Below are 57,671 nucleotides of genomic sequence, written 5' to 3' on the forward strand. Positions count from 1 at the left end.
CGCTGCGCGATCTTCGACCCTTGACCCACACCACCGCGACCAGGGAAGGATCGCAGCTGTCCCGGAGCCGCTGACCCGAGTGGTCGCACATCGGATGTGATCACGGAGTGGACTGTGGTGAGGCTGACGCTCGGGGTCCGTGCGGGGTGTGATCACCGGGAGTGGACCGTGGTGAGGGCTGGGCTGGGTCTTTCCGGAGATAAATCTGCGGATAGCGACCAGGAAGTTCCGGAAAGACGGCGGCGGCCGTGGTCGGGCGTATCGAGTCGTGGCGAGTGGTTCGGGCCGGGTTTCGAGTCGTGGATATCGGCGAAATTCGCCGCCGATTCCTGACCCGGATCCACGACTCGATACCCGGGCGGGCACCGGCCAACACACTCCCGCAGCGGAAACCGCCACAACCAACCTCTCCCGGGCACCCGGCTATCACCGCCCCCCCGCGTGCACCCGGCTATCACCACACTCCGCCGCGCGCACCACCTGAGCGCACAACAGCCATCCCCCGAGGCGGCAAACGGACCAGCTGCCGCGAAGCGGTGTCCGCATCAACCCACGCACCCGACACACGAGCCGGGATATCCACGGCTGTTGTGGGTTCTCTGCTGGTACGAGCGGGGCGAACCCACAACGCCGCCGGATATCCCGGCTCGTGCAGGTGGGCGGGTGTTGTCGTGATGCTGGCTGTGGAGCCTGTCAGGGTTCGAGGAGTTGGTAGTCGGTGTGGATCCGGCCGGCGGGGGTCAGGAGCAGCAGATCGATGCCGATGGCAACGGTGTCACCACCGCCGACCGGAACCATGGCCCACCGGAGCTTGACCAGGTCGCGGAGCGCGGCGACCTCGCCGTGCCGGCGGAACTCGTACTGTCCGGTGCCGACGAATTCGTCGTACGCGCGGGTCACGCGGGCGACGAGTGCTTCGTGGCCGCGGGATTCCAGGGTCGCGGTGACGCCGATCTGCGCGGCCCGCTTGGCGATCTCCTCGGGTGGTTCGACGAGGTGCACGGCGTCGCCGGTCCACAGTTGCTCGATCGACTCACGGCGTACGTCCGGGTTCGGCTCGTTCCACAGGGCTATGTAGCGGTCTGCGAGTTGTTCTGCTGAGTTGTTCACATCTCGAGGCTGCCGGTGGCGTCGGTGGGCAACAATTCCCTGCCGGGTATCGCCTGATCGGTTGTGGACTGTCGGTATGGACTGTCGGTGGCGTGCGATAGACAGCAGACATGGCATCTGACTTGGCGGCCGGACTTCGGACGTGGCGCGCCCGGCGGCGGGTGAGCCAGCTGGAGCTCGCCGTGCGCGCGGGGACGACGCAGCGGCATGTGAGCTTCATCGAGAGCGGACGGTCCGTGCCCGGGCGGGACATGATCATCCGGCTCGCGGAGTCGTTACAGGTGCCACTGCGCGAGCGGAACGAGTTGCTCCTCGCCGGCGGATATGCGCCCGCGTACGGCGAGACGCCGTACGACGGATCTGGGCTGGCGGCGATCCGATCCGCGCTCACCAGCGTGCTCGACGGGCATCGACCGTACCCGGCGATCGTGGTGGATCGGCGGGGTGAGCTGGTGCTCGCGAACCGCTCGTTCGAAGCGTTGGTGGCGGGGGTTGCGCCGTACCTGCTGGAGACGCCGGTGTCGGTCCCGCGGCTGCTGCTGCACCCTGACGGGCTGGCGGCGCGGATCGTGAACCTGCCGGAGTGGTCCTGGCACGTGATCGACGCGATCGGACGCGAGGCCGCGCTCACCCCGTGGGCCGGGGCGGACGTGCTGCTCGAGGAGCTGATCGCGATGGTGCCGGCCCGGCCGACGACCGGGCCGGATCATCTCGGGTTCGCCGTACCGCTGGTGCTGCGGTCGGAGTACGGCGAGCTGCGGCTGGTGACCACGCTGAGCAGATTCGGTACGGCGACCGATGTGACCGTGTCGGAGCTGCGGATGGAGGCATTCCTGCCCGTGGACGAAGCGACGGCGGCGGGGCTGCGCGCGCTCGATCCCACTATGCTTCAGCGGGTTGGAGTGTGAGTTCCGAGGAGAGGACGGCATGGTCACCGCGATCGTGTTCATCAAGGCCGACGTCGCACGCATCCCCGAGGTTGCCGAGCAGGTGGCGGCGATCGAGGGCGTCAGCGAGGTGTACTCCGTCACCGGCGGGCTCGACCTGATCGCGATGATCCGGGTCGCGCGCCACGACGACCTGGCCACCGTCATCCCGGACCACGTGAACCGGGTGCCCGGGGTGCTGAGCACCGAGACGCACATCGCGTTCCGCGCGTACTCGACCCACGACCTGGAAGCCGCCTTCAGCCTGGGCCAGGAGGACGGTGTCTGAGCCGCGGGATCTGACACGAGCTGAAGTTACGGTTGGCGCATGAGTAACCCTCCCGAGGGCTGGTATCCGGACCCCACCGGACAGCCGAACACCATCCGCTGGTGGAACGGGAAGCAGTGGACCAACCGCACCGAGCACGAAGAGCCCACCCCCGAGAACCCCACCACCCCTCAAACCGAGAACCCTCAGGCTGCCGAAGTTGGCCCAGCTCAAGCTGGCGAAGCCCAGAGCGGCGGGACCCAGGGCCCTGCGACGCAGAGCGGCGGGACGGAGCGTGCTGCGACCCAGGGTGCTCAGACGCAAGGTGCTGCGACCCAGGGTGCTGCGACGCAGCGTGCTGCGACGCAAGGTGCTGGGCGGCAGTCTGGTGGGCTGCAGTCGGTTGGGTCTTGGTCGGACGGACCTCAGCAGGGCGAGGCTCAGGGCGGTGGAGCTCAGGGCGGTGGAGCTGGGGGCGGTTGGTCTCAGCCTGCCGCATCGAGTGCGGCAGGGCATGCGGGCCAAGAGGCGGGTTGGTGGAGTACGCCGGCGACCCCGCAGCAGTCTGCCCCGGCGAACCTCGCTGAACGGCCGTTGTCCGCGGTGCGACCGTCCAACCCGCCTAACACCGACGATCTGGCTGACACGGACGATCTGGCCGGCACGGACGATCTGACTGACACGGGCGATCTGGCCGGCACGGGCGATTTGGCCGGCACTGGCAACACAACCGGCTTGGGTGACGGTGCCGCGGGGTTGAGTGCGTTTGAGCGGGCTCGGGCTACCTGGGATGCGCCGGTGATCGCACCAGCACCACCGCAGCACTGGTCGCGACGCGAGCCGACCGAGCTCCTCGACGACACGGACGACGACGTCGAGACCCCAGCGACCGGATGGACGCTGACGCTCGCGCCTGACCTGCCGGCAGACGCTCCAACCGCAGGGTCCGACACCACCAATGAATCCCCCGCGTTGGCGGCGCCGCCAAGCGGTACGACGGAAGCCAGCAGCGGACCGGTGGTAGCGCAGGAGGAGCCGGCGCAGAGCTGGTCGGACGTGAGCTGGACCGAGGCCCCGACGGTAGCCCCGAAGCCGCGGGAGGACGTCGTACCGGCTGCTGAGGTGCCGGCTGCTGAGGTCCCGGCCGGTGAGGTATCGGCTGCTGAGGTATCGGCTGCTGAAGCGCCGACTGCTGACGTACCAACTGGTGAAGTGCTGGCCGGTGAGGTGCCGGCGGTTGCTCAGACCGGCTGGGATGGGCCCTCGGATGACGACGAACCTACTCAGGTCCAGGCGGCTTGGAGCCTGCAGCCCGAGGACGAGGACGATCCGCAGACCACGCCGGCGCCGTCGTGGGGATCCGAGCAGGACGACGACCTCACCGAAGAGCAGCCAGGCTGGGGTACGCAGGCCGCTGAAGAAGAAGCACAACAATCCTGGGGCGCTCCGGCCGCAGAAGCGCCTACTCAACAGGCCGCGGCACCTGAGCTGGACAACGGCTGGACCACACCACCTCCCGGGCCTGGCGGACCGACGCCGGCCTGGGAATCGCAGCAGTCCGCCACACCTAACCAGAACACCAACTGGGCGCCCACACCCGAACAGACCCCGGGCTGGGGAACTCCTGCCCCCACACAGCAGACCGAGCAGACTCCAGCGAACGAGCAGGACAACGGGTGGGGTGCACCGGCCGCCGGACCGCAACAGCCTGCCGCGGCCTGGGGCGAGCAGCAGGCCGGTGTCGGCGAGGTGGACAACGGGTGGGGTACGCCAACTGCTGGACAGCAAGAGGCTGCTGCGGGTTGGAACGAGCAGCAGGCCGGTGCCGCCGAGGTGGACAACGGGTGGGGCACGCCTCCTCCGGGGCCGGGCGGGCCGACGCCTGCCTGGGAAACCCAGCAGGGCGGCGGTGCAGGTTGGGGTCAGCCTGGTCAGCAGGCGCCGGGCGACGGGCAGCAAGCCGCCGGTGGCGGACAGCAGGCGGTTGGTGGTGGACAGCAGCCGGTTGGTGGTGGACAGCAGCCGGGTGATGGTTGGGGTGGGCAACAGGACGGCTGGGGTACGGATCAGCAGGCTGGTGCGGTGGGTGGGCCGTGGGCGGCTGCGCAGGCAACCGCCGACGTCGGGCCGTGGGCCGGCGCACAACAGGCCGGAGACGGGCAACAGGCTTGGGGCAACGGCCAGCAGACCGCGTGGGGTGAGCAGGGTGCAGCGCAGCCAGCAGGTTGGGGTGGGCAGGGTGGGGGGCAGCAGACTGGTTGGGGTGGGGGGCAGCAGGAGGTTCGGGTTGGTGGGGGGAAGCGGGAGAAGTCGGGGGGTAAACCGAAGCGTGAGAAGCCGGCCAAGGCGGCTGGGGGCGGTGGTGGGCCTGCTGGGGTGAAGCTGCCGTTGATTCTTGGTGGCTCGGTTGCGCTGGTGATATTGATCGTGGCGGTGATCGTCTTGGTTGTGAAGCCGGGCGACGACAAGAAAGCCGACCCGCAGAACTCCGGTACGCCGACAGTCCAGCCGACCGGCAGTCAGCCGACGAGCGGCCCGACCGGGGCGAGCACCACCAAGCCTGGCCAGTCGAAGAACCCGAAGCTGCACGAGGGCGACGCCCGAATCTCGTCCGATGCGATCTCGTTCCCACGCCGCAACCCGCCGTGGTCGGACCGGAAGCGCCTGGCACCTGAGCTCCTGAACTCCAGCGGCCAGTACGTGACCCTGCAGGAGAAGGTCAACGGCGTCGACAACTGGCAGGCCGACATCTGGGTCGGCGGGCTCGGCACCGCGTCCGGTTTCAACGACGACCCGAAGGCGACCGCGGCACAACTGCTGGTCGACATCCGGCCCTACCTGTACGGCGACATCCCGGTCACGTTCAAGGGGGTCAGTAGCGGCGCCGTGAAGCGGTCGGACAAGTCGGGCTGGTTCTTCCAGCAGACCGTGACCGCGAAGTCGGCCGCGGTGACCGCTCGAGTGCTTACCCTGACGGTGGCCGTTTTCGACCTCGGTGACGGCACCGCAGTCGCGTACGTCAGCGACATCCCACCCTCGCGTCCGGATCTGAAGGCGGCCGAAATTCAGGCCTACAAGGGAATCAACGTTGGCTGAGAACGAAGACCAGACCCCGCGCCCGCCGGCGAGGCACAGCGCGCCCCCGCGCAACACGCCCCCGGGCGGCCCCGGTGACGGCTCGCAGCCTGGCGAACACCCCCAGTACGGCGAGCGCCCGCAGCCACCCGCCGACGACTCGTGGTTCACCTCCGCGCCGCCTGCCGCGGCCGACCGACGTCCCACGGCAGGCGACGCACTGGGTGGTGCTCCTGGTTCGGCCGACGCTCTGTTCGGGCAGTCCCCTGCACCGGCACCGCCGCCTCCCCCGCCGACGCGCCCACAACACTCAGCACCACCACCTCAGCAGCCGGGCCTTCAACAGCCAGGCACTCAACAGCCAGGCCCTCAACAGCAGTGGCAGCAGTCGGTCCCTCCCCCACAGCGCCCCCAGCAACAGCAGCGTCCGCAGCCACAACAACCTGGCCAGCCGATGTGGGGCACCCAGCAGCCAGGCCCAGGACAACCACGGCCCCAGCAGGTTGGGCCTCACCAGAACCAACCACAGCACCCGGGCCAGCAGCCGTACGGACAGCCGCAGCGGCCGGCCCAGCACCAAGGCCCCGGACCGCAGCAGCCGTCTGCCCAGCAGCCCTATCGCCAGCCAGAGCAGCCGGCCTACCAGCACCCGAATCCGCCGCGTGGGCAGCACTCGGCGCCCGGGACGCAGAGCCCGCCGTACGGACAGCAGTACCCCGGGCAACCGCCGTACGGACAGCCGGCTCGGCCAGCGCAGCACGGCGGACCAGGACACCCGCAGCCGGGTGGGCCGGCCGGGGATCCGCCGTACGGGATTGTGGGACGAGCGAGCGCTGACACCGGGACGAAACCACGGATGATCGGCGCGCTGGTCCTGGTGCTCGCCGCCCTCGCCACCACCGGACTGAGCGTCGGCTGGATCTGGTCGAAGGCCGACGCCGTCACCCCGGTCGCGCTCCCGTCCGGCAACCCGGCGCCGATCACCACGATCAGCCCGTCGTTCACGCCGTCCCCGACGCCGACCCCGAAGGGCCGCGTGGTCGGGACCAATATCCTTGCCGCGAACAACGACACGATGCCGCTCATGAGCCCGGCCTGGGCCAACTACGACGAGTACACCGGCCTGTCGGGCGGCGCCGCCACCTGGTTCGTCGTACACGACAAGTACGACGGCAAGAGCGCGGTGTGGGGCAACTACGTCGCGTTCGGGCAACTGGCTCCGGACATCAAGTACACCAACACGCCAGCCGGTCTGCGGACGGCGGCGGGTCAGGCCGGGTCACGCGCGATCGTCGGCCTGTACAACAAGGATGCGCAGCTGCTGCCCGGCACAACCCACAAGGTGATCAGCGTCAACGGCCATCCCGGCCACGAGGTCGTCGCGAAGGTCAAGGTCAGCGTGCCGAAGCTGAAGGAGACCTTCTCCACCGTGATGATCGCGGTCATCGACCGCGGCGACGGTACCGCCGACGTCGCGATCGCCGACATCGCCGGATCCACGCCGGCCTGGCAGCAGATCTGGCGGAACAAGGTCGCTCAGATCAAGATCAACCCGTAACCGCAGCAGGGGCCGGCAGCAACAAATCCGCCGGCCCCGGCAGCGAAATCAGCTCCGCACCTCGGCACACGCCCGGATCCACCGATCCAGCGTCTCCTTCGCAGCCCCCGAGTCGATCGCCTCAGCGGCGCGGTCCATGCCACGACGGATCCGGCTGGTGATGTCGCCCGGCACCGGCTCATACGCGGCGAGGGCGGCCCCGGCATTCAGCAGTACGACGTCCCGCACAGCCCCCGGCTCACCGTCGACCAGCGCCCGCACGACCTTCGCGTTGTACGACGCATCCGCGCCCTTCAACGCTTCCGCCGTCACCGGCTCGATCCCCAACTCCCGCGGATCCACCGTGAACGGACCCTCGACCGTCCCGCCACCGACGACCCACACCTGTGACGTCGTCCGCGTGGTCAGCTCGTCAAGCCCGTCGTCCCCGTGGAACACGAGCGCGTCGATCCCGCGCCGCGCCAACACACCTGCCACCAACCCGGCGACACGCGCGTCCGCCACCCCGACCGCCTGCGCGGACGGATCTCCTGGGTTCGCCAACGGCCCCAGCAGGTTGAACGACGTCGGCACCCCGAGCTCGCGTCGCGGTACGGCGGCATTGCGCAGCGCAGGGTGGAAAGCAGACGCGAAGCAGAACGTGATGCCGGCTCGCTCCGCCACCTCCTCGACCTGCCGCGCGGTGAGGTCGAGCGGAATCCCCAACTCCTCCAGTACGTCGGCAGCACCACACGCCGACGAGGCCGCCCGGTTCCCGTGCTTGACCACCTTCGCGCCCGCACCGGCCGCGACGATCGCCGACATCGTGCTGATGTTCACGGTGTGGGCTTGGTCACCGCCGGTACCGACCACATCCAGCGTCCGGCCGGGAACGGTGACGCGCGTGGCGAAGTCCCGCATGGTCGCGACGAGACCCTCGACCTCGGTCACCGTCTCGCCCTTGGACCGCAACGCGATCACGAACCCGGCGAGCTGCGCCGGCGACGCCGCGCCGGAGAGGATCTCCTCCATCGCCCACGCGGTCGCGGAGGCATCGAGGTCCTCCCGCCGCATCAACGGGCCGAGCACGTGCGGCCAGGTGTAGGCGGTCATCGACTGACCGCGCGTCAGGCGGTGGTGGCGGGCAGCTTCGCCAGCCGCTGCCGGAGCAGGTCCGAGGTGACCTCGGCCAGCCGGACCGGGTCGAGCGGGTGCGAGACCGCGCCCTCGGCCCGTGACCAGGTCGCGAGCCAGGCGTCCTGCGGGCGACCGGTCAGCACCAGGATCGGCGGGCACTGAAAGATCTCGTCCTTCAGCTGCCGGGCGATCCCGAGGCCACCGGCCGGCACCGCTTCGCCGTCCAGGATGGCCAGGTCGATCCCGCCCTTGTCCATCGCCTTGATCACGGCCGGCTCGGTCGCGCACTCGAGGTACTCGAGCTCGGGCAGATCGGCGGACGGCCGCTTACCCAGGGCCAGCCGGACCGACTCCCGCGTCGTACGGTCGTCGCTGTAGACCAGGACCTTCAGCGGACCCTCTGCACTCATCGACCCATCCCAAGTTGTGAACCGGTAGTGAACCTTGCATCGAACACGGGGAATGCTACCGGGGCGCCTGCTCGGCCCGGCGAGCCTGTTCCTCCAACCGGTCCAGCCGGCGGTCCTCCCGGCGCGCCTCCCGCTGCGATTCCTTCACCCACTGGACGAAGAGTACGGCGAAGAAGACCACGCCGATGAGGTCACCCGAGCCCCAGAGCAGACCGCCCGCGATGTACTGGTCCCGCAGTGGTGACGGTGGCCAGGACCGGCCGAAGCTGGTGTACCAGTCCTCGGCGATCAGCTTGTTCGCGGACATGATCGTGATGCCGAGGAAGGCGTGGAACGGCAGCGTGAGGAAGGTCAGCATCAACCGGAACGGATAGATCACCCGCCCGGGCACCGGGTCCAGGCCCAGCAACGGCCAGAAGAACAGTGATCCGACCACGATGAAGTGCAGATGCAACAGGTCGTGCAACACGGTCGAGTGCAGGGTGGCGTCGTACCAGCCACTGAAGTAGAGCGCCCACGGGCTCAGGACGAACAGCGTGAACCCGATCAGCGGGAAGCACAGCACCTTGGCGACGCGCGAATGCAATACGGAGAGCAACCACTTCCGCGGACGCTGTGGGAGGGTCCGCAACGCCAGCGACACCGGGGCGCCGAGCGCCATCATCAACGGCGTCAGCATCGACAAGATCATGTGCTGAGCCATGTGCACGCTGATCAGCACCGTGTCGTAGGTGCCGAGCGCCGACTGGGTCGCGACGAGAGCACTCCCCAGACCGAGTCCGACGAAGGCGAACGTGCGGCCCCGGGACCACTTGTCACCGCGCTTGTGCAGGCGATGGACGCCGTACAGATAGAGCCCGGCCAGCACGGCGATCACACCGAGTAACACCGGCTCGAAGGTCCAGGCCGTGAGCAACCGAAGCGGCGTGAACGGCTCGATCTGGTCGCCCGGCGTGGCGTGGAGGGGAAGCACGATTACACAGTAGAAACCATTAGTTGACGACATGCATGGGGGTGGTCGTGGCAGTTGATGCGGGGACCGACATAATGACGGCGTGGCCACTGCAACCGCGCTCCCAGCGTCTCGTGAACACGGACACCACGACCGTCCCAGCATGGTCAGTGTCGGCACGATCGTCTGGCTCTCGAGCGAACTGATGTTCTTCGCCGCGCTCTTCGCGGCGTACTTCACGATCCGGTCCGTGACGACCGCTTCCGCTGCCGCTGGGACCCAGACGCTGTGGGACTTCTCCACCGGGCACCTGAACGTGCCGTTCGCCTCGGTGAACACGTTCATCCTGGTCGCGTCGTCGTTCACCTGCCAGGCGGGTGTGTTCGCCGCCGAGCACGGCAAGGTGGGCCGGACCGGCGCGCTGCTGAACCCGCGCTCCTGGGGTATGCGTGAGTGGTTCGTCCTCACCTACCTGATGGGCTCGGTCTTCGTGGCCGGCCAGGTCACCGAGTACGCCACCCTGGTCCACGAGGGCATCACGATCTCGTCCTCGCCGTACGGGTCGGTCTTCTACCTGACCACCGGGTTCCACGGTCTGCACGTGACCGGCGGTCTCATCGCTTTCGTGTTCGTCCTGGCCAGGACGTTCATGGCTCGTAAGTTCACCCACGAACAGGCCGTTTCGGCGATCGTCGTGTCCTACTACTGGCACTTCGTCGATGTGGTCTGGATCGCCCTGTTCGCGACCATCTACCTGCTCAAATGAGTGAGAAGAGATCTTCCTTGTCACCGGCGCGCTTTCTCTCCGCACGTCGACGGCACCGGTCAGCCGGCCTCGTCGTGCTTCTGTTCGGCCTCCTGGCAGTGGGATCGGCGTACGCCGCCTTCGCCCCTGACAACGCGGTCGCGGACAACTCGGCCCAGTCACAGCAGATCGAGGAGGGCAAGAAGCTCTTCGCGGTCGGCTGCTCCAGCTGCCACGGCCTGAACGCCGAGGGCGGCACGAACGGCGGGGGCAAGTTCACCGCGCCGTCGCTGATCGGTGTCGGCGCGGCCGCGGTCGACTTCCAGGTCGGCACCGGCCGGATGCCCGCCCAGCAGCCGGGCGCGCAGATCCCGCGCAAGCCACCGGTCTACACGCAGGAGGAGATCGAGGCGCTCGCGGCGTACATCGCCTCCCTCGCGCCCGGCCCGGCGGTCCCGGCCTCGGAGTCGTACGACGTCAGCAAGGCCACCGACGAGCAGGTCACCCGCGGCGGCGAGCTGTTCCGGACCAACTGCACGGCCTGCCACAACTTCGCCGGTCGCGGTGGCGCACTGCCGAACGGCAAGTACGCGCCGTCGCTGATGGGTGTCAGCGAGAAGCACATCTACGAAGCGATGCTGACCGGCCCGCAGCAGATGCCGGTCTTCTCCGACCAGGTGATGCTGCCGCAGGACAAGGCCGACATCATCGCCTACCTGAAGACGCTGGAGACCCAGAAGGACCCGGGCGGCTTCGGTCTCGGCCGGCTCGGCCCGGTCTCTGAAGGCCTGTGGGGCTGGCTGGTCGGTATCGGCCTGCTCGTCTGTGTCGCGGTGTGGATCGGCGCCAAGGGCGTCAAGGCCAAGGGGGCGAAGGCCGAATGAGCAACGACAACCTTCCGGTGAAGGCCGGGGACGACCACGGTCACGACGTCGTCGTGGCCGAGCCGATCCCGGACCCGGGCATCGAGCCGCACGAGTACCGCATCACCGACATCGACGCCAAGGCCGCCGACCGGGTCGAGCGCCAGGTGTCGACGATGTTCACCCTGGCCGGCCTGCTGGCGCTGGGCTCCTGTGTGGCGTACTTCGCCATCCCGCGGGACGCCGAGATCCAGTTCGGCCCGCTGTCCGGCAACGCGAACAACATGACGCTGGGCCTGTGCCTCGGGCTCGCGCTGTTCCTGATCGGCGCCGGCGCGATCCAGTGGGCCAAGAAGCTGATGGTCGACGAGGAGATCGCCGAGGACCGCCACGACGCACACTCCTCGCCCGAGCAGATCGCCGACATCACCGAGGCGTTCAAGCAGGGCACCGCGGAGTCCGGGTTCACCCGGCGCAAGCTGATCCGCCGCTCGCTGCTGGCGAGCATGGGTCTGCTCGGCCTGCCGGCCATCGTGTTCCTGCGCGACCTCGGTCCGCTGCCCGGCCGCAGCCTCTACAACACCATCTGGGCCAAGGGCATCCGGGTCGTCAGCGACGTCACCGACCGCCCGATCAAGCCGGCCGACCTGGTGGTCGGCCAGCTGGTCAACGCGATCCCGGCCAACCTCCCGCCGCTGCAGGAGCAGAGCGCCGTCGAGTACCAGAACGCCCGTGCCAAGGCCGCGGTGATCGTGGTCCGGATCCGGCCCGCGGAGATCCGCACCAAGCCGGGCCGGGAGAACTGGGGTGTCGACGGCATCCTGTGCTACTCCAAGATCTGCACCCACGTGGGTTGCCCGATCTCGCTGTACGAGCAGACCACGCACCACGTGCTCTGCCCGTGTCACCAGTCGACGTTCGACCTGTCCGACAGCGCCAAGGTCGTTTTCGGGCCTGCCGCTCGCCCGCTGCCTCAGCTACCGTTGGCAGTGGACAGCGAGGGCTACCTGGTGGCACAGAACGGCTTCGACGAGCCGGTTGGCCCGAGCTTCTGGGAACGAGGGTGACTGCAGTGTCCGAGACAAAAGAGTTCCCCCCACCGGTCAAGTGGGTCGACGACCGACTCGGCATCGGCAAGATCGGCCGGAAGAACCTGCGCAAGGTCTTCCCGGACCACTGGTCGTTCATGCTCGGCGAGATCGCGCTGTACAGCTTCATCATCCTGATCCTCACCGGCATCTTCCTGACGCTGTGGTTCAAGCCGTCGATGGGCGAGGTCGAGTACCAGGGCTCGTACAGCCTGCTCAAGGGCCTGCACATGTCGGAGGCCTACGCCTCCACGCTGGACATCTCGTTCGACGTCCGTGGCGGTCTGCTGATGCGGCAGATCCACCACTGGGCCGCCGTACTGTTCATCGCCGCGATGATGGTCCACCTGCTCCGCATCTTCTTCACCGGCGCGTTCCGCAAGCCGCGTGAGCTGAACTGGGTGATCGGCTTCGGGATGCTGTTCCTCGGCATCATCGAGGGCTTCATCGGGTACGGCCTCCCCGACGACCTGCTGTCCGGTACGGGTCTGCGGATCACCCAGGGCATGATCCAGGCGTCACCGATCATCGGTACCTACCTGAGCTTCTTCATCTTCGGCGGCGAGTTCCCCGGCGACGAGTTCGTCTCCCGGTTCTTCACCGTGCACGTGCTGCTGATCCCGGGGTTGATCCTGGCGCTGGTCACGGTCCACCTCTTCCTGGTCGTGTACCACAAGCACACCCAGTACGCCGGTCCCGGCCGGACCGAGAAGAACGTGGTCGGCTACCCGCTGATGCCGGTGTACATGGCCAAGGCCGGCGGCTTCTTCTTCGTCGTCTTCGGCATCACCGCGCTGATGGGTGCGCTGATGCAGATCAACCCGGTCTGGCTGTACGGGCCTTACAACCCGTCAGAAGTCACGGCGGGTTCCCAGCCCGACTGGTACATGGGCTGGCTGGAAGGCTCGGTCCGAATAATGCCGGGCTTCGAGTCGCACTTCTGGGGCGTCACTCTCAGCTGGAACCTGCTCATACCTGCGCTACTCGTGCCTCCACTCTTCGTCACGCTGGTCGCGGCGTATCCGTTCATCGAGGGCTGGATCACCGGAGACAAGCGGGAGCACCACCTCCTGGACCGGCCGCGCAACATGCCGACCCGGACCGGTATCGGTGCCGCGTTCATCACCTTCTACGGCCTGCTGTGGATCGGTGGCGGTAACGACCTGGTGGCGACCCACTTCAACCTCTCGCTGAACCACGTGACCTGGTTCCTCCGGTTCGCGGTGTTCCTCGGTCCGGTGCTGGCGTTCTGGGTGACTCGACGGATCGCGATCTCGCTGCAGCGTTCCGACAACGAGCGGCTCCTGCACGGGCTCGAGTCCGGTGTGATCGTCCGCTCCCCCGATGGCGCGTACAGCGAGAAGCACACGCCGGTCTCGACGTGCGAGGCCTATGCGCTCACCGCGCACGACCGGACCGTGCCGCTCGACATCGGTCCGGAGACCGACGACAACGGCGTCCGCGCCCCACGCCGGGCCCTCAACAAGCTCCGCGCCCGGCTGTCGCGCTTCTACTTCGCCGACGCGGTCCAGAAGCCGACGGCCGAGGAGCTCGAGACCGGCCACGAGCACGCTCACGACGCGGACGAGATCCACGACCTGAGCGAGACCGAGACCTACCGAGAGGTCACGCGCGACCGTTCGTAGTACTCCGCACCACCCGAAAGGCCCCGGCACTTGCCGGGGCCTTTCGCTTTATCCCAGTGCTGTTGAGACGGCGGCCAGGTAGGCCTTCACGACGGTCTGGTCGTGTGGGTCCAGTGCTTCGGTGGTGGTGATCAGGCGGTCGAGTAGTGGGCCGAAGAACTGCCAGCCGAGGGCGACTGCGGAGTCGGAGACCTGAAGGCGAGCACTCCGACCGTCTGAGCGGCTTCTGAGCCGTTCAACGTGCCCGGCACCCTCCAGCCGGTGAATGACCGCTGTCGTCGCCTGAGAGGTCATACCGAGCTGCTCAGCCAGCCACCCCGGCGTCGCCTCCATCCCGGCCCGCTCAGCATCGAGCAAACGGACAAGCGCCCGTACGTCGGTCCCGTGCAGACCCGTCGTCCGCGCGAACTCCCCTACCGCCAACTCGAGCCGCAGCGCGACCTCCCGCAGCCGATGCACCAACTCCAACGCCGCCGCCCGCTCGGGGTCCGCCGGCACCACTCCTTCTCGCATACCCCTCAAGTTACCTCACTCAGTGAGCTATTCTCGCGTCATGACCTTCCACGACGCGTACGACGTTCTCCTCGGCCGCTGGGGAGTCCCGATAGAGCAGCTCGACGTCAGCGGCACCCACGTCATCGCCTGCGGCCCCACCTCCGCCCCTCCGGTCGTCCTCCTGGCCGGCCATGGCGCAACCTCAGCCGTCTGGTTCGCCGTAGCGCCCCAACTGGCGCAACACCACCGCGTCTACGCCCCGGACCTCCCCGGCGCCCCGGGCCGCAGCACCGCCAACCCACCCCGCACCATCGAGGACCTGGTCAGCTGGCTAGCCGCCGTACTCCAAGAGCTCCACGCAGAAGACCCACTCCTGGTAGGCCATTCCTACGGCGCCTGGACAGCCCTCACCTACGCCCTCCACCACCCCGTCCCGAAGCTGGCCCTCATAGACCCCACAGACTGCTTCACCGGCATCAAACCCACCTACCTGGCCCGAGCCCTCCCCATGCTCCTCAAACCCACCGAGTCCCGCTACAAGTCCTTCATCCACTGGGAAACCCAGGGCGTACCGGTTGATCCCGACTGGGTGAACTTGGCCGCCCTAGGCACGCTCGAGCCCAGCACCCGACCAGTCCGGCCCCGCAGACCATCGACGGCCTCAGGCACCCCAGATCTGCTGGTGGTCGTGGCAGATCGCTCCAAGGCGCACGATCCGGATCGCGTAGCCGAAAAGGCGAAAGCCGCGGGGGCGAGTGTGGTGCGGATGGCTACTGCCACCCACCACTCGCTCCCCGCGGCTCACGGTGCCGAGCTCGGCGAGATCCTGCTCAAATGGTCAGCTCAGGGCTGAGCCGGCCTTGTAGGCGGACCACTTGGTGTTCCAGTCGGTCCAGCCGTTGCCTGGTTCCATGTGGCGGGTGGTGCCGGTGACGATGACGGGGTCGCCGCGGAGGGTTTGGTTGTAGTACCACTGGGCATTCGCGAGGCTCATGCCGACGCAGCCATGGCTGACGTTGGCGCTGCCTTGGCTGCCGCCCGACCAGGGGGCGCCGTGGACGAACTCGCCTGAGCTCGTCACCCGCTGGGCCCACTTCACGTCGGGAATGTTGTAGTAGTTCGGGTCGCCGGGCTTGAGGCCGATCGTGGCCGCGTCCATCCGCTTGACGGGGAACTTCTCCATGATCACCTTCACCCCGCTGCGGGTGGTGAAGCCGTCCTTGCCGGCGGTGATCGGGATGGTCCGGGCCAGCTTGCCGCTGATCGTGACGGTCATCGAGTGCTTCTTGACGTTGATGTTGGCGATGACCGACTTGCCGATGCTGAACTGGATCTTGCGGCTGGCCGTGCCCCAGGTGTTGTTCCCGGCGTTCACGCCCTGGGTGGCGATGTCGACGGTGACCTTGGTGCCGGCCGGCCAGTAGTTCATCGGCCGGTAGTTGACCTGCTTGCTGTTCACCCAGTGCCAGCTGCCCGTGACCGGGACCGACGTGGTCACCTTGAGCTGCTTCTCGACCGCCGCGCGGTCCTTGACCGGGTTGTTCCAGAAGATCTGGATCGGCAGCGCCACACCGACGGTCTCACCGTTCAGCGGGACCACCGAGGCCTTCAGCGTCTTGGTCGCCTTCAGCGTCTTGAACGTCGAGCTGATCGGCACGGTCGCACCATCGGTGCCCTCGGCCGAACCGCTCACCGTGTACGTCGCGCCCGGCTTGAGCAGCGCCGCGGACGTCCACTGCGTCTTGTCCGCGTTGAAGGTGCCTTCGACCTTGTCGCCGTCGTCGTCCTTGAGCGTGACCGTGGTCAGCTTGCCGGCCGTCGAAGTGACGGTCACCGGCTTGTCCGGCTGGACCGACGCCGCGCCCTTGGCGGGCACGATCGCGATCGCCGCTGAGGCCGGGTCCTGCGACGGCGTCGTCGAGGCACCCGGGGTCGTCGAAGCGCCCGGTGTCTCGTTGCTCTGCGTCGTCGACGCGCCCGGCGTCGACGGGTTGTTGCCGGCTGCCTTCGTGTCGCTGCACGCCGTGCCGGCCAGCAGGACCATGCAGACGCCAACCACGGCAAGGCCGTGCTTCCTCACCGAACTGCTCACCATTCCCCAGTTCTCCCCTGTTTCGTCAAACCGCCGTCAGGGTATCTCGTCGTACCGACAGACCTACGCAACGCACCGCCACCGGAGTGGTACGGACCACAACTGCCCACCACCGGTGACACCTCTACAGACGCACGAAAACGCCGCCCGGTTCGTTCCGGACGGCGCCTCGTACGACGCTCAGCTAGTGAGCGTGATCACCTCGGTAGTACTCGAAGATGAATCCGCTCAGCGTGACGATGCCGATCGCGCAGCCGGCGATGAACAGCCACCAGCCGAAGACGATGCCGAGCACGGCAACCGCCAGGGTCAGCGCGGTCCACAGCGGCCACCACGAGTACGGCGGGAAGAAGCCGAGCTCACCGGCGCCCTCCGCGATCTCGGCTTCCTTGCGATCCTCCGGCCGCGGATCCATCCGGCGGGCGGTGACACTCAGGTAGAACGCCACCAGCAACGACAGGAAGAACGTCATGACCAGAGCCGTCGTGCCGGTCGGGTCGTTCGACATCAGCCAGTAGATCGGCGCCACGACCAGCACGAACACGCTCAGGATCCCGAAGACCCAGGCCTCGACCTTCACGCCTTGTCCTTCCCCTCAGCGTCGATATCCGACTGGTCCGCGATGACCTGCTCCAGGTGCTCTACCCGGCCCTGGTCCTCGCCGGCGTCCAGCAGATTGTCCTTACCCGCGTTGTTGGCCGGGTACTCGGCCAGGGCGAGGTCGGGGTGGTGCAGGTCGAACGCCGGGCTCTCGGACCGGATCCGCGGCAGCCTCTCGAAGTTGTGCCGCGGCGGAGGCGAGCTCGTCGCCCACTCCAGCGACCGTCCCCAGCCCCACGGGTCGTCGACGCCGACCTTCGGCGACTTACGCGACTTGTAGACGTTGTAGAAGAACGGCAGCATCGACATCCCCAGGATGAACGCACCGACGCTGGACACCTCGTTCAGCGTGGTGAAGCCTTCGTTGGGGCCGTAGTCGGCGTACCGGCGTGGCATGCCTTCGACGCCGAGCCAGTGCTGCACGAGGAACGTCGTGTGGAAGCCGATGAACAGCAACCAGAAGTGCAGCTTGCCCAACCTCTCGTCGAGCATCCGCCCGGTGAACTTGGGCCACCAGAAGTAGAACCCGGCGAACATCGCGAACACGACGGTTCCGAAGACGACGTAGTGGAAGTGCGCGACCACGAAGTACGAGTCGGACAGCTGGTAGTCCAGCGCCGGCGACGCGAGGATGATGCCGGTCAGACCACCGAAGAGGAAGGTGGTCAGGAAGCCGATCGCCCAGAGCATGGGCGTGTCGAACGAGACCGACCCGCCCCAGATCGTGCCGATCCAGTTGAAGAACTTCACCCCGGTCGGCACCGCGATCAGGAACGTCATGAACGAGAAGAACGGCAGATTGACCGCGCCGGTCACGAACATGTGGTGGGCCCACACCGCCACCGACAGGACCGCGATACCCAGCGTCGCGGAGACCAGGCCGATGTAGCCGAAGACCGGCTTGCGGCTGAACACCGGCAGGACCTCGGTGATGATGCCGAAGAACGGCAACGCGATGATGTAGACCTCGGGATGGCCGAAGAACCAGAACAGGTGTTGCCAGAGCAATGGACCGCCGTTCCCGGCGTCGAAGACGTGAGCCCCCAAGGCTCGATCCGCCTCCAGCATCAGCAGCGCGCCGGCCAGGATCGGGAAGGCGATCAGGACGAGGATCGACGTCACCAGGATGTTCCAGGTGAAGATCGGCATCCGGAACATCGTCATCCCGGGTGCGCGCATCGTGATGATCGTGGTGACGAAGTTGACCGCACCGAGGATCGTGCCCAGACCGGCCATGTACAGACCCATGATCCACAGGTCACCGCCGACACCCGGCGACCGGACCGCGTTCGACAGCGGCGCGTAGGCGAACCAGCCGAAGTCGGCCGCGCCGCCCGGGGTGAAGAAGCCGCTGATCGTGATCAGGCCGCCGAACAGGAACAGCCAGTAGCTGAACATGTTCAGCCGCGGGAACGCCACATCCGGCGCACCGATCTGGATCGGCATGATCTCGTTGGCGAAGCCGACGAACAGTGGCGTCGCGAACAGCAGCAGCATGATCGTGCCGTGCATGGTGAAGAGCTGGTTGTAGACCTCTTCGTTCACGATCTGCAGGCCCGGCTTGGCCAGCTCCGCGCGGATGACGAGCGCCATCACGCCGGCGATCAGGAAGAACGCGAACGACGTGATCAGGTACATGTGCCCGATCAGCTTGTGGTCGGTGGTGGTGAGCCACTTGACCGCGATCTGGCCCTTGCTGCGCCGCCGCGGTATCGCGGTGGTGGCCCCGATAGCGCCGGTGCGCTCGGCGAAGTCGGTCACTTCTCGCCCTCCTGCTCCCCGTGACCAGGAATCGTGGTCGCGTCCTGGCCACCGGTGGCGGCGCCGGTCTGGCCCTTGGCGGCCAGGTCGCGCAGATGCGCGTCGTACTCGTCACGGCTGACAACCTTGACGGTGAAGATCATCCGGCTGTGGTAGAGCCCGCAGAGCTCGGCACACTTGCCGGCGAAGGTCCCGGTCTTGGTCGGGGTCAGCTCGAACCGGTTGGTCCGGCCCGGGATGACGTCGAGCTTGAAGTAGAACGACGGCACCCAGAAGGAGTGGATGACGTCCGGCGAGGTCAGGTCGAAGTGGACCGACTCGTTCACCGGCAGCCAGAGCTCGGCGGGCTGGGACAGCGTGCCGGTCTCCCAGACACCCTGCTGCCCGTCGACGGTGTCCTTGTAGTTGAAGGTCCACTGCCACTGCTGGCCCACCACGTTCACGGTGTGCTGCGGGCTGTCCGACATCGCGGTGATCTTGTCGCCGTGCTCGACGGTGTAGAAGAACAGCACACCGATGATCGCGAACGGCGCCAGCGTGTAGAGCACCTCGAGCGGCAGGTTGTACCGCACCTGCCGGGGTGCGTCGTCGTTGCGCTTGCGGTACCGCACGGCGACGTACAGGATCAGGGCCCAGACCATCACACCGACGATCAGCGCGGCGATCCAGGCGCCGATCCAGAGGCTTCGGACGGCCTCGGTCCGGTCCGACGCGCCCTCGGGCAGCCCGAGTCGCTTCCACTGCTCAGTGGTTTCCGACGAACAACTCGTCAGCAGCAGGGTGCCCAGCACCGTTGCAGTACCGACCAGCAGGCGTCGCTTCGCCGGACGTGTGGCACGGGCAGAATCTGCCGCGCGCTCCTCCACTCCGGGCGTGCCGTTCGAACCCACGGGGCGCCTTTCCCTTCCCAAGTGAGACTGACGACCAAACACTACTGGACACCTGTCCCGCTCTCGCGCATAGGTAGGGCTTAGCGTTTCCGGTGTGAACGAGCGTGCCTATCTGGATGCCGCGTCTGCCGAGGCTCTCCATCCGGCAGCGCGGGAAATGTTGCTGCAGGCAGTCGATTCCGGGTGGGCCGATCCGGTTCGGCTGCACCACGAGGGACGGACCGCGCGGCTCCTGCTCGACAATGCCCGGGCAGTACTGGCCGACGCGATCGGAGTGCGACCGGACGAGCTGTATCTGACGACGTCCGGTACGGCGGCCATCCGCACCGGACTCACCGCGATCGGGGCCGCCCGCAACCGTATTGGGACCACCGTTGTCCACAGCGCGGTGGAGCATTCCGCCGTACTCCACACCGCGGAAGCCAACGGCTCAGAGGTCGGTGTCGACATGCTGGGTCGGGTTGACCTGGATGCGTTCACAGATGCGGTACGGCGGCCTGGTGTGGCCGTGGCCGCGTTGCAGTCCGCTAATCACGAGGTCGGTACGCGTCAGCCGATCGCAGCGGCCGCTGAAGCGTGTGGCGACGTACCCCTGTTTGTTGACGCGTCCGCGTCGGTCGGGCACGACGCCGTACCGGCTGGCTGGTCGGCGTTGGCGGCCAGCGCGCACAAGTGGGGCGGACCGGCCGGTGTGGGCCTGCTGGCGATTCGGAAGGGCACACGGTTCATCCCGGCCTGGCCGATGGATGAGCGGGAGGACGGCCTCTCCCCCGGCTTCCCGGATATCCCGAACGCACTGGCTGCCGCGGCTGCTCTCCAGGCCCGCCTGGCCGAGGCCGAGTCGCTGAACAAGCAGCACAGGGCCTGGATCGACGAGGTGCGACGACGTGTGGCCGCGGACATCACCGATGTCGAGGTCGTGGGTGATCCGGACGACCGCCTGCCGCACGTGCTCACGTTCTCCTGCCTGTACGTCGACGGCGAGGCCATCGTCACCGCCCTGGACGCAGAAGGCTTCGCGGTGTCGAGTGGATCTGCCTGTACTTCGAGCACCCTGCGACCGTCCCATGTACTCGCGGCGATGGGCGTGCTCACCCATGGCAACGTCCGCATCTCGCTGGCGCGGACCACGACGTACGCCGAGATCGACCGCTTCTGCACTGTGTTGCCCGGGATCGTCCAGCGGATCCGTGCGGAGGTGGGGATGTGAACGTCGACCTGGACTGTCGCGGCCTGCTCTGCCCACTCCCCGTGATCAAGCTGGCCAAAACACTACCGACCGTTGCCATCGGCGACACCGTCACCGTGCTGGCCGACGATCCGGCCGCAGCCACCGACATCCCCGCCTGGTGCCGCATGCGCTCCCAAGAGCTGGTGTCGGCAGCCGAAAACCAGTACGTGATCCGACGGATCAGCTGAAACACTCCGGCCCATGACCGACTTCGCCCACAAGCCGACGCTGACCGGCGACCTCGTGATCCTGCGGCCGGTGGACGAGGGCGACTACGACGCGCTCGCCCGGGCGATGGACGATCCGGAGGTCACGCGGCTGACCGGAAGCCACGGCGAGATCGGCGAGGAGCAGGCGCGACAGTGGATGCGCACTCGCAAGGACCAGACTGACCGCCTCGACCTGGTGATCGTCGACCAGGCGTCCGGCGAGGTCGTCGGGGAGGCTGTGCTCAACGACTGGGACTCCGACAACCGGTCCTGCAACTTCCGCATTCTGATCGGACCGGCCGGCCAGGGCCGTGGCCTCGGTACCGAGGCCACTCGGCTGATCGTCGGCTACGGCCTCGAGGAGGTCGGACTGCACCGGATCAGTCTCGGGGTGTACGCGTTCAACCCGCGGGCGCAGCGCGCGTACGAGAAGGCAGGCTTCGTGGTGGAGGGCCGGCTGCGGGACGCCCTGCTGTGGGACGGCGAGTGGGTCGACGAGATCGTCATGTCTGTGCTGGCGACCGACTGGCTACAGTCCAAGGCGTGATCGACGCCGAGCGAATCGCCGTACTGACCGGAGCCGGTATCTCTACCGCGTCCGGTATCCCCGACTTCCGCGGCCCGCAGGGTGTGTGGACCAAGAACCCGTCTGCGGCCGCGCTGTTCGACATCGACGAGTACGTCGCGAGTCGGGCGGTCCGTGTGGAGGCCTGGAAGCACCGCTTAGCCACACCGGCCTGGACCGCCGAGCCGAACGCCGGCCACCTCGCCCTGGTCGAGCTGGAACGCCAGGGCCGGTTGACCGGCTTGATCACCCAGAACGTCGACGGCCTGCACCAAAAGGCCGGATCGTCACCGGAGCTCGTCCATGAACTCCACGGGACGATCTGGTACGTCGACTGCCTCACCTGCGCCCGTCAGATCCCCATGGCCGACGTCCTCCCCCGACTCGAGTCAGGCGAAGAGGACCCCAGTTGCGAGGTCTGTGGCGGCATCCTGAAGTCCGCGACGGTCTCGTTCGGCCAGTCCCTGGACACCGCCGTCCTCGAGCGCGCCGCAGCCGCAACTGAGTCCGCCGACGTATTCGTCGCCATCGGCACCTCCCTCCAGGTCTACCCCGCCGCGGGCTTCTGCGACCTGGCCCTGACCGCCGGCAAACCCCTGATCATCCTCAACGCCCAAGAAACCCCCTACGACGCCGAAGCCACCACAGTCATCCACACCCCCATCGAAACCACCCTCCCCACCCTCTTCACCTGACCTTCGCAGCCGCCGACGGATCCGCAACGAGGTGTCCGACAGATCCGCAACAGGGAGCCCGACAAATCCGCCTGGCCGACCGCCTCGGCGATCGGTTCCACTTCGGCGTGGTGCTTCATACGGCACCGGAGGCGACCAGGTTCGGCGCAAATCTCGCCGCACTTCCGGTCTCCGTGCTCTGGGAGACAGTGACCTGACCGCGACCTCCGAGGCCTTCCCACGATCGCAGCTGCGGGCTAGCGTCCCCGGCAGGTTCTGGGTGGGAGGGGTGCTTCATGAGCAGGTTCGGGCGATGGCCGGCCGGCGTGACCGCGTTGGCGCTGGCAGTGCTGGGATTGGGTACGGCGACGTCCGCTCCGGCGCACGTGGTGGCCGAGCGGGTGGTCAGGCTGGCGGGGTCGCTGCAGAGTGAGCTCGGGTGTCCCGGTGACTGGGACCCTGCGTGTGATGCGACCAGTCTGGGTGCGGGAGCGCCGTACGCGAGGGTCTTCGACGTACCGGCCGGCTCGTACGAGTACAAGGTCACCGTCAACGGGGGCTGGGACGAGAACTACGGCGCCGGCGGGGTGCTGAACGGCCCGAACATCCCACTGCGAATCGAGGGGCCGGCCAAGCTCGCGTTCAGCTACGACGACACCAGCCATGTCGTCTCGGTGAAGCCGGTGGAGCTGGCCGGGCCGACCGTCACTCCGGCCGACAAGACGCTGTCGTCGCCGAGTCTGCGCAAGGACCTCACCAAGGAACGGTTCTACTTCCTGATGGCCGACCGCTTCGCCAACGGCAACAAGGCGAACGACGCCGGCGGTCTGACCGGTGACCGGCTGCAGACCGGTCTGGACCCGACCGACAAGGGCTTCTACCACGGTGGCGACCTGGCCGGGGTGATGCAGAAGCTCGACTACATCAAGTCGCTCGGTACGACGTCCATCTGGCTGACACCGTCGTTCAAGAACCGGCCGGTGCAGGGCTCGGGCGCCGACGTGAGCGCCGGGTACCACGGCTACTGGATCACCGACTTCACCCAGATCGATCCGCATCTCGGTACCAACGCGGACATGCAGCAGCTGATCAAGCTGGCGCATGCGAAGGGGATGAAGGTCTTCTTCGACATCATCACCAACCACACCGCGGACGTGATCGACTACAAGTCCGGGCAGTACGGCTACATCCCCAAGTCGACAAGTCCTTATAAAGATGCCAACGGCAACGTTTTTGACGACAAGGCGTTCGCCGGCGGGGACACCTTCCCGCCGCTGGACAAGAACGTGAGCTTCCCCAACATCCCCACCTTCCGCACCCCGGCCGATGAGACAGTGAAGGTGCCGGCCTGGCTGAACGACCCGACGCTGTACCACAACCGCGGTGACTCGACCTTCGCCGGTGAGTCCGCCGAGTACGGCGACTTCGTCGGGCTGGACGACCTGTTCACCGAGCAGCCGAAGGTCCGCGACGGGATGATCGACGTCTACAAGACGTGGGCCGAGTTCGGGATCGACGGGTTCCGGATCGACACGGTCAAGCACGTGAACATCGAGTTCTGGCAGAAGTTCTCGCCGCAGATCCTGGCCGCGGCCAAGAGCGCCGGGTCGAAGAACTTCTTCATGTTCGGCGAGGTCTTCGACGCGAACCCGACGTTCATGTCGACGTACACGACCAAGGGCGCACTCCAGGCCACCCTCGACTTCGGCTTCCAGCAGAACGCGGTCGCCTACGCCAAGGGTGATTCGAGTACCAAACTGCAGGACCTGTACGCGAACGACGACTATTACACCGACGGTGACTCGAACGCGTACCAACTGCCCACGTTCCTCGGCAACCACGACATGGGCCGGGTCGGCACGTTCCTCAAGCAGGATGGCGCGAACGGCGCCGAACTCCTCGCCCGGGACAAGCTCGCGCACTCGCTGATGTTCCTGACCCGGGGTCAGCCGGTCATCTACTACGGCGACGAGCAGGGTTTCACCGGGCCGGGCGGTGACAAGGACGCGCGACAGGACATGTTCGCGACCAAGACGGCCGACTACGCCGACGACGAGGTGGTCGACGGCTCCGGTACGACGACCATCGGCAGCAAGGACCGGTACGACGTCAACGCGCCGATGTACCAGCACATCGCCGCGCTGGAGAAGCTTCGCGCCAAGTATCCGGCGCTGTCCGACGGCCGGCAGGTGCACCGCTACGCGTCGAACACCAATGGTCTCTACGCCTTCAGCCGGCTCGGTAACGACAACGTCGAGTACCTCGTGGTCTCGAACAACTCGACCACGGCGGCGTCGGCGACAGTGCCGACGTACGGGCCGAACACCTGGCTCAAGCCGGTCTATGGCGGCTCCAAGGCGGTCAAGACCGACCGCGAGGGCAGAGTGGTCATCAGCCAGGCACCGCTGTCCGTGACCGTCTACCAGGCGCAGAGCCGGGTCCCGTCCCCAGCCAAGGCGCCTGCGGTCTACATGAGCTCGCCTGAGCTCGGCGCGACCGTTGGCGGGCGTGCGGAGATCGCGGCAGCGGTTCCGGCGAACACTCCGGTGACCGTGACCTTCGGCTACCGCCCAGTGGGTACGACGGCGTGGCAGCGGCTCGGCTCCGACGACAACGCGCCGTACCGGGTCTTCCAGGACGTTTCCGGGCTCCCCAAGGGCACACTGCTCGAGTACCGCGCGGTGCTGCGTGATGTGGCCGGCCACTACTCGGTCTCCAGCTCGTACGGCGTTGTCGGCGACGCACCGGCTCCGGGTGGTGGCGGTGGGGGCACGGGTGCGGTCGTACAGCCTGCCAACGTGAGCGTGCCAGGTGATCACAACACTGAGATGGGTTGTGCCGCGGACTGGTCGCCCGACTGCGCGCAGGCGCAGCTGACGCTCGACCCGAAGGACAAGGTCTGGAAGGGCACCTACAACATCCCGGCAGGTGAGCACGCGTACAAGGCGGCGATCAACAAGACCTGGGACGAGAACTACGGTGCCGGCGGCATCCTGAACGGCGGCAACATCTCGTACACGGCACCTGCGACCCCGACCACGTTCTACTACGAACACGGTCGGCACTACGTCACGTCGAGCGCCGAGGGGCCGATCATCACCGTGCCTGGCTCGTTCCAGTCCGAGCTGGGCTGTCCGGCCGACTGGGATCCGTCCTGCATGCGGCCGTGGCTGACCGACGAGGACGGCGACGGGACCTACACGTGGTCCACCAGCGAGTTGGGAGCGGGCAGTTATGAGGCGAAGGTCGCACACAACCTGTCCTGGGACGAGAGCTACCCGGCGAACAACGTGGCCGTCTCGGTCCCGTCGGACGGCCTGGTCGTCACGTTCTCGTACGTACTCGCGACCCACCAGTTCACGGTGACGACCTCCAAGCCGGGTGCGCAGCCGGATCTATCGCAGGCGAAGGCGTACTGGCTCGACCGCAACACTCTCGCCGTACCGGCCGTCGCGCACCCGGAGCGGTCGCGGTGGCGGCTGCACTGGTCCGACACCGGGTCGCTGAAGGTCGACGCGAACGACATCGGCGGCTCGTCGGTCGGACTCCGCTACGACTCCCGCGAGGTGAAACCCGGGTACACGACGCTTCGCCTCGACAACGCCGACGTCCGCAAGATCCTCAAGGGTCAGCTCGGGCTGGCGCAGTACGACGACGTCGGTCGGTTGCTCGACGCAACAGGTGTGCAGATACCTGGAGTGCTCGACGATGTCTACGGGAGCGCGACCAAACGCTCGTACGGCGTCACCTGGCAAGCCGGTGCACCGACCTTCACGCTGTGGGCGCCGACGGCTCAGAACGTCAAGCTGTTGATCGGCTCCTCGGCACTGCCGATCAAGCCCAACGACGACGGCTCCTGGTCGATCAAAGGCGCGCGCTCGTGGAAGAACGCTCCCTACCGGTTCGAGGTGACGGTCTTTGCGCCGAGTACCGGCAGGGTGGAGACGAACATCGTCACGGACCCGTACTCGGTCGCGCTGACGACAAACTCGACGTACTCCGTCGCCGTCGACCTCGACGATCCGAGCGGGCAGCCGGCGTTGTGGTCGAAGACGCCGGCGCCGAAGCTGGCGCGGGGTGTCGACTCGACCATCTACGAACTGCACGTCCGTGACTTCTCCATCAACGACCCCACCGTCCCGGCAGCACACCGTGGCACCTATCTGGCGTTCGCCGATGAAGGCGATGGCACCAAACACCTGCGAGCGCTGAAAGCTGCGGGGCTCAACACTGTTCACCTGTTGCCGACGTTCGACATCGCGACGATCCCTGAGACCGGACAGCAGACACCGGCCTGCGACCTGAAGGCGCTGCCGCCGGACTCGGATCAGCAGCAGGCGTGCGTGACGGCCGTGGCCGCGAAGGACGGTTTCAACTGGGGCTACGACCCGTTCCACTGGCTGGCGCCGGAGGGCTCGTACGCGACCCAGAAGGACGGGCTCGCGCGCGTCTCGGAGTTCCGCACGATGGTCGGCGGTCTCCACAAGTCGGGCCTGCGCGTCGTACTGGATCAGGTGTTCAACCACACGCCGGCCGCAGGTCAGGCACCGACCTCGGTGCTCGACAAGGTTGTGCCCGGCTACTACCAGCGGCTCAACGCCACCGGAAAGGTCGAGACCTCGACCTGCTGCAGCAACGTCGCGACCGAGCACGCCATGGCCGAGAAGATCATGGTCGACGGCACGGTGAGCTGGGCGAAGAACTACCACGTCGACGGCTTCCGTTACGACCTGATGGGTCACAGCAGCAAGGCGAACCTGCTGAAGATCCGGGCCGCGCTCGACAAGCTGACCCTGGCCAAGGACGGTGTCGACGGCAAGCACATCTACCTGTACGGCGAGGGCTGGAACTTCGGCGAGGTCGCCAACGACGCGCTGTTCGTCCAAGCTCGCCAAGGGAATCTCGGCGGGACCGGGATCGGCACGTTCTCCGACCGGATGCGTGACGCCGTCCGGGGCGGAGGTCCGTTCGACGACAATCCGCGGATCCAGGGCTTCGGTTCCGGCGAGGCCGGCGACCCGAACGGCGACCCGATCAACGGGACTCCCGATGAGCGCGCGAAGCGGCTCGCCCATGACACCGATCTGGTCCAGCTCGGCCTGGCCGGCAACCTCCGGTCGTTCACCTTCAAGTCCGCGGAGTCCGGTGCCGTGGTCCGCGGAGATGGCGTCGACTACAACGGCGCACCGGCCGGGTACGCCGATCAGCCGGACGAGGTGATCAGCTACGTCGATGCCCATGACAACGAGACGTTGTGGGACACGCTGACCTACAAGTTGCCGACGACAATGACCATGCCGGACCGGATCCGGATGAACACGTTGTCGCTGGCAACGACCGCGTTGGCGCAGACGCCGTCGTTCTGGCATGCCGGCGCCGATCTGCTCCGCAGCAAGTCGCTCGACCGCAACTCCTACGACTCCGGCGACTGGTTCAACACCCTCGACTGGACGGGCGTCGACAACGGCTTCGGCCACGGCCTACCGCCGAAGGCCGACAACGAGGCCAAGTGGCCGTTCATGCAGCCGCTCCTGGCCAACCCGGCCCTGAAGCCGACCGCCGCCGACGTCACCACCGCCTCGACCGCAGCCGCCGACCTCCTGAAACTCCGCTTCTCGACCCCACTGTTCCGCCTGGGCTCGGCCGAGCTGATCAACACCAAGGTCAGCTTCCCGCTGAGTGGTACGACGCCGGGCGTGATCACCATGCGCATCGACGACACCGCCGGCCCCAATGTCGACCCGGCGCTCAAGGGTGTCCTGGTCGTCTTCAACTCCACCGGCTCGGCCGTCACCCAACAGATCCCGGGCCTCGCCGGTGCCGGTCTGACCCTCTCCCCGGTCCAGGCCGCAGGGTCGGATCCGGTCGTGAAACAGACGACCTGGACCGCCTCCAGCGGCACCGTCTCCGTCCCCGCCCGATCGGTCGCCGTCCTGATCCAGTCCTGACGACGTCCGCTCAGCTCAGCTGAGGAGATCGGCCAGGACCTGGCCGGTCTCCGGGGTCGTCATGGTGGTCCCGGCATACGACAACGTCAGCTGCCGGGACAGGTCGGGCGCGTGATAGCTCAGCGTCAGGTAGCCGAAGATCCCGCCGGTGTGCCCCCACACCACCTGACCGTCAGGCAACTGCCGCCGCTCGATCCCCAGCGCGTACCCGTAGCCGTCGTCAACCGGCACTACGGTCAGCATCGCGTCCTGCTCGGCCTTCGCCAGGAGTTCTCCCCCGAGCACCGCGGCGTAGAACCGGTTGAGGTCCGCGGCCGTCGACACGATCTCTCCGGCCGCCCAGGCCTGCGACGCGTTGAACCGCGCCAGGTCGACCCACTCGCCGGCGACCTCCAGATACGGATGGCCGTGCGGCTCGGGGAGGTCCACGTCATCGCCCGGGACCAGGGTCCGCTCGAGCCCGAGCGGCTGCAGGATTCGAGTGCGTACCTCATCGCCGTACGGGTTGCCTGTCACTGCCTGGATCAGCAGGCCGAGCACGACGTAGTTGGTGTTCGAGTACGACCACGACGTACCCGGCTCGAACACCTTCGGCCTGGTCAGTCCGGTCTGCAACGCGTCCGCTGGATCTCGGTGCAGGTAGCGGTCCAGCAGATGCCGGTCGTTGGGCAGGGCGTCGGTGTAGTTGTAGAGACCGCTCGTATGGTTGAGCAGTTGCCGCAGGCTGATCGTGTCCGGTACGCCGGGCACCCACTTGCCCACCGGCTCGTCGAGGCGCAGCTTGCCCTCCCCGACCAGCTGCAGGACAACGACGGCCGTGAACGTCTTGGTGACGCTCCCGACCCGGAACCAGCCGTCCGGATCGACCGGCCGGTTGGTGCCGAGCTCGGCGACGCCGCTCGAGCCGATCCAGGTTCGTTCGGGAGACCGGTAGTGCAGGAGCACCCCGGCCGCGCCGTCATGGACCAACGAGTCGAGGTACGTCTGCATCTGGTTACTGTGCCACGACGTCAGGGCACCCGGACGGTGAGTGCGGAGGGATCTACCGATGCGGTCAGTGTGCGGCCGGCGGGGATGGGGTCGCCGTCCAGTTGGCGGCGTACCGGGGTTTCGGCTGTTATCCGGATCTGTTGGCCGGTGAAGCGTTGGATGTGTTGTTCGCGGAGGGACTTCAGCACCAGGCCCAGGACGACGCGTGGCCAGTGGCTGACCCGGCGCGGTGCCAGCACAACCGCGTCGATCATGCCGTCGTCGGGTTGTGCGTCGGGCAGGAGGGGGATGTTCGCCTGGAGGGTGCCGACGTTGCCGATCACCACGGTCCGCGCGCGGCGTCGTACCGGCGGGTGGTCGTCGACGACGATCTCGACCCGGACGAACGGGTGGTTGAGGTTCTTCAGCGTGGACACGACGTACGCGGCCCAGCCGACGCGCTTCTTCAGCTCGTCCGGCGCGTCCGCGATGATCGCGGCGTCCAGGCCCATCCCGGCCATAACGACGAACCGACCCTCGGGCAGGTCGTCGCCTTCGATCACCACGCTGTCGATCCGGCGCTCGTTGCCGCCCAGGAGCTCGGTCAGCGCGATGTCCAGATCCAGCGAGATCCCGAGGTTGCGAGCCAGCAGGTTCCCGGTCCCGGCCGGCAGGACCGCGACCGGGATGTCGGTCCCGGCGAGTTCGGAGCAGACGACGCGGACCGTGCCGTCCCCACCGGCGACCACGACCAGGTCGACGGCGGCCTCGAGCGCGCGCCGCGCCATCGTGACGCCCGCGTCGTCCGCGGTCGTCTCGAGCCACAGCGCCACGTCGTGGTCCCGTCCGGTCAGCGCGGCTTCGACGGTACGGCGGAAGGTGTCGGGCACCTTGATCGGATTGACGATCACGGCGACCCGCTTGGCAGAACTCACCTGATAAATGTCCGTTCGGGGAGATAGCGTGCTTGGCGTGAGCAGACTTCCACGGAGTAGAGCAGAAGCCCAGGGGTTGTCCACCGCCGCGCTCGACGCGTTTGTGGCGGCGCTGGACGCGTCGAAGCCCGAGATCCAGACACTGATGCTGCTACGGCACGGTCACGTCGTGCTCGAGGAGGAGTGGTCACCCTACCGGCTGACCGACCCGCATCTGCTCTTCTCGGTGTCGAAGAGCTTCACCTCGACCGCGGTCGGTCTCGCGATCGCCGCCGGCCTGCTCTCGCTGGACGACCAGGTGATCTCGTTCTTCGGCGCCGACGAGCTGCCCGAGAAGATCAGCGACAACCTGGCCGCGATGAGGCTCCGGCACCTGCTGACCATGACGACCGGTCACGACGAGGACACCGTCGAGGCGCTCGGCCGGGACCGCCGGATGGTCAAGATCTTCCTCGGTCTCGACGTGCAGCACGAGCCGGGCACGGTGTTCGTCTACAACACTGGCGCGACGTACATGCTGTCCGCGATCCTGCAGCGCGTGACCGGCGAGGGGTTGCTCGACTACCTGCGGCCGCGGCTGTTCGAGCCGCTCGGCGCGACCGAGGCGACCTGGCAGGTGTCCCGCGAGGGCATCACGGTCGGCGGCTGGGGACTGAGCATCAACACCGAGTCGCTGGCCTGCTTCGGGCAGCTCCTCCTGCAGCGCGGCGAGTGGGAAGGCAAGCTGCTCGTCCCCGCCGAGTGGTACGAGGCTGCGACCTCGAAGCAGGTGTCGAACGACAACCAGGAGAATTCGGACTGGAAGCAGGGTTACGGCTTCCAGTTCTGGCGTGGGCGCCACAACACCTACCGCGGCGACGGCGCGTTCGGCCAGTTCTGCCTTGTCCTCCCCGAGTACGACGCGGTCCTCATCACCACGGCTGCGACCTTCGACATGCAGGCGATCCTCGACACCGTCTGGGATCATCTCCTGCCCGCGCTCAAGGGCACCGAGGTCACCCCGGTCCCCCGCCCGGAGCGGCTCGAGCTCCCACCGCCGTCCGGCCCCGCACCCGCTGGTGGCGACGGCCACACCTACCGGTTCGACCACACCGACGTCACGGGCCTGAGCGCCGTTCGCCTCGAGCCGGACGGCACCGGCGTCTTCGCTTTCACCGACGATCATGGTGGTTCGTACGAGGTTGTCTGTGCGGCGGGCGACTGGAGGGAAGAGTCAGCGGCCGGCTCGGTCGACGCGCTCCCGGAGACCGGGAACCGCGTCGTCACCAGCGCCTTCGCCGACGGCGACGCCTTTGTGGCGACCATCCGCTCGGTCGAGACCCCGTTCGCTGCGACGTTCGCCTGCCGGGTCGACGACACCAGGATGATCGTCGACGTCCAACTCAACGTCTCCTTCACTCCCACCGCGTACACCCTGACCTCGGAGGTCTGACCGCTCAGCAGAACGCAGCCTGCAGGACCTGGGGATAGCCGTTGCCGACCGGAATCGGGAACTCGTCGGCCAATTCCTTCGCGACGTCGAACCGCGTGCCGACGAGCACCAGCTGCCGGCGCCCGTCGGCCGTGCTCATCGACACGCTCGTGAAGCCTGGCCCGCTGCCGGTCGCACCCCAGAGCACACCGTCACCGCACGGGGACGGCATCCCTTCGACACCGAGACCATATGCGGTCGTGGGAGAAGACGGCACCGTCGTCAGCAACTCTTTCTGTTGCGTGGCCGGCAGCAGGAGACCTCCGAACAGCGCTCGGTGGAACCGGGACAGGTCGTCGACTGTGGAGACCATCGCGCCTGCCGTCCAGTCGTACGACGGGCTGAACGTGGTCATGTCCTGCATGGGCTCGCTCAGGTCGTAACCATGCAGGTGCGGGCCATGGAGGAACGGATCGATCGTCGGAAAGTAGGTGTTCCTGAGGCCGAGCGGCTTCAGCAAGCGCGCGGCAATCTCGGCGGCAGGGGTGTGCCCGGTGACCTTCTCGATGATCTTGCCGATGATCAGGTAGTTGGTGTTGGAGTACGCGTACGTCTCCCCCGGAGCGTTGGTCGGCTGATGGGCCAACGCCATCGCGATCACGCGGTCCGGGGTGTAGACGTACGACCGATCGCCGCGATCCAGGTACGGCGTCCAGAAGCCGCGCTCGGTCGTCGGGTCGTAGACACCGCTGGTGTGGTTGAGCAACTGGCGGAGGGTGATCCGACGGTCCAGCCCGTGGAACCAGCGAGACGCACTGTCGTTGATCGAGAGGCGCCCTTCCGCCTCGAGCTGCAGTACGACCGTGGACACGAACGACTTGGTGTTGCTGGCGATCCGGAATCGATCGGCGACGCGGGCGGGCTCGCCGGTCCGAACGTCGGCGACACCGTCGGCCAACGCCGTCACCTTCGCGCCGTCACGCACTTGTACGACCGTCGCCGTAAAGCCGTCGGTGACGGTCTGATGGACGGCCTTGCCGAGAGCCGACTCATCGGCCCCAGCCGCCCCCGCTGGTAGGAGTGCCGCGAACGCGAGCATCGGAATGATCAGGCGGTAACGCATCAAGGTTCGTCTCACCCGCTCACCCTCTCCGGGCTCAGGTGTGTCCTCAATCACGCTAGGACCCGGTCCCGTAGGGGACCTAGGTCCCCTACGGGACTCATGGGCCCGGGGCAACGAGTGAGGGCCTGATCGGGCACGGGGGTGTTTCCGAACATGCAGCATCCCCGCGTTCGGCGCCCACGGCGCGATCCGGCTGCCTACCGTCGAGGCTGCCACTGTCATCGTGCAAGGGAGAGAACCACCGATGCGTTACACCTCGTTGCTAGCGGCAACCGGATTGCTGATGTCCGGTCTGGCCCTCGCCGCACCCGCACAGGCCGCGCCGGCCGCCGCGACCGCCCCTACCAGCACCGCCGCACTGCCTGTCTGCAAGCCGTTGATTCCGGCCAAGTTGGTCATGCGCGCCCGGAAGACCACGTACACGATCGGCCTGGACAAGAACTGCCCGGCCAGCGTCTACAACGCCGACTGGAAGGGCGTCCAGCCCGGCGACGACGAGACCAACTACCTCAACTTCACCAACCTCCCGGCGGACAAACACTTCGCGAACCTGGAGCTGTACGCGTTCACCGACCCGACCGGCAGCGTCGGCTGGGGCCCGGCGCACGCCGAGGATCCGTACGCGACGGACGCCGCCGGCAACAACGTCGCGATCCTAGGAACGCTCGCCACGACCCAGAAGTTCGCGTCGTCGGCCACCATCACCGCCGGCCGCAAGGGCGCGCAGACGACCGTGGTCGCGAAGGCCGGTTACTACAACCCGAAGACCAACAAGCTCACCCTCTGGCCGAACAAGCAGGTCAACCTGCAGTACAAGGCGCCGGGTACGACGGTCTGGAAGCACCTCGCCAAGGTGACCACCAACAAGTCCGGTGCGGCGACCTTCGTCTGGTCCCCGAACCGGACCATGCACTACCGCGTCTACGTCCCGCAGGCGAAGACGATCTGGGACTTCTTCTCGGCAGCCATCAGCAAGTAGAGCTGCTCTCCGGATTCCTCTCACCCTCCCGTGGGGTGAGAGGAATCCTTTACAGCGCTGTTACACGCGGCGACGACGCCGGAAACCGGCACGCCCTGAACTACAAGAGACCCGCCGAACCGGCGGGGCGCCCCTAGGGTTCCGCTGCCGAGGTCGGCAGGCCTGGTCCGAGAGGGGAGGCGGTGCTTCACGACGGCGGAGGCTGTCAGGACGGCGTCGCTCCACGGCGGGACAAAAGCCCGGGAGGCCTTGAATGGCCCCGGGCTGCCGTGCATTCCGGGCCGATCCGACGGAGGCCGGAATGTCAGCCACCCCTGAAACACTGACCTCACCCATCGACCAGCGCGACACCGACGATCTGGGCCGGTTCGGCTACGCCCAGCAACTCTCGCGCCGGGTCGGCAGCTACGCCTCGTTCGCGGCCGGCTTCTCGTTCGTGTCGATCCTCACCACCGTGTTCCAGCTCTTCGGGCTCGGATTCGGCTTCGGCGGTACGGCGTTCTTCTGGACCTGGCCCATCGTCCTGGCCGGTCAACTGACGGTCGCGCTGTGCTTCGCCGAGCTCGCCGCCCGGTACCCGTTGTCCGGGGCGATCTACCAGTGGGCGCGGCGACTCGGCGGCGCAGTCGTCGGCTGGTTCGCCGGCTGGACGATGGTCATCGCACAGATCATCACGCTCGCAACCGCGGCGATCGCGTTGCAGGTTGTCCTGCCCGCGGTCTGGTCCGGCTTCCAACTCGTCGGCACGGACTCTGCCTTGTCGTCGAAGGACGGCGCCGCCAACGCCGTCGTACTGGGCTGTCTGCTGCTCGTGGTGACCACTCTGATCAACGCGACCAGCGTGCGGATCACAGCCATCATCAACTCGGTCGGCGTGACCTGCGAGCTCGTCGGCGTCGTACTGATCGTCATCTTGTTGACCAGCCGCGCCGAGCGCGGACCATCGGTGGTTCTGCATACGACGAACCTCGACAGCTCGACCGGGTACGTCGTACCGCTGCTCATCTCGGCATTGATGGCGGCGTACGTGCTGGTCGGCTTCGACAGTGCGGGTGAACTGGCCGAGGAGACGCACAAGCCGCGCGCGACCACGCCCCGGACGATCCTCCGCGCTGTCATCACCTCCGGGATCGGCGGCGCGTTCCTCATCATCGCCGCATTGATGGCGGCGCCGTCGCTGACCGACGGCGATCTCGCCACCCAGGGACTCCCCTACGTGCTGACCAGCCGGCTCGGCACGACCGCAGGCAAGCTGCTGCTCCTGGATGTCGCACTCGCCGTCTGCGTGTGCACGCTGGCGATCCAGACCGCGGCCGCCCGGATGATCTTCTCGATGGCCCGCGACAACGTCCTGCCCGGGTCGGCGCGGCTGCGCCAGGTGTCCCGCCGTACCGGCACTCCGGTCGCGGCGACGATCGTGCCCGGCGTGCTGGCCGCTGTCTGCCTGGTCGTCAACGTGGGCAACGCCGGTCTCTTCCTCGGCCTCGCCAGCGTCTGCATCATGCTGCTCTACATCGCCTACCTGATGGTCACCACGCCGCTGCTGGTACGTCGGTTCACGGGCAACGGACTCTCCGCGGGGGTGGACGAGAACGGGCGGCCGTTGTTCTCACTCGGGCGCTTCGGCCTGGTGGTCAACATTCTCGCGGTCACCTACGGACTCGCGATGGCGATCAACCTCGGCTGGCCGCGGGCCGACGTGTACGACCCGGCGGGCGAGGCGTGGTACCTGCACTACCTTCCGCTCCTCACGCTTGCGATTGTCGCGATCGGCGGTGTCATCGCGTACAGCAGCCAACGTCGGGCCTACCACTCCTCGACCGCCACCGCAGTCGAAGGAGCGACCGCATGAGGCACGAGATCCCTGGTGCCGCGGCCTGGTCCGTACCGGTCCGCGCGAGCCGGGCCATCACGCTGTCGGCGCTCGGCGACGGGGCGAACGCCACCGTGCTGATCATCGGCGCCGACCGGCTCGACCGCCTGAACATCCCGGACACCCTGAAGTCGCAGATGACCGCGCGAGTCCGAGCCGGCCTGGTTCTGATGTCGGACCGTGGCCTCGCGCTGGCCACCGTCGTCGCCTCGACGCTCGACTGGCACGACTGCCTCACCGGGCACGGTCCCGACCAGCTCCTGCGGCTCGAACTGGCCAAGCACGGTTTCGGCCCGGCCGACCTGCACGGCTGCATCAACTTCTTCTCCAAGGTCGGCATCGGCGACGACCCGCAGGCCTCGCTGAGTTTCGTCCCCGACCACGCGCACGCCGGCGACAGCGTCACGTTACGGGCCGAGCAGGACCTGCTCATGTTCATCTCCACCGCGCCGCATCCGTTGTCCAGCACGGATCCAGCGCCCATCGCAGTCCAGATCGAAGCAGCCGACTCCGAAACTCCAGAGCTGCGGCCCGAAGCGATCCGTGCTCTCGAGCTGACCCGGGAGTTGATCGCGTGAGCCTGCTCGAGACGAACGTTGCCCTCGACACCGTGGTCGAAGCCGGCGACGGCGCGCTGCTGACCGTGCCGGCGAACGGTCGGCTGCGGATCGTCGACCTGCACGGCAACCAAGCCGTGGACACCTTGTTCTACGACGCCCACGACATCGACAACCGCTACTCCGCCTTCGACACGATCCGCGCCCAGCAAGCCGTCTACCTGACCACAGGATCGCGGCTCGTATCGACCGATCGCGACGAACTGGCCGTGATCACCGACGACACCTGCGGCCGGCACGACACCGTTGGCGGTGCCTGTTCCCAGGAAAGCAACGTCATCCGGTACGGCGTTCACACCCGGCATCAGCACGCCTGCCGCCAAACGTTTCTCACCTACGGCGCGCCGGTCGGCATCGGGCAGCGACAGCTGACCCACAACGTCAACTTCTTCATGAACGTCCCGGTGACCCCCGCCGGTGACCTGAGGTTCGACGATGGCCTGTCCGCCCCCGGCCGGTACGTCGAACTCACCGCGAGCCGGGATATCTTCGTCCTGATCAGCAACTGTCCGCAGATCAACAACCCGTGCAACGGCTGGAATCCGACGCCGGTACAGCTCCTGGGCTGGTGGTGACGATGGCCGTCATCACCGTGATCACCGCGGGAATCCAGACCACCGTTCAGGACCTCGCCGGACGACCCGGGCTGTGGGACGTCGGCGTACCCCCGTCGGGAGCAGCGGACGAACTCAGCTTCGCCCTGGTGAACGCCGCGGTCGGCAACCCAGCCACCGCGGCCGGGCTCGAATGCGTGGTCGCCGGACCGAAGCTGACCTGCGACGAGGACCGACTGATCTGCGTGGGCGGGTCCGTCACCAAGGCAACCATAAGAGGGAAGGAAGGAAAGAGGGGGAGGAGTGAGGACGGCTGGCGGGTGCGACCCGGGCTGGTGGTCCAACTGCCGGCCGGATCCGTCCTCGACCTCGGTCCGCTCGATGGACCCGGTCTGCGCGGATATCTGGCGATCGAGGGTGGGCTGGATGTCCCGCAGGTGCTCGGCAGCCGCTCGACCTTCGTGCTGGGCGGGTTCGGGGGGTACGACGGCAGACCACTCGCGGCGGGTGATCAGCTGCCATTAGGTCGTCGGGAGAACCTGCTCACGCCGCTGTCCGTAGAGCTGCCCAGGATCGACGGCAACTGGCGGGTCCGGGTCATTCCCGGACCGCATGGCGCGCCGGATCACCTGACTGCCGAGGGCGTCGAGGAGTTCTTCGGCACCGAGTGGGTTGTCGACCATCGATCCGACCGCACCGGCGTCAGACTGACCGGCCCGATGCCGGGCTGGGCACGCAGCGACGGCGGCGAGGCCGGTCTGCATCCGTCGAACGTGCACGACTCCGCGTACCCGGTCGGCGGGATCATGCTGTCGGGCGACACCCCGGTCATCGTCGGCAAGGACGGGCCGTCGCTCGGCGGCTTCGTCGTACCGGCTGTGGTGATCGAGGCGGACCGCTGGATGCTCGGGCAGTTGAGAGCCGGGGACACCGTCGCGTTGGTCCCGGTCTCGGTCGACACGGCCGCCGCGGCGATCGAGGAACGACGTACGTGGCTCGCGGACCTGCGACAGCCCCCGGCGCCGCCGGTCCCGGTCGTCGCGGGCGCGGCCCGTCCGGAGGTGCTGCATCAGTCCGACGGCACCCCGCCGTACACGATCCGTTGCGCCGGCGAACGGCATCTCCTGGTCGAAGCCGGTCCGGCCGAGCTCGATCTCACCGTCCGGGTCTGGATCCACCTCCTGGCCCAGGCGTTGCGCGCGCAGCGGCCGGAGGGGGTTACCGAGATCGTGGAGGGCGTGCGATCGATACTGATCGCGGTCGACTCCGCCCGGCTCGGGTTGATCGAGCTGGCGGAGCGGCTGGCGTTCCTGGCGGCCGGGCTGGCGGACCCCGAGACCGTCGTCCTGCCGGCCCGGGAGGTGACGTTGCCGATCGCCTTCGACCATCCGGAGGCGCACGAGGCGATGCGCCGGTACGCGACCTCGGTCCGGCCGGACGCGCCGTGGTGCCCGGACAACGTGGAGTTCATCCGCCGGGTCAACGATCTGCGACACCGCGACGAGGTGTTCGAGATCGTCCAGCAGGCGACATACCTGGTGGTCGGCCTCGGCGACGTCTACCTCGGCGCTCCGGTCGCCGTGCCGATCGACCCACGGCACCGGCTCGTCACGACCAAGTACAACCCGGCCCGGACCTGGACGCCGCAGAACGCGGTCGGGATCGGCGGGATCTACCTGTGCGTGTACGGCATGGAAGGGCCGGGCGGGTACCAGTTGGTGGGGCGGACCGTGCCGGTCTGGCGGCTCGCCCCCGACGACGAACAACCGTGGTTGCTCCGCCAGTTCGACCTGATCAGATTCACTCCGGTCAGCGCGGAACAGCTCGCTCACGAGCGGGCTGAGATCAAGGCCGGACGGGCGGACCTGCGGGTCGGTCCGGCCACGTTCTCGATCGCCGACGTACGCCGGATCGAGCAGGAGGCACCTGTGGATATCGCCACCATCCGGGCGAAGCGCCGGGCCGCGTTCGACGCCGAGCGCGCGAGGTGGGGCGCATGAACAACGCCTGGATCAGCACGGTGGACCCGGTGGAGCCCCGGCCCGGGCCGCTGCACGGGCTCAGGATGGCGCTCAAGGACAACATCGACCTCGCCGGGGTGCCGACCACTGCCGGCGATCCACGCAACACCACACCAGCGACCCACAGCGCCTTCGTGGTGGACCGACTGATCGAAGCCGGTGCGGTGCCACTGGGCAAGACGAACCTGGACCAGTACGCGACCGGTCTCGTCGGCACCCGATCGCCGTACGGCGCGTGCCACTCGGTCTTCTCCGCCGAGCATGTGTCGGGCGGCTCGAGTTCGGGCAGCGCCGTCGCAGTCGCGAGCGGGGAGGTCGACTTTGCCCTCGGCACCGACACGGCCGGGAGTGGGCGCGTGCCGGCCGCCTTCAATCGGATTGTCGGCATCAAACCATCGCGCGGTCTGGTCTCGGCCCGAGGCGTGGTTCCGGCGTGCCGGTCGCTCGACTGTGTGACAGTGCTGGCGCGCTCGGTCCGTACGGCGCGGCGCGCCTTCGAGGTGATGGTTGCCTTCGACCCCGACGACGCGTGGTCACGGCGGTACGAATCGCTGCCGCACCACCGGCCTGGTCGCGATCCGAGCAGCCCGGCGGTGATCGGCGTACCCGATGTGGCGCTCGAGCTCGACCCGCTGCACGAACAGGCGTGGCAGCAGACGCTCGACCAGGCGGATCGCCTTGGCGACGTAGTGAAGGTTGATGTGCGGCCGTTGCTGGAGGCAGCAGAGTTGCTGTACTCCGGGCCGTGGCTGGCCGAACGCTGGTTGGCGTTCGGGGACAAGCTGGACGACTCGCCGGCGGTGGATCCGACCGTACGGACAATCGTCCGGGCGGGTGCTGCTTTGACAGCGGCGGACGCCTTCGCCGGTTTCGATCGGCTTGCGGCGTTGGCGCGGGCGAGTGAGCATTTGTGGACGCAGCTCGACGCACTCCTGCTTCCGGTGACGCCGGGGCATCCGACGCTCGCGGAGGTCGCCGCGGATCCGATCGGCGCGAACAGCCGGCTCGGACGGTTCACGAATATGGTCAACCTGCTGGATCTCTGCGCTGTTGCGTTCCCTGGTCCGGATCGAGCCGACGGGTTGCCGTTCGGGGTGCAGTTGCTCGCGCCGGCGGGACACGATCGGGTACTGATCGACCTGGCCGACCTGTGGTGCGGTCCGGAGGAGGTCTTGCTGGCGGTTGCTGGTGCGCACCTGAGCGGCCAGCCGCTGAACCACGAGCTGGTACGACGGGGTGGGCGGCTCGTGGCGGCGGCCCGGACTGCTTCGTCGTACCGGATGTATCTGGTCGACGGGCCGCGACCGGGACTGACGCCGTCGGGTGATCCAGGGCCGGGGATCGAGGTCGAGGTGTGGAGCTTGCCGACGGCCGAGCTCGGTGGGTTCGCGTCGACCGTCGAACCGCCGCTGGCGATCGGGCCGCTGGAGTTGTCGGACGGACGGCGGATCCTCGGGTTCGTGGGTACGGCGGATGCCGCGGATCCGGCCCGCGACATCACGTCGTACGGCGGATGGCGCGCGTACCTGGGCCGGGAGCGGTAGCTTCGGCGGCATGAGTGTGACCGCCGCCGAGCAGACTGTCCTGGACCGTGTCGACGAAGACCTGCTCGTCCGGGTCACCACCGACCTGGTGCGAGCCCGTGGCCAGAACCCGCCCGGCGAGGAGGCTGCGACCGTCGCGGTCCTCGCGGCCGCCGGGCGGGAGCTCGGGCTCGACGTGGTCACCACGCCGGTCGAGCCCGGGCGGGACAACGTCTCGATCACGGTTGCTGCGGGCAACGGTCCTGGGTTGTTGCTGCTCGGGCACACGGACGTCGTGCCGGTCGGTGACGGCTGGTCCACGGATCCGTTCGGTGCGGCGATTCGGGATGGGCGAATCTACGGCCGCGGCGGATCGGACATGAAGGGCGGTCTCGCCGCCGCGTTGGTGGCTCTTGCCACCCTCCGCGGGACCGAGTTGAGTGGTCCGGTCGAACTGGCGGCCGTGGTCGACGAAGAGGAGACCGGCAAGGGCATCCGCGCGTACGTCGCTCAACCGCAGCGATCCTTCGTCGGGTGCATCACCGCGGAGCCGACCGACCTGCAGACGATCATCGCGGCGCGTGGCGACTCCTACCTGCGCGTCGCCGTCCACGGAAAGGCGTGTCACGCAGGTAACCCGGCCGACGGCGCGAACGCGATCTACGGCGCGGCCACGGTGATTGCCGAGATCGAGCGCCTGCATGCCGAGTTGGCTGCGGATCCGCATCCGTTGCTCGGTCCCGCGACCTGGAGTGTGGGTCAGATCAACGGCGGCACAGGCGGTTCGATCGTGCCGGCCGAGTGTGTGCTGGTGGCCGACCGACGGCTGCTGCCCGGCGAGTCACCTGCGCTGGTCCTCGACAATCTGCGCGAGCGCGTCGGCGCGCTGCGACTGGAGGACCGCGGGCTGACCGTCGACCTGGAGATGCCGATGGAGATGCCGGCCTTCGAGACCGCGGCCGACGCGCAGCTCGTCCGGGTCACTGAGGCGTCGCGGGTCGACGCCGGTGGACCGGCGATTCCTTTGGCCGGGTGGACCGCTGCTTGCGACGGTGGGTATGTCGCCCGCGATCTCGGCGTACCGGTCGTTGTCCTTGGCCCCGGTTCGGTCACGACGCAGGCTCACCGTGCCGATGAATCGGTGCCGATCGCCGAGCTCGTCACGGCGGCGCGCGCGTACACGCTCGCCGCACTCCGGCTACTTGGTCAGGCCCGCGGCCAGGAGTTCGGCGAGGTGCTGGGCTCGGCGTGAGGTGCCCTGGGCGATCTGGGTGCGGCAGCTGAAGCCGTCGGCCAGTACGGCGGTTGCTTCGGGCAACGATCGTACGGCGGGGAGCAGGACCCGCTCACCGATGGCTTTCGAGACGTCGTAGTGATCGCGTTCGAAGCCGAAGTTGCCGGCGAGTCCGCAGCACCCGGAGTCGGGGATGGTCGCGTCGATGCCGGCCGCCGACATCAGCCGGCGGTCGGCGTCGAATCCGAGCACGGCGTGCTGGTGGCAATGGGTCTGCACCAACGCCTCTCCCCCGACCTGCGGCGGTTCCCAGCCGGAGTCGACCAGGAATTCGGAGAAGGTCCGGGTCGCCTTGGCGGCCTGGTCCGCGAGCGGGTTGCCGGCCACCAGATCGGGTGCGTCGTGGCGGAGGGCCGCCGTACAACTCGGTTCGAGGCCGATGATCGGCGTACCGGCGGCGAGGTGCGGCGCGAGGACCTGGAGCGATCGGTTCAGGACCCGCCGAGCCTTCGTCAGCTGACCGGTGGAGATCCAGGTCAGCCCGCAACAGACCGGCTTGTCCGGGAGCACCACCGCGTACCCGGCCGCCTCCAGCACCTCCACCGCCGCCCGGCCGATCTCCGGCGCGAGGTGATCGGTGAACGTGTCCGGCCACAGCACCACCTTGGTCCCACCTCTTGGGCTCTCACGGCCCGCGAACCAGGAAGTGAACGTCTGCCGAGCGAACGACGGGACCTCACGCTCGGCCGCGATCCCGCCGAGGCGCTTGGTCAGCCGTAGCCGGGTGAAGCGGTTGGCCAGCGCCGGGATCGGCCGGGCGAGGCGCGCCCAGAGCGGCAGCCAGCCCATGGACCAGTGCGACAACGGCCGCCGCCACGGACGGCCGGCGTAATGGTGCTGGGTGAACTCGGCCTTGTACGTCGCCATGTCAACATTCACCGGGCAATCGGACAGACATCCCTTGCAGGACAGGCAAAGGTCCAGCCCGGCACGCACTTCCTCCGAGCGCCAACCGTCGGTGATCACGTCGCTCTGGAGCATCTCCCAGAGCAGGTGAGCACGCCCACGGGTGGAGTGCAGCTCCTCGCGGGTCACCTGGTAGCTCGGACACATCACGCCGCCCGAGGTCTGCCGGCACTTGCCGATCCCCACGCACCGCCGCTGCGCCTGCGCGAAGTCGTCACCGTCGTCCGGATACGCGAAGAGCGTCAACAGCTGACGATCCTTCGCCGGCCCGTCGTGCCGGATCGCCTGATCCAGTGGTGGCGGGTCGACGATCATGCCCGGGTTCATCACGCGAGCCGGATCCCAGAGCTGCTTGAGCTCGGCGAACAGCCGCACGCCGTCGGCGCCGTACATCTTCGTCAGCAGCTCCGAGCGCGCCCGCCCGTCGCCGTGCTCGCCCGACACCGATCCGCCGAGCCCGACCACAAGGTCGGTCGCCTGCTCGACGAACTCCCGGTACGTCGCGATTCCGCCCGGACTGAGCAGGTCGAAATCGATCCGCATGTGCATGCAGCCCTCGCCGAAATGCCCGTACGACGCTCCCGACAGGCCATGCCGGCCGAGCAGTTCGTCGAGGCCGCGAAGGTACGTACCCAGACGCTCCGGCGGTACGGCGGCATCCTCCCAACCACCCCACGCCTCGGCACCGTCCGCCCGCCGCGTCGCGAGTCCGGCCGCATCCGTGCGGCACCGCCACAGGACACTCTGCGCGCCGGGATCCGGCACCAAGGAAGCCCGGGGATCCGTCGCCGTGGAGGCTGTCGTCGTGCCGAGCTCGTCGAGTAGCGCCTGGGCCGCGCGGGTCGCGAGCACCTCGTCGTCGGCGCCGAGCTCGATCAGCAGCCAGGACCTCCCGGCCGGCAACCCGGCCCGGATCGCGGCGTCGCGAACTTCGGCCGGCAACCGCTCGACCAGGTCGCTGTTGATCGACTCCATCGTCAGCGGATGGTGCCGGAGCACGGCCGGCACACAGTCCGCGGCGGCGATCGCGTCGGCGAACCCGAGCACGCACAGGACCTTTGCCTTGGGCAACTCACTCAGCCGCACGGTCGCCCGCAGCGTCGCCGCCAGACCGCCTTCGCTCCCGGACAACAGCGCGGCCACGTTGTACCCGTACTCCGGCAGCAACCGCTGCAGCGCATACCCGGAGATCTGCCGGCTGAACCGCCCGAACCGCCGCCCGATCAGCAACTCGTGCCGATCCACGAACGACTGCAGCGCCCGGTGCAGCTCCCCCTCGCGCCCGGGCCGCGCCGCAGACCGCGCTCTGTCCCCGGCCGACTCGAGCACCAGCCGATTGCCGTCGGCAAGTATCACGTCCAGCGACCGCAGATTGTCCGCCGTCGTTCCCCACGCCACCGAGTGCGCGCCGCAGGCATTGTTGGCAATCATCCCGCCGAGGGTCGCCCGGCTCCCCGACGACGGGTCCGCCCCGAACGCCAGCCCGTACGGCTTGGCTGCGGCCAAGAGCTGCGTCAACACCACACCCGGCTCGACCGTCGCCGTCCGGGCGTCCGGGTCGATCTCCAGGATCCGGTTCACGTGCCGCGATGCGTCGATCACCACGCCACCGATCGAGTTGCCGGCCATCGACGTACCGCCGCCGCGCAGCACCACCGGCGCACCGGCAGCCGCCGTGAGCGCGACCGCGGTCGCCAGCTCGTCGACATCGCTGGGCACAACCACCAGATCGGGTACGGCGCGGTAGTTCGAGCCGTCGGCCGCATACAGCGCCCGGGTACGCGGATCGTCCGCGACCACTCCCCGCAGCTCCTGCCGCAACCCGGCCAGCAACCGCGCGACGTCGTACTCCACGCGAACAATCTACGTTGACTCTGACACGGTGTCAGACCGTAGACCGGCCGCATGACGACAACGGCAACAGAAGTTGCGGAACAGATTCGAACGGGCCAGGTCACGTCGCGCGAGGTGACTGAACAGCTTCTCGAGCGGATCGCGGCCGACGATCGGGTCAATGCGATCGTCGAAACGCGGGCGGAGTTCGCCCTCCAGGCCGCGGACGCCGCCGACCGGGGCGGGTCTGGGGTGTTGCACGGGGTTCCGATGACGGTCAAGGAGTGCTTTAACGTGGCGGGGATGCGGACGACCTGGGGTAACCCGGCGTTCGCGGAGTACGTCGCGGATCGGGATGCGGCTGTGGTCGAGCGGCTCACCCGGGCCGGCGCGATCGTCGTCGGCAAGAGCAACGTCCACACGATGCTCGCGGACTTCGGGCAGACGACGAACGAGATCTATGGGCGGACCAACAATCCCGCTGACGCCAGCCGCACGCCAGGCGGGTCGAGTGGTGGCGGCGCGGCCGCACTCGCCGCCGGGCTGAGCTATCTGGAGTACGGGTCGGACCTGGTCGGGTCGATCCGACTGCCTGCGGCGTACTGCGGTGTCTATGGGCTGAGGCCGACCTCCGGACTGGTACCGCTGGACGGTTTCCAGCTCCCCGGACCGCCCGAGCTGCCGACCGAGCTGCCGAACTTGTCGACCATCGGACCGCTCGCACGATCGGCGGCCGACCTCCGCACCGCGCTAAGGGCGACCGGCGGGCCATCAGACCCGTATTCCTGGGAGCTAAGGCCCTCGCGGCGGGAACGGCTGGCGGACTTCCGGGTCGGCGTCGTCACGGACCATCCAGCCGCAAACGTGTCGAGCGAGGTTGGCGCCGTACTGTCCGACACGATCGATCGCCTCGCCCGGACCGGCGCGAAGATCGTCGAAGGCTGGCCCGACGATGTCGATCCGGTCGATCAGGCCGAGGCGTTCGGCGCCCAGGTCGAGCTGTTCTTCGCACTGCACGGCGGAGCGCCGTCGTCGATGCCCCTTGCCGGACTGGTTGAGCAGGAACGACGCCGAATGGCCGCGCGAATGAGGTGGCAGCGGTACTTCGACGACATCGACGTGTTCCTCTGTCCGACCAGCTTCACCACGGCGTTCCCGCACGATGATCGCCCCTTCGACGAGCGCACGATCACGACGTCGTACGGCGAGCAGCGGTACGACGCCCAGGTGTTCTGGATCTCGCACGCTGCACTGACCGGACACCCCGCCCTCAGCATGCCGATCGGCCGGACGCCCGAGGGTCTGCCCGTCGGCGCGCAGGTGATCGGTCCGCGGCACGAGGACGACACCGCCATCACCTTCGCCGAGCTCCTGGCTGATTGACTAGGCCTCGGAGAGGGGGTCCGGACATGTTCGCGATCGGAGAGTTTGCGCGGCACGGCCGAGTGTCGGTGCGGATGCTGCGGCATTACGACGCGATCGGGCTGCTGCGACCGGCGTACGTCGATGCCGGCACCGGCTACCGCAGTTACACCGCCGGCCAACTGGCCGATCTGAACCGGATCGTCGCGCTCAAGGATCTCGGGTTCTCCCTCGAGCAGGTCCGAACGATGATCGTCGACGAGATCAGCCCGGCCGAGGTGCGCGCATTGCTGACCATCCGGCGTGCGGAGTTGGAGGCAACCGTCGCCGAGAGCCATGCCCGGCTTGCCCAGGTCGAGTCCCGCCTGCGTGGTATCGAGGGCGACGCACCGGCCGCCGACGTGGTCGTCAAGGAACTCCCCGCGATCCGGCTCGTCGGGCTGACCACCACGGCCGCGAGCTTCACACCGGAGGACATCAGCCCGGTCGTTCATCCGCTCTGCGCCGAACTCGGCCGCAGACTCCCCGACGCCACGGTCCGTCCGGCCGGCCGCCTGACCTGCCTGTACGCGCGAACTCCGCAGGCTGAGGACGAGGTCGTTGTGTGGGCGACGGTTCCGGCCGCGGTCGATGCCGGGAGCAACCTCAACGGTCTCGAGGTGATCGATCTACCGGCGACGCGCGTCGCGACCCTGGTCCACCGCGGTCCGATCGACCAGGTGCTGCCCGGGTGGCAGGCGCTGGCCCGCTGGATCGATGACAACGGATATCGGTCCGGCGAACCCGCCCGCGAGCACTATCTCGACTGCCCGGACGACCCCGCCGACTGGGTGACCGAACTCCAGGAACCCCTGATCAGTCCTTCTGATCAGTCCTTCTGATCAGTCCTTCTGATCAGTCTTTCTGATCAGTCTTTCTGGGCCAGCGACGCAAGCCCCGCGGTGATGACGGCGATGCCGAACTCGAAGCGCTCGTCACCGGTGGCACCCGCGGTCAAGGACGACGCCAGCGCGACCGTCAGCGGATAGCGGTCGGCAGGCAGGTTGTCGAAGAACGCACGCATCTGAGACACGAAGCCGGCGACGTCATCCTCGCTGAAGCCGGCGGCCCCCTGAACGCTCTCCTCGAACGCGACCGCGGTGACGTACAGCGGGATCAGGTCGACCGCCCAGGCGGCCGCCTGGTCCGGGAGCTTGCCGGCCTTGAGGATCGCGAGGATCCACTCGGTGCTGAGCAGCGCGCGCTCCCCCAGCGGAACCTGACCGATCGCCGCCCGCGCGACCCCCGGGTTCGCCCGCATGACGCGGAGGATCTCGCGCATCGCGTCCTTGAGCTGCTCCTGCCAGCGATCGGGATCGGGGTGCCGCGGGATGTTCATCTGCTCGGCCGCGCGCTCGACCAGCAGCTGATCGAGCTCTCGCTTGTTCGCGACGTGGGCATACAGGGAGGCGGCGCCGGTGCCGAGCTCCTGAGCGATCTTGCGCATCGAGACCGCGTCGTACCCGTCCTTGACCATCAGCCGCATGGCGGTGTCCACGATCCGCGCGCGGGTCAGCGGCTCCTTGGCCGGACGCACGGGTTTCGCGGGACTGATCGGCTGCCAGGGCGACTGGGTCATGGGACCACTGTAGCGAACACCGTACTTGACGAGAACAGTGTTCGAGAGTAGAACAGTGTTCGTTGACGAACACTGTTCGACGGACGCCGATCCATCATCGAGGGAGCCACCGATGAGCACCGCCACCACCCACCCCGCGACAACCACCCGCACGACCGGGACCGCGCCGTACCGCTGGCGCTGGATCGTGCTGATGACGATCCTGATCGCCGAGATCATGGACCTCGTCGACGCGACGATCGTGAACATCGCCGCGCCGTCGATCCGCGCCGAGCTCGGCGGGTCCGAGTCGGCGATGCAATGGATGCTGGCCGGCTACACGCTCTCGTTCGCGATCGGGCTGGTCAGCTTCGGCCGGCTCGGCGACCGGGTCGGGCGGCGGCGGCTGTTCGTGATCGGCGCGGTCGGGTTCACCCTCGCCTCCGCGATCTGCGGACTGTCGACGAGCCCCGAGCTGCTGATCGGCAGCCGGTTCGCGCAGGGTCTGCTCGGCGCGGTGATGATCCCGCAGGGGTTCGCGATCCTGAAGGCGATCTTCCCGCCCGACGAGATCGGCAAGGCGTTCGCGCTGTTCGGCCCGGTGATGGGCCTGTCGGCGGTGGCCGGCCCGATCCTCGCCGGCGTCCTGATCGACGCGAACTGGTTCGACGCCGGCTGGCGGATGATCTTCTTCATCAACGTCCCGATCGGTATCGCGGCTCTGATCGGCGCCCTGCGGTTCATGCCCGAGGTGAAGACGCCGGGCGCACCCCGGATGGACGCGATCGGCGTCGTCCTGGTCAGCCTCGCCTCCGCCCTGCTGATCTACCCGCTGGTCCAGGGCCGCGAGCTCGGCTGGCCGGTGTGGACCATCCTGCTGATCGTCGCCTCGATCCCGGCGTTCGCCCTCTTCGGTTGGCGGGAACGTCGTTCCGGCAACCCGGTCATCGACCCGTCCCTGTTCCGCAGCCGTGGGTACGTCGCCGGCCTCGGCGTCATCACCACCTTCTTCCTGGGAATGTCCGGCTTCATGCTGGTCTACAACCTGTTCACCCAGCTGGGTCTGCACTACAGCCCGCTGAAGGCCGGCTTCGCGATGGTCCCGTTCTCCCTCGGAATCGCGATCGGCGCGCCGCTGTCCGGCGGCCTGCTCGCACCGAAGCTCGGGCGGACGGCGCTGCAGTTGGGTGTCGCGGTGATGACCCTGGCGATGGGTGGTGTCTGGTTCACCTTGCACATGTACGGCGAGGCGACCACGATCTGGAACCTGGTTCCGGCGACCCTGGCCACCGGGATCGGTGCCGGACTCGTGTTCGCGCCCCTGTTCGACATCATCCTGGCCTCGATCGACGACCAGGCCGCGGGCTCGGCGTCCGGCGTACTGACCGCGATGCAGCAGTTCGGCGGCGCGATCGGGGTCGCGGTGATCGGCACGATCTTCTTCCAGCTGCTACCGGCGCACGCGTTCCTCGGTGCGACCAAGACGACCGTCCTGGTCGCGATCGTCCTCTTCGTGATCAGCTTCGGCGTGACCTGGTTCCTGCCGAGGCGAGCCCGCGAAAACGCTATTCATTAGCTGCGGCGCACACTAGTCCGGGCATGACGAAGCCCCCGCACCACCTGGTGCGGGGGCTTCGATCAGAGACTCAGTTGAACGAGTCGCCGCAGGCGCAGGAGCCGGTCGCGTTCGGGTTGTCGATCGTGAAGCCCTGCTTCTCGATCGTGTCCACGAAGTCGATCGACGCACCCTTGAGGTACGGCGCGCTCATCCGGTCGGTGACGACATTCACGCCACCGAAGCCGGCCACCACGTCGCCGTCGAGCTCGCGCTCGTCGAAGAACAGCTGGTACCGCAGCCCGGAGCATCCACCCGGCTGAACGGCGACCCGCAGCGCGAGGTCGTCGCGGCCTTCCTGCTCGAGCAGCGCCTTCACCTTGGCGGCGGCTCCATCGGTGAGGATCACACCCGTGGCGACGGCCTGCTCGGTCTGCGCTTCAGTCATTCCTGACTCCAGTCATCTCTCAAGTGCCTGCCCGCACCACGGCAGGCACGGAAAATCCGCTGTCATCGCGGACCAACAGCATCCGATCCACGATCATTCCCATGGTCGCACACCAATTTCCAGGATCAACTACCCGTCTCGTTACTCTTCAGCGCGCCCAGGTGCGGGCGACCCGCTCCGCGACCGCCGCGAGCGAGCCGTGCGGGTCCGCGAAAGCCCGCTCCTCCCCGACCAGCTCGACCAGCGAGTACGCCGACTCCACGCCCATCGTCCGCATCTCCCGGGCGCCGATCTGGACCTTCCCGGCCAGGACGACGCAGGGCCGCATCGCGTCGTTCGCGACCTTGGCGACTCCGGCGATCACCTTGCCGTCGCGGGACTGGAAGTCGAACGCACCCTCGCCGCTGAGGACGAGATCGACCTGTGCCGCCTTCTCCTTCAGCCCGGTCAGGTCCGCGACCAGGTCGATCCCCGAGACGCGCTCGGCACCGAGCAGCAACAGCGCGTAACCGAGTCCACCGGCCGCGCCGGCACCCTTCTTGTCCGCGGTCTTGCGGTCGGCCAGCTCGGCGAAGTTCGTCAACCAGCCGTCGACCACCGGCTTGCGGTCGTCGGTGATGCCCTTCTGTTTGCCGAACACGCTGGTCGCGCCGCGCAGCCCGAGCATCGGATTCTCCACGTCACTCGCCGCGACGAACTCGATCCCGGCGACCCGCGTCAGTGCCGGCTCCAGATCCACCGCCGTCAGCGCGGCGAGACCCGCGGCCCCCGACTCGAGACTGCCGGCCGCCGTAGATCCGGCTGCCGTAGATCCGGTTGCTGGGGCTCCGGCTGCTGGGGCTCCGACGGCGGTCGCGCCGAGTGCGGCGAGCAGGCCGGCGCCGGCGTCGTTCGTCCCGGACCCGCCGAGTCCGAGGATGATCCGCTTCGCCCCCGCGTCGACCGCGGCCGCGATCAGCTGACCCACGCCGTACGTCGTCGCGTCCTCCGGCCGCCGCAGCTTCGGCTCGACCAGGTGCAACCCGCACGCCTGCGCGCTTTCGACGTACGCCGTCTCCCCCGCCACCAGCACCGTCGCCGGGGTGTCGTCGCCGAGCGGGCCACGGACGGTGACCGACAACAGCGTCCCGTCGACCACCGCGGAGAGCACGTCGATGAAGCCCGGTCCACCGTCGGCCATCGGCGCCACCAGCACCTCGGCGTTCGGGTCCTTCCGCCGCCACCCCTCCTCGATCGCCGCAGCCGCCTCAACGGCCGTCAACGTGCCCGCGAACTTGTCCGGCGCAATCAGAATCCGCATGCCGCCCATCCTCCCGCACCTCACCCGCAGATCAGGCATCCCGTCCACCCCCGCAACCAGACCGGCGCTGCCACTTCCTGCAACCGTCGCCCGGACGGCCCGCTCGGACGGCATGATCTGGGGGGTGACTGGACGGGATGGATTGATGACTGTGCGTCGGACGCTGGCTGCGGTACTGGTGGTTGGGCTCGCTGTGGGCGGGTGCAGCGGGCAGACCGACAAGACCAACGCGTCGAGTCCGCCCAGCGCCACGCCGAAGCCGACGCCTCGGGTCGGCGAATCGATTCCGAGCGCGCACGAGGTCTGGTCGGTGGCGATCACGCCGGACAGCAGGTTCGCGTACGTCGCCAACCCCGAGGACCTGACTGTCGTCGATCTGCAGAGCCGCAAGACGATCGATACGGTGGCCTTCATCTTCGAAGGCGGGAAGCAGGTCCGGTTCAGCCCGGACGGCAAGCAGGCCTACCTCGCCGGGGACGGGGGTGTGCGCATCTTCGACACCTCGAACCGGTCCCAGCTCGGCAAGGTCGAGTTCGACGGCAGTTCGTTGGAGGACCTCGTCGTCGCGCCGGACGGCCGGTACCTGTACGCCGCGAGCGACGGCGACGGCGTCGTACGCATCGATGTCCGCAAACGCCGCGTGGATCAGATCGTGGATGTGCCGCTCGGGACCCGGGGTGGCATCGCCCTCTCACCCGACGGCAAGCGCGTATACCTGACCAGCGCACAGTCGACCGGTGAGCCGATCAACGCGGTGACGGTGGTCAACACGGTCACCGGCAAGGTGGTCAAAACCCTTACGTTGCCTGGAGAGACGCCTGACGACGTGGTCGTGACACCGGACGGGAAGCGAATCTTCGTCTCGTACCACACCAGCGAACTGGACCGGCCCAACTTCGTCTCCGTGGTCGACGCCGCCAGTCTCGCCGTCGTCGGGAAGATCCCGGTCAAGGGGACGACCGACGCGATGGCGATGACCCCGGACGGACAGCAGATCTACGTGGCGGGTGTGTACGGCTCGGACAAGCCGATGGACATCCACTCGGAGCTGGAGGTCATCGACACCACCACCGACGCCGTCACTACGACCGTCCCGCTCGAGACGAATGCGAGGGACCTCGAGATCGCCCCCAACGGCCAGCTGGCACTCATGGCGGGTGTGGCCAGCAACGCTCTCGTTCCTATCCAGCTCGGGTGAGGCGTTAATTTCACAGTTTGGGCAGTGATGTGTACCACGCGGGGTGAGGGGTGCGGCGTGGCACGATGTGTGATGTGACGACGATCGCAGAGGGGTCCAAGTCCCTCCCGTTGCTGTTCCTGGGTCAGAGCACCGATCCGCACTCCGAGCGTGGTGTCGAGTGCCCGGGCGCACTGCCACCGGCCTCCGACCCGGATCTGGTCGAGCGGGCGCTGAAGGCCAAGGCCGCGCTGGGTGACCAGGTGTTCGTACTGGGACACCACTACCAGCGCGACGAGGTGATCCAGTTCGCGGACGTGACCGGTGACTCGTTCAAGCTGGCCCGCGACGCGGCCAACCGGCCGGACGCGCCGTACATCGTGTTCTGTGGTGTGCACTTCATGGCCGAGTCCGCCGACATCCTCACCAACGAGAACCAGACCGTGATCCTGCCGGACCTCGCGGCCGGGTGCTCGATGGCGGACATGGCCCGGATCCAGCAGGTCGAGGCGGCCTGGGACGCCCTCGCCGACGCCGGGGTCGCGGACGTCACCGTGCCCGTCACCTACATGAACTCCAGCGCCGACATCAAGGCCTTCTGCGGCCGCAACGGCGGCGCGGTCTGTACGTCGAGCAACGCCGACACCGCGCTCGAGTGGGCCTTCGAGCAGGGCGAGAAGGTGCTGTTCCTGCCGGATCAGCACCTCGGCCGCAACACCGCCGTACTGAAGATGGGCATCTCGCTCGACGAATGCGTCGTGTACGACCCGCACAAGCCGGGCGGCGGGCTGACCCGCGAGCAGTTGGCCGCGGCCAAGATGATCCTGTGGCGCGGACACTGCTCGGTGCACGGTCGATTCACCGCCGCCGCGGTCGACGACGTCCGGGCGCGCGTCCCAGGCGTCAACGTGATCGTCCACCCCGAGTGCCAGCACGAGGTCGTCACGAAGGCGGACCTGGTCGGCTCGACCGAATACATCATCCAGACCCTCGAGACCGCCGAGCCCGGTACGTCGTGGGCCGTCGGCACCGAGCTCAACCTGGTCCAACGGCTGGCCAAGCAGCACACCGACAAGAACATCGTGTTCCTGGACAAGACGGTCTGCTACTGCGCCACGATGAACCGCATCGACCTCCCCCACTTCGTCTGGGCCCTCGAGAACCTGGTCGCCGGCCACGTCGTCAACCCCATCAAGGTCGACGCCGACACCGAGAAGTACGCCAAACTCGCCCTCGACCGCATGCTCGCCCTGCCAGGAAAAACCGCCCGCGACTAACCACCCTCACCCACCCACCGGCCCGCGGGCCGGCCGCTCAGCCCTCGGCGCCCCGCCCGCCGGCCCGCCCACCGCCGTGCCCGCCGGCGCGCCCACCGCCCACCGCCCAGCGCTCCGGCCCCGCGGCCCCGCGGCCCCGCGGCTCCGCGGCTCCGCGGCTCCGCGGCTCCGCGTCCCATTTCAGGGGCCGACCCCTCACGTGGGGGCTTGCACCCTCGAATTTCGGATGCCACACCCACACTTTCAGGGGCCGACCCCTGAAAGTGCGTGACGCGGCGCGCTGTGCTCACGCGGTGGTGTTCCGGCCGTCGGTGCGGCGGGCTGGAGTGTTAGGGGGTACGACGTGAACGACTCAGGGCAGACCGGATGCGGCCGGCAACCCGGGAAGGGTGCTCGAAATCGGACCAGGTGGTCCGGACAACCTGCAAACCCAGAGCCCGCAGTCGGTCCTCACGGGCCTTCTCCCGGATCAGCACCTCGGGCGATCCCTCGGCGTACTTCAGCATCCCATCGAACTCGACGATTGTTTCGTACCCCGGAAAGTCGAAGTCGACCCGGCCGACGAAACCGTCCTCATCTTCGTACCCAACCTGCAGCTCCGGCGTCGGCAGACCGTGGTTGTGCATCAGCACCCGCAGTCGCGACTCGCCGACAGACTCCGACCGGCCGTCACCGAAACCGATCGCCAGCCGGGCGGTTGGGCTGCCCGCCCAAAACTCCGTCGCATCCAGGATCCTCAGCAGTTCTTCGTCGCCGACCGCGTGATTCCGGAACGCGGCATCGATGAACACCACCGCGGCCTCGAAGGACGTCGTACAGGCTGTTTCCACCACGGCCCGGGCCAACGTTGTGACTGGTAGGCCGTCGCATTCAGTCAGGTCGGCGGGTAACAGGCGGCCCCGGTGATACCGGATCCCCGCCACCGGACCGCTGTGCCTTCGCTCGTCCAGCCGGCTCAGGTGGGCTTCGGACAAGTCGATGGCCCAATGCGGCGATTGATGCAGAACGAGCGCCGACTGGTGGCTGACGACGAAGGACCCGGGTCGGACCGAGTGCATCGCCGCGTGGACGAGGCGCCGATGCTTATGCAGTTGCCGATCCCAGGCCGGAAATGCGCTCAGGTCTACGACTTCGGCGTACCGGCCGTGGCGAATGCGTTCCCACCGACCGGACTGGAGACGGTCACGTATCTGTTGTGGCGTGTACCCGCAGTTCAAGGCCTGACTCCGGCTGAACACCCCGCCCTGGCTGGACGAAACCAGCTTCAGCATCGGATTCATCCACCCAGCATGGCCGAATCGACCCGCCGCCCGCCGCCTGTCCTCCCGCCCCTGTGGATAACCCAGTCCCACAGCCCATCACAAGCCCATCACAAGCTCAGAGGCTGACCCCTGAGTTTGTGGGTTGCGCGGCGAGAATCTGCGTCCGCCCCCCTAAATTTGAGGGGCCGGCCCCTCAAATGGGGGTGGGAGGGAGGGGGACCGGGTGGGGTGGGTGGGTCGGGGTGGGGTGGGTCGGGGTGGGGTGGGTCGGGGTGGGGTGGGTCGGGGTGGGTCGGGCGGGTCTGGGTTAGTGGGAGACCTTTGCGGGGGCGTACCAGGTGGCGAGGATTTCGGGGAGGCGGTCGGGGCCCCAGCGGTCTACCGGGGTGATTCGGGTGTGGAGGGACGCCAGGCCTTTGGCGAGTTCTCCTACTACGTCGCCCTGCCAGGGGACGGCGACGCCTTCGCCGGGGCCGACGATGACGGCCGGGCCGCCGCGGTTGACGCAGACCACCGGGCAGCCTGAGGCGAGGGCCTCGGTCACGGCCCAACCGGCGGCTTCCCGCAGCGCCGGGGCCAGGAGGGCATCAGCGCGGAACATCGCGGCGAGGACGTCCTCCCGCGGGAGCTGGCCGGTGAACTCGACCCGATCGCGAACGCCGAGCTCCTCGGCGAGCCGCTCCGCGCGGCGCCAGTCCGGACCGTCGCCGATGATCCGGAGCTCCCAGCTCGACGCCTCCGGTCGGGCCAGCGCACTGATCGCGAGCAGCACACCCTTCCACGGGATCAACCGTCCGACGAACAACGCCGTTTTGATGCCGGGGGCACCGAAAGGCTCATACGGGCCGGACGCGGTGAAGCGGCGGATCGCGACGTTCGGCTGAACGACGATCTCGCGCGCGTACGGCCGGAACACCTCGGCAACATCGTTGTTCTGGGCAACCATCAGGTCGGCGCTCTGGGCCAGCTTCCGGCCGGTGATCCGGCGCCGGATCCCTGTGTACGTACGCCGGACGAGCTCGGCCACGACCCCACGGCCGCCGAGCCAGTTCGCCATCGACAGCGGCGCGGTCGTCGATCCACCGACCGGTCCCCAGATCACCCGCGCCGACGACTCCCCGACCACCCCGGCGGGCATCCAGTCGACCGCGAAGGTCAAGTGATGGATCACATCGAACGTCTGCTCCGCATGGAGCCGGGTCGCCGTACGACGCGCCAACCCCTGCCACAACGGGTAATACCAGTACACATCCGACGGCCGCCGCCGCAGCCGCAGGACCCACTTCGGAAGCTCGAGCGGTACGACGGTCAACGACGGAACCGGCCGGATCGCCAGCTCAGCAGCGATCTCGTGCGCGAACTTGCCGCGGGTCAGCAGCCACACGTCGTGGTCCCGCGCGGCCGCCTTCGCCCAGGCCCAACCGGCCCCCGGCTCCGAACCACCCTGCGGCCGGCACGCGTAGGCACTGAGTAAGACCTTCGGCCGGGCCGGCATCAGCTCATCCCCTCCAGAAGCCTGCGCAGATCGGTGCTGGACGTCGAAGCCGTGTACGGGAAGTAGTGCACCTCCGCGCCGACCTCACCGAGCAGCCTCTCCAGTCTCATCCCCTTCTCGGTGCCCTTCCAGTCATCACCTTTGAAGAGAATGTCGTACCGCAGCTGTTTCCACATCTCGAACTTGTCGCTGGACCAGTCGCTGACCACCTCGTCGACCAGATCAAGCGCTCGGATCACTTCCATCCGCTCGTCGTGCGGGACCACCGGCGGACGCCCTTTGATCCGCGCGACCACGTCGTCCTCGACCACGCCGGCGATCAGGTGGTCGCAGTGCTCGCGAGCCCGGCGCAAGATGTTCAGGTGGCCGATATGGAACATGTCGTACACCCCGGGCGCGTAGCCGACGGTGCCCATCACCGGCGCCATCAGCCACCCTCCGCCGGTTGCAGCGCCGCCATCTCCCGGTACCACTTCGCGATCGCGGCCACCAGGAACAACAGGTTCGCCGCGAGCAGAGCGCCGTACAGGGCAATGAAGAGCGTCGGCGTGCCGAAGGTCAGGAAGATCAGGCACAGGACGCCGTAGTCGGTCGGTGCGATCAGCAACGACTTGAGCACGGAATCCCCACGCTCGTTGGGTTTCGGCGCTCCGCCGTGCCGCCGGCGCAGCTGGTCGATCAGGATCAGCCCGAAGAACAACACCGACGACATGCAGACGTAGCCGAGCGGGATCAGCAGCAACAACTCGTTGCTGAAGTCATCGAAGCGGAAGAACGAGATCAGTACGGCGCTGTGCAGCAGCACGATCTTGATCGAGTCGATCATGTGGTCCAGCCACTCGCCGAGCGGTGAGCCACCGCCGCGCAAGCGTGCCAACTGTCCGTCGGCCGAGTCGAGGCCGTATCCGAGCACCAGCAGCGCGGTCACCGCGAGCGCCATCCCGAACGACGGCCGCAGTGTCGCCACCAGCACGATGCCGACCAGCGAGCAGAAGCCACTGGCCAGACTCACCTGGTTGGGCGTCCGATGACCGAGGAACGCCGCCGCAGCGAACACACGCCCGATCCGCCGGTTGACGAACCGCGAGTACGCCGGAGTCCCCGCCGACGACTTCTGCGCCCGCGACAGCTGCGCCACCGTCTCCCGCAACGAACTCATGCGACCGAGCTGCGGGATTGCCGTTGGTCGATGGCGGCGCGCAGGATCGGGCTGCGTGAGCCGCGGCCGACCGGCAGGACGCTGATCAGCTCGGCAGGGATCCCGGCCAGCTCGTCCTCGCCCAGCACGCCGTCCATGCCACTGGCCGCGAACATGGTCCGCGCCCCGACCACGCCGGTCAGCCACGCGGCGCCAACACGATCGACCTCGACCACCTCGTCCACGCACCGCAGGTGCCCGACGATCTGGGCCCGCTCCGGCAGCGGCACGAACGGCCGCGCTCCCCAGGCCTGCATCGCCCACTCGTCGGTCAGCACGCCGACGACCAGCCGGTCACAGCCCTCGCGCGCTCGCTCGAGCACATCGACATGGCCGACGTGGAACAGGTCGAAGACCCCGGCCAGACATCCGATCCGCGGCAAGCTTCCATCCCCCTGCAGCTCCGCGAGAGAGCCGTTCGTCAATGAGCCGGTGGTCTGTGAAACCGGGCCGACGCGACCCCCCGCGTCAGGCGCGACCTTATACCGTCCTGGCACGGCCCGCCCAGCGTCCCTGTCGGGTCCGGCCGCCGTCGGCGTGCCGGGCGATCGCATCGGTGTAAATCCTCTCCGTGGCCAGAAGGTCACGCTCCGGAGTGAAGCGCTCGAGATAGACCTGTCGGGCTCGCTCGCCGAAGGTTATCGAAGTCTCCGGCTCGGCCAGCAACCCCATGGCCTTCCGCAGTCCCTCGGTGTCGCCGGCCTCGAACAACGCGCCGGTCTCCCCGTCATCGACCAGCT

50 protein-coding genes and 1 riboswitch (1 of these 51 running past the window's edge) are annotated in these 57,671 nt (G+C 67.9%); of the genes, 27 read left to right on the forward strand and 23 right to left on the reverse strand.

Features of this window, described 5'->3' with window-relative positions; genetic code table 11:
• Positions 1-693: 693 nt before the first annotated feature.
• The gene (locus ACWF4Z_RS08600; protein WP_452242339.1) at positions 694-1,110 is read right to left on the reverse strand and encodes a hypothetical protein; all 417 of its coding nucleotides are present in this window, start codon (positions 1,108-1,110) and stop codon (positions 694-696) included.
• A 110-nt stretch (positions 1,111-1,220) separates the two neighbouring features.
• Here ACWF4Z_RS08600 and ACWF4Z_RS08605 point away from each other — a divergent pair, with 110 nt between their 5' ends.
• The 3 genes from ACWF4Z_RS08605 to ACWF4Z_RS08615 are packed head-to-tail and all read left to right on the forward strand — an operon-like array spanning position 1,221 to position 5,400.
• Entirely contained in the window at positions 1,221-2,018 is a 798-nt protein-coding gene (locus ACWF4Z_RS08605) for a helix-turn-helix domain-containing protein (RefSeq protein WP_452242340.1), read from the forward strand.
• A 19-nt stretch (positions 2,019-2,037) separates the two neighbouring features.
• Positions 2,038-2,325: an Lrp/AsnC family transcriptional regulator gene (locus ACWF4Z_RS08610; RefSeq protein WP_452242341.1), complete on the forward strand. Its 288-nt coding sequence runs from the start codon at positions 2,038-2,040 to the stop codon at positions 2,323-2,325.
• A 39-nt stretch (positions 2,326-2,364) separates the two neighbouring features.
• Positions 2,365-5,400 (forward strand): hypothetical protein, encoded by a 3,036-nt coding sequence (locus ACWF4Z_RS08615; RefSeq protein ID WP_452242342.1) that lies wholly within the window; start codon positions 2,365-2,367, stop codon positions 5,398-5,400.
• 289 nt (positions 5,401-5,689) lie between these two features.
• On the opposite strand, the gene ACWF4Z_RS08620 is transcribed toward ACWF4Z_RS08615, so the two are convergent.
• Positions 5,690-6,154, reverse strand: a complete 465-nt coding sequence (locus ACWF4Z_RS08620) for a hypothetical protein (RefSeq protein WP_452242343.1) — start codon at positions 6,152-6,154, stop codon at positions 5,690-5,692.
• Between the two features lie 81 nt (positions 6,155-6,235).
• Between ACWF4Z_RS08620 and ACWF4Z_RS08625 the strand changes: the two genes are divergently transcribed.
• Positions 6,236-6,937 carry a hypothetical protein gene (locus ACWF4Z_RS08625; RefSeq protein WP_452242344.1) on the forward strand — a complete coding sequence of 234 codons (702 nt, stop codon included), beginning with the start codon at positions 6,236-6,238 and terminating at the stop codon, positions 6,935-6,937.
• 48 nt (positions 6,938-6,985) lie between these two features.
• Here ACWF4Z_RS08625 and trpD read toward each other — a convergent pair whose 3' ends face one another.
• From trpD to ACWF4Z_RS08640, 3 genes are read right to left on the reverse strand one after another with little or no spacing between them, the layout of a single operon-like run.
• Positions 6,986-8,029, reverse strand: a complete 1,044-nt coding sequence (gene trpD / locus ACWF4Z_RS08630) for an anthranilate phosphoribosyltransferase (protein WP_452242345.1) — start codon at positions 8,027-8,029, stop codon at positions 6,986-6,988.
• A gap of 14 nt (positions 8,030-8,043) precedes the next feature.
• Positions 8,044-8,463 carry an Rv3143 family two-component system response regulator gene (locus tag ACWF4Z_RS08635; protein WP_452242346.1) on the reverse strand — a complete coding sequence of 140 codons (420 nt, stop codon included), beginning with the start codon at positions 8,461-8,463 and terminating at the stop codon, positions 8,044-8,046.
• Positions 8,464-8,518: 55 nt separating this feature from the next.
• A complete protein-coding gene (locus ACWF4Z_RS08640) occupies positions 8,519-9,436 on the reverse strand; it encodes a cytochrome c oxidase assembly protein (protein WP_452242347.1) in 918 nt (305 codons plus the stop codon).
• An 82-nt stretch (positions 9,437-9,518) separates the two neighbouring features.
• On the opposite strand from ACWF4Z_RS08640, the gene ctaE reads away from it, so the two are divergent.
• Genes ctaE through qcrB form a run of 4 tightly spaced genes read left to right on the forward strand, consistent with a single transcriptional unit; the run spans position 9,519 to position 13,757 of the window.
• Positions 9,519-10,181 carry an aa3-type cytochrome oxidase subunit III gene (gene ctaE, locus ACWF4Z_RS08645; protein ID WP_452242348.1) on the forward strand — a complete coding sequence of 221 codons (663 nt, stop codon included), beginning with the start codon at positions 9,519-9,521 and terminating at the stop codon, positions 10,179-10,181.
• Positions 10,178-11,044 carry a cytochrome bc1 complex diheme cytochrome c subunit gene (qcrC, locus tag ACWF4Z_RS08650; RefSeq protein ID WP_452242349.1) on the forward strand — a complete coding sequence of 289 codons (867 nt, stop codon included), beginning with the start codon at positions 10,178-10,180 and terminating at the stop codon, positions 11,042-11,044. Before ctaE ends, qcrC begins: the two co-directional genes overlap by 4 nt.
• Complete coding sequence (qcrA, locus tag ACWF4Z_RS08655) at positions 11,041-12,090, forward strand: cytochrome bc1 complex Rieske iron-sulfur subunit (RefSeq protein ID WP_452242350.1); 1,050 nt, start codon at positions 11,041-11,043, stop codon at positions 12,088-12,090. The genes qcrC and qcrA overlap by 4 nt, the downstream gene beginning before the upstream one ends.
• Positions 12,087-13,757 carry a cytochrome bc1 complex cytochrome b subunit gene (qcrB, locus tag ACWF4Z_RS08660; RefSeq protein WP_452242351.1) on the forward strand — a complete coding sequence of 557 codons (1,671 nt, stop codon included), beginning with the start codon at positions 12,087-12,089 and terminating at the stop codon, positions 13,755-13,757. Before qcrA ends, qcrB begins: the two co-directional genes overlap by 4 nt.
• 48 nt (positions 13,758-13,805) lie before the next feature.
• Here qcrB and ACWF4Z_RS08665 read toward each other — a convergent pair whose 3' ends face one another.
• Positions 13,806-14,270, reverse strand: coding sequence for a MarR family winged helix-turn-helix transcriptional regulator (locus ACWF4Z_RS08665; RefSeq protein ID WP_452242352.1), 465 nt, complete (start codon positions 14,268-14,270; stop codon positions 13,806-13,808).
• 40 nt (positions 14,271-14,310) lie between these two features.
• Here ACWF4Z_RS08665 and ACWF4Z_RS08670 point away from each other — a divergent pair, with 40 nt between their 5' ends.
• Positions 14,311-15,105, forward strand: coding sequence for an alpha/beta fold hydrolase (locus tag ACWF4Z_RS08670; protein WP_452242353.1), 795 nt, complete (start codon positions 14,311-14,313; stop codon positions 15,103-15,105).
• Here the strand turns inward: ACWF4Z_RS08670 and ACWF4Z_RS08675 are convergent.
• The 4 genes from ACWF4Z_RS08675 to ctaC form a co-directional block, all read right to left on the reverse strand.
• On the reverse strand, positions 15,091-16,332 hold the full coding sequence (locus ACWF4Z_RS08675; RefSeq protein ID WP_452242354.1) for a L,D-transpeptidase: 1,242 nt from the start codon (positions 16,330-16,332) through the stop codon (positions 15,091-15,093). The two genes, ACWF4Z_RS08670 and ACWF4Z_RS08675, sit on opposite strands and share 15 nt — an antisense overlap.
• Before the next feature lie 196 nt (positions 16,333-16,528).
• A complete protein-coding gene (locus ACWF4Z_RS08680; protein ID WP_452242355.1) occupies positions 16,529-16,924 on the reverse strand; it encodes a cytochrome c oxidase subunit 4 in 396 nt (131 codons plus the stop codon).
• Positions 16,921-18,705 carry an aa3-type cytochrome oxidase subunit I gene (ctaD, locus tag ACWF4Z_RS08685; RefSeq protein ID WP_452242356.1) on the reverse strand — a complete coding sequence of 595 codons (1,785 nt, stop codon included), beginning with the start codon at positions 18,703-18,705 and terminating at the stop codon, positions 16,921-16,923. The genes ACWF4Z_RS08680 and ctaD overlap by 4 nt, the downstream gene beginning before the upstream one ends.
• On the reverse strand, positions 18,702-19,595 hold the full coding sequence (ctaC, locus tag ACWF4Z_RS08690) for an aa3-type cytochrome oxidase subunit II (RefSeq protein ID WP_452242357.1): 894 nt from the start codon (positions 19,593-19,595) through the stop codon (positions 18,702-18,704). The genes ctaD and ctaC overlap by 4 nt, the downstream gene beginning before the upstream one ends.
• Before the next feature lie 94 nt (positions 19,596-19,689).
• Here ctaC and ACWF4Z_RS08695 point away from each other — a divergent pair, with 94 nt between their 5' ends.
• The 5 genes from ACWF4Z_RS08695 (at position 19,690) to pulA (ending at position 28,222) form a co-directional block, all read left to right on the forward strand.
• Entirely contained in the window at positions 19,690-20,805 is a 1,116-nt protein-coding gene (locus ACWF4Z_RS08695; protein WP_452242358.1) for a cysteine desulfurase family protein, read from the forward strand.
• Positions 20,802-21,014 carry a sulfurtransferase TusA family protein gene (locus tag ACWF4Z_RS08700; RefSeq protein ID WP_452242359.1) on the forward strand — a complete coding sequence of 71 codons (213 nt, stop codon included), beginning with the start codon at positions 20,802-20,804 and terminating at the stop codon, positions 21,012-21,014. The genes ACWF4Z_RS08695 and ACWF4Z_RS08700 overlap by 4 nt, the downstream gene beginning before the upstream one ends.
• A gap of 13 nt (positions 21,015-21,027) precedes the next feature.
• Entirely contained in the window at positions 21,028-21,582 is a 555-nt protein-coding gene (locus tag ACWF4Z_RS08705; RefSeq protein ID WP_452242360.1) for a GNAT family N-acetyltransferase, read from the forward strand.
• Positions 21,579-22,295 (forward strand): SIR2 family NAD-dependent protein deacylase, encoded by a 717-nt coding sequence (locus ACWF4Z_RS08710; protein ID WP_452242361.1) that lies wholly within the window; start codon positions 21,579-21,581, stop codon positions 22,293-22,295. The genes ACWF4Z_RS08705 and ACWF4Z_RS08710 overlap by 4 nt, the downstream gene beginning before the upstream one ends.
• A 275-nt stretch (positions 22,296-22,570) precedes the next feature.
• Entirely contained in the window at positions 22,571-28,222 is a 5,652-nt protein-coding gene (gene pulA / locus ACWF4Z_RS08715) for a pullulanase-type alpha-1,6-glucosidase (protein WP_452242362.1), read from the forward strand.
• Positions 28,223-28,237: 15 nt separating this feature from the next.
• On the opposite strand, the gene ACWF4Z_RS08720 is transcribed toward pulA, so the two are convergent.
• Together ACWF4Z_RS08720 and ACWF4Z_RS08725 are read right to left on the reverse strand one after the other, a co-directional pair.
• Positions 28,238-29,212, reverse strand: coding sequence for a serine hydrolase domain-containing protein (locus ACWF4Z_RS08720; protein WP_452242363.1), 975 nt, complete (start codon positions 29,210-29,212; stop codon positions 28,238-28,240).
• Between the two features lie 20 nt (positions 29,213-29,232).
• On the reverse strand, positions 29,233-30,126 hold the full coding sequence (locus ACWF4Z_RS08725) for a diacylglycerol/lipid kinase family protein (RefSeq protein WP_452242364.1): 894 nt from the start codon (positions 30,124-30,126) through the stop codon (positions 29,233-29,235).
• Positions 30,127-30,163: 37 nt separating this feature from the next.
• On the opposite strand from ACWF4Z_RS08725, the gene ACWF4Z_RS08730 reads away from it, so the two are divergent.
• Entirely contained in the window at positions 30,164-31,558 is a 1,395-nt protein-coding gene (locus ACWF4Z_RS08730) for a serine hydrolase domain-containing protein (RefSeq protein ID WP_452242365.1), read from the forward strand.
• 4 nt (positions 31,559-31,562) lie between these two features.
• Here ACWF4Z_RS08730 and ACWF4Z_RS08735 read toward each other — a convergent pair whose 3' ends face one another.
• On the reverse strand, positions 31,563-32,675 hold the full coding sequence (locus tag ACWF4Z_RS08735) for a serine hydrolase domain-containing protein (RefSeq protein WP_452242366.1): 1,113 nt from the start codon (positions 32,673-32,675) through the stop codon (positions 31,563-31,565).
• 229 nt (positions 32,676-32,904) lie between these two features.
• On the opposite strand from ACWF4Z_RS08735, the gene ACWF4Z_RS08740 reads away from it, so the two are divergent.
• The 7 genes from ACWF4Z_RS08740 to ACWF4Z_RS08770 all read left to right on the forward strand — a co-directional run bounded on the left by ACWF4Z_RS08740 (position 32,905) and on the right by ACWF4Z_RS08770 (position 41,479).
• The gene (locus ACWF4Z_RS08740) at positions 32,905-33,639 is read left to right on the forward strand and encodes a hypothetical protein (RefSeq protein ID WP_452242367.1); all 735 of its coding nucleotides are present in this window, start codon (positions 32,905-32,907) and stop codon (positions 33,637-33,639) included.
• A gap of 122 nt (positions 33,640-33,761) precedes the next feature.
• A riboswitch (guanidine-I (ykkC/yxkD leader) is annotated at positions 33,762-33,887 on the forward strand.
• Positions 33,888-33,940: 53 nt separating this feature from the next.
• Positions 33,941-35,491 carry an amino acid permease gene (locus tag ACWF4Z_RS08745; RefSeq protein ID WP_452242368.1) on the forward strand — a complete coding sequence of 517 codons (1,551 nt, stop codon included), beginning with the start codon at positions 33,941-33,943 and terminating at the stop codon, positions 35,489-35,491.
• On the forward strand, positions 35,488-36,090 hold the full coding sequence (locus tag ACWF4Z_RS08750) for a DUF1989 domain-containing protein (RefSeq protein ID WP_452242369.1): 603 nt from the start codon (positions 35,488-35,490) through the stop codon (positions 36,088-36,090). The genes ACWF4Z_RS08745 and ACWF4Z_RS08750 overlap by 4 nt, the downstream gene beginning before the upstream one ends.
• Positions 36,087-36,704 (forward strand): urea amidolyase associated protein UAAP2, encoded by a 618-nt coding sequence (locus ACWF4Z_RS08755; RefSeq protein WP_452242370.1) that lies wholly within the window; start codon positions 36,087-36,089, stop codon positions 36,702-36,704. The genes ACWF4Z_RS08750 and ACWF4Z_RS08755 overlap by 4 nt, the downstream gene beginning before the upstream one ends.
• Positions 36,705-36,706: 2 nt before the next feature.
• The gene (locus tag ACWF4Z_RS08760) at positions 36,707-38,683 is read left to right on the forward strand and encodes a 5-oxoprolinase/urea amidolyase family protein (RefSeq protein WP_452242371.1); all 1,977 of its coding nucleotides are present in this window, start codon (positions 36,707-36,709) and stop codon (positions 38,681-38,683) included.
• Complete coding sequence (locus ACWF4Z_RS08765) at positions 38,680-40,248, forward strand: allophanate hydrolase (protein ID WP_452242372.1); 1,569 nt, start codon at positions 38,680-38,682, stop codon at positions 40,246-40,248. Before ACWF4Z_RS08760 ends, ACWF4Z_RS08765 begins: the two co-directional genes overlap by 4 nt.
• Positions 40,249-40,258: 10 nt before the next feature.
• Positions 40,259-41,479 carry a M20 family metallopeptidase gene (locus ACWF4Z_RS08770; RefSeq protein ID WP_452242373.1) on the forward strand — a complete coding sequence of 407 codons (1,221 nt, stop codon included), beginning with the start codon at positions 40,259-40,261 and terminating at the stop codon, positions 41,477-41,479.
• On the opposite strand, the gene ACWF4Z_RS08775 is transcribed toward ACWF4Z_RS08770, so the two are convergent.
• Positions 41,426-44,281, reverse strand: coding sequence for an FAD-binding and (Fe-S)-binding domain-containing protein (locus ACWF4Z_RS08775; RefSeq protein WP_452242374.1), 2,856 nt, complete (start codon positions 44,279-44,281; stop codon positions 41,426-41,428). The genes ACWF4Z_RS08770 and ACWF4Z_RS08775 overlap by 54 nt on opposite strands.
• Positions 44,282-44,395: 114 nt before the next feature.
• On the opposite strand from ACWF4Z_RS08775, the gene ACWF4Z_RS08780 reads away from it, so the two are divergent.
• Positions 44,396-45,643, forward strand: a complete 1,248-nt coding sequence (locus tag ACWF4Z_RS08780) for an amidase family protein (protein WP_452242375.1) — start codon at positions 44,396-44,398, stop codon at positions 45,641-45,643.
• A gap of 26 nt (positions 45,644-45,669) precedes the next feature.
• Positions 45,670-46,503, forward strand: coding sequence for a MerR family transcriptional regulator (locus ACWF4Z_RS08785; protein WP_452242376.1), 834 nt, complete (start codon positions 45,670-45,672; stop codon positions 46,501-46,503).
• Positions 46,504-46,529: 26 nt separating this feature from the next.
• On the opposite strand, the gene ACWF4Z_RS08790 is transcribed toward ACWF4Z_RS08785, so the two are convergent.
• Positions 46,530-47,240, reverse strand: coding sequence for a TetR/AcrR family transcriptional regulator (locus ACWF4Z_RS08790; RefSeq protein ID WP_452242377.1), 711 nt, complete (start codon positions 47,238-47,240; stop codon positions 46,530-46,532).
• A gap of 112 nt (positions 47,241-47,352) precedes the next feature.
• On the opposite strand from ACWF4Z_RS08790, the gene ACWF4Z_RS08795 reads away from it, so the two are divergent.
• Positions 47,353-48,795: an MFS transporter gene (locus ACWF4Z_RS08795; RefSeq protein ID WP_452242378.1), complete on the forward strand. Its 1,443-nt coding sequence runs from the start codon at positions 47,353-47,355 to the stop codon at positions 48,793-48,795.
• A 70-nt stretch (positions 48,796-48,865) separates the two neighbouring features.
• Here the strand turns inward: ACWF4Z_RS08795 and ACWF4Z_RS08800 are convergent, their stop codons facing one another.
• Entirely contained in the window at positions 48,866-49,222 is a 357-nt protein-coding gene (locus tag ACWF4Z_RS08800; RefSeq protein WP_452242379.1) for a HesB/IscA family protein, read from the reverse strand.
• Between the two features lie 148 nt (positions 49,223-49,370).
• Positions 49,371-50,522 carry a glycerate kinase family protein gene (locus ACWF4Z_RS08805; protein WP_452242380.1) on the reverse strand — a complete coding sequence of 384 codons (1,152 nt, stop codon included), beginning with the start codon at positions 50,520-50,522 and terminating at the stop codon, positions 49,371-49,373.
• Between the two features lie 145 nt (positions 50,523-50,667).
• Between ACWF4Z_RS08805 and ACWF4Z_RS08810 the strand changes: the two genes are divergently transcribed.
• Positions 50,668-51,720, forward strand: coding sequence for a WD40 repeat domain-containing protein (locus ACWF4Z_RS08810; RefSeq protein ID WP_452242381.1), 1,053 nt, complete (start codon positions 50,668-50,670; stop codon positions 51,718-51,720).
• A 65-nt stretch (positions 51,721-51,785) separates the two neighbouring features.
• A complete protein-coding gene (nadA, locus tag ACWF4Z_RS08815) occupies positions 51,786-52,976 on the forward strand; it encodes a quinolinate synthase NadA (protein WP_452242382.1) in 1,191 nt (396 codons plus the stop codon).
• Between the two features lie 329 nt (positions 52,977-53,305).
• Here nadA and ACWF4Z_RS08820 read toward each other — a convergent pair whose 3' ends face one another.
• The 6 genes from ACWF4Z_RS08820 to ACWF4Z_RS08845 form a co-directional block, all read right to left on the reverse strand.
• Positions 53,306-54,256 (reverse strand): type IV toxin-antitoxin system AbiEi family antitoxin domain-containing protein, encoded by a 951-nt coding sequence (locus tag ACWF4Z_RS08820; RefSeq protein ID WP_452242383.1) that lies wholly within the window; start codon positions 54,254-54,256, stop codon positions 53,306-53,308.
• A 289-nt stretch (positions 54,257-54,545) separates the two neighbouring features.
• On the reverse strand, positions 54,546-55,733 hold the full coding sequence (locus ACWF4Z_RS08825) for a glycosyltransferase (RefSeq protein WP_452242384.1): 1,188 nt from the start codon (positions 55,731-55,733) through the stop codon (positions 54,546-54,548).
• The gene (locus tag ACWF4Z_RS08830) at positions 55,733-56,161 is read right to left on the reverse strand and encodes an adenylyltransferase/cytidyltransferase family protein (protein ID WP_452242385.1); all 429 of its coding nucleotides are present in this window, start codon (positions 56,159-56,161) and stop codon (positions 55,733-55,735) included. Before ACWF4Z_RS08830 ends, ACWF4Z_RS08825 begins: the two co-directional genes overlap by 1 nt.
• Positions 56,161-56,892 (reverse strand): CDP-alcohol phosphatidyltransferase family protein, encoded by a 732-nt coding sequence (locus ACWF4Z_RS08835; RefSeq protein ID WP_452242386.1) that lies wholly within the window; start codon positions 56,890-56,892, stop codon positions 56,161-56,163. The genes ACWF4Z_RS08830 and ACWF4Z_RS08835 overlap by 1 nt, the downstream gene beginning before the upstream one ends.
• Positions 56,889-57,314 (reverse strand): adenylyltransferase/cytidyltransferase family protein, encoded by a 426-nt coding sequence (locus ACWF4Z_RS08840; protein WP_452242387.1) that lies wholly within the window; start codon positions 57,312-57,314, stop codon positions 56,889-56,891. Before ACWF4Z_RS08840 ends, ACWF4Z_RS08835 begins: the two co-directional genes overlap by 4 nt.
• Before the next feature lie 97 nt (positions 57,315-57,411).
• On the reverse strand, positions 57,412-57,671 hold the 3' end of the coding sequence (locus ACWF4Z_RS08845) for a glycosyltransferase (protein ID WP_452242388.1). Its footprint extends 964 nt past the window's final position; only the last 260 of its 1,224 coding nucleotides appear in the window; its start codon lies off the right edge, out of view; the stop codon is at positions 57,412-57,414.

The sequence above is a fragment of the Kribbella sp. NPDC055071 genome, from assembly GCF_053608045.1.

Bases quoted from the DNA above. Each gene is read 5' to 3' on its own strand.
- ACWF4Z_RS08605 (WP_452242340.1), top strand. From the start codon at position 1,221: ATGGCATCTGACTTGGCGGCCGGACTTCGGACGTGGCGCGCCCGGCGG.
- ACWF4Z_RS08610 (WP_452242341.1), top strand. From the start codon at position 2,038: ATGGTCACCGCGATCGTGTTCATCAAGGCCGACGTCGCACGCATCCCC.
- ACWF4Z_RS08615 (WP_452242342.1), top strand. From the start codon at position 2,365: ATGAGTAACCCTCCCGAGGGCTGGTATCCGGACCCCACCGGACAGCCG.
- ACWF4Z_RS08625 (WP_452242344.1), top strand. From the start codon at position 6,236: ATGATCGGCGCGCTGGTCCTGGTGCTCGCCGCCCTCGCCACCACCGGA.
- trpD (WP_452242345.1), bottom strand. From the start codon at position 8,029: ATGACCGCCTACACCTGGCCGCACGTGCTCGGCCCGTTGATGCGGCGG.
- ACWF4Z_RS08635 (WP_452242346.1), bottom strand. From the start codon at position 8,463: ATGAGTGCAGAGGGTCCGCTGAAGGTCCTGGTCTACAGCGACGACCGT.
- qcrC (WP_452242349.1), top strand. From the start codon at position 10,178: ATGAGTGAGAAGAGATCTTCCTTGTCACCGGCGCGCTTTCTCTCCGCA.
- qcrA (WP_452242350.1), top strand. From the start codon at position 11,041: ATGAGCAACGACAACCTTCCGGTGAAGGCCGGGGACGACCACGGTCAC.
- ACWF4Z_RS08665 (WP_452242352.1), bottom strand. From the start codon at position 14,270: ATGCGAGAAGGAGTGGTGCCGGCGGACCCCGAGCGGGCGGCGGCGTTG.
- ACWF4Z_RS08670 (WP_452242353.1), top strand. From the start codon at position 14,311: ATGACCTTCCACGACGCGTACGACGTTCTCCTCGGCCGCTGGGGAGTC.
- ACWF4Z_RS08705 (WP_452242360.1), top strand. From the start codon at position 21,028: ATGACCGACTTCGCCCACAAGCCGACGCTGACCGGCGACCTCGTGATC.
- pulA (WP_452242362.1), top strand. From the start codon at position 22,571: ATGAGCAGGTTCGGGCGATGGCCGGCCGGCGTGACCGCGTTGGCGCTG.
- ACWF4Z_RS08720 (WP_452242363.1), bottom strand. From the start codon at position 29,212: ATGCAGACGTACCTCGACTCGTTGGTCCATGACGGCGCGGCCGGGGTG.
- ACWF4Z_RS08740 (WP_452242367.1), top strand. From the start codon at position 32,905: ATGCGTTACACCTCGTTGCTAGCGGCAACCGGATTGCTGATGTCCGGT.
- ACWF4Z_RS08745 (WP_452242368.1), top strand. From the start codon at position 33,941: ATGTCAGCCACCCCTGAAACACTGACCTCACCCATCGACCAGCGCGAC.
- ACWF4Z_RS08750 (WP_452242369.1), top strand. From the start codon at position 35,488: ATGAGGCACGAGATCCCTGGTGCCGCGGCCTGGTCCGTACCGGTCCGC.
- ACWF4Z_RS08760 (WP_452242371.1), top strand. From the start codon at position 36,707: ATGGCCGTCATCACCGTGATCACCGCGGGAATCCAGACCACCGTTCAG.
- ACWF4Z_RS08765 (WP_452242372.1), top strand. From the start codon at position 38,680: ATGAACAACGCCTGGATCAGCACGGTGGACCCGGTGGAGCCCCGGCCC.
- ACWF4Z_RS08770 (WP_452242373.1), top strand. From the start codon at position 40,259: ATGAGTGTGACCGCCGCCGAGCAGACTGTCCTGGACCGTGTCGACGAA.
- ACWF4Z_RS08785 (WP_452242376.1), top strand. From the start codon at position 45,670: ATGTTCGCGATCGGAGAGTTTGCGCGGCACGGCCGAGTGTCGGTGCGG.
- ACWF4Z_RS08790 (WP_452242377.1), bottom strand. From the start codon at position 47,240: ATGACCCAGTCGCCCTGGCAGCCGATCAGTCCCGCGAAACCCGTGCGT.
- ACWF4Z_RS08795 (WP_452242378.1), top strand. From the start codon at position 47,353: ATGAGCACCGCCACCACCCACCCCGCGACAACCACCCGCACGACCGGG.
- ACWF4Z_RS08800 (WP_452242379.1), bottom strand. From the start codon at position 49,222: ATGACTGAAGCGCAGACCGAGCAGGCCGTCGCCACGGGTGTGATCCTC.
- ACWF4Z_RS08805 (WP_452242380.1), bottom strand. From the start codon at position 50,522: ATGCGGATTCTGATTGCGCCGGACAAGTTCGCGGGCACGTTGACGGCC.
- ACWF4Z_RS08810 (WP_452242381.1), top strand. From the start codon at position 50,668: ATGACTGTGCGTCGGACGCTGGCTGCGGTACTGGTGGTTGGGCTCGCT.
- nadA (WP_452242382.1), top strand. From the start codon at position 51,786: ATGTGTGATGTGACGACGATCGCAGAGGGGTCCAAGTCCCTCCCGTTG.
- ACWF4Z_RS08820 (WP_452242383.1), bottom strand. From the start codon at position 54,256: ATGAATCCGATGCTGAAGCTGGTTTCGTCCAGCCAGGGCGGGGTGTTC.
- ACWF4Z_RS08825 (WP_452242384.1), bottom strand. From the start codon at position 55,733: ATGCCGGCCCGGCCGAAGGTCTTACTCAGTGCCTACGCGTGCCGGCCG.
- ACWF4Z_RS08830 (WP_452242385.1), bottom strand. From the start codon at position 56,161: ATGGCGCCGGTGATGGGCACCGTCGGCTACGCGCCCGGGGTGTACGAC.
- ACWF4Z_RS08835 (WP_452242386.1), bottom strand. From the start codon at position 56,892: ATGAGTTCGTTGCGGGAGACGGTGGCGCAGCTGTCGCGGGCGCAGAAG.